42 protein-coding genes (1 of these 42 running past the window's edge) are annotated in these 57671 nt (G+C 69.0%); 26 read left to right on the top strand and 16 right to left on the bottom strand.

What is annotated here, in order from left to right:
- The 6 genes from BLQ75_RS07130 to BLQ75_RS07155 form a co-directional block, all read left to right on the top strand.
- Nucleotides 1-370 (top strand): low temperature requirement protein A (locus BLQ75_RS07130; protein WP_139182939.1); only part of this gene is annotated, 370 nt, incomplete at its 5' end.
- Between the two features lie 690 nt (nucleotides 371-1060).
- Nucleotides 1061-2242, top strand: coding sequence for a sugar ABC transporter substrate-binding protein (locus tag BLQ75_RS07135; protein ID WP_170837376.1), 1182 nt, complete (start codon nucleotides 1061-1063; stop codon nucleotides 2240-2242).
- Between the two features lie 28 nt (nucleotides 2243-2270).
- Nucleotides 2271-3233: a carbohydrate ABC transporter permease gene (locus BLQ75_RS07140; RefSeq protein WP_092599765.1), complete on the top strand. Its 963-nt coding sequence runs from the start codon at nucleotides 2271-2273 to the stop codon at nucleotides 3231-3233.
- A complete protein-coding gene (locus BLQ75_RS07145) occupies nucleotides 3230-4048 on the top strand; it encodes a carbohydrate ABC transporter permease (RefSeq protein WP_092599768.1) in 819 nt (272 codons plus the stop codon). The genes BLQ75_RS07140 and BLQ75_RS07145 overlap by 4 nt, the downstream gene beginning before the upstream one ends.
- 138 nt (nucleotides 4049-4186) lie before the next feature.
- Nucleotides 4187-6169: a glycoside hydrolase family 31 protein gene (locus tag BLQ75_RS07150; RefSeq protein WP_092599770.1), complete on the top strand. Its 1983-nt coding sequence runs from the start codon at nucleotides 4187-4189 to the stop codon at nucleotides 6167-6169.
- A 320-nt stretch (nucleotides 6170-6489) separates the two neighbouring features.
- Nucleotides 6490-6705 (top strand): AsnC family protein, encoded by a 216-nt coding sequence (locus tag BLQ75_RS07155; RefSeq protein WP_092599773.1) that lies wholly within the window; start codon nucleotides 6490-6492, stop codon nucleotides 6703-6705.
- A 136-nt stretch (nucleotides 6706-6841) separates the two neighbouring features.
- Here BLQ75_RS07155 and BLQ75_RS07160 read toward each other — a convergent pair whose 3' ends face one another.
- Nucleotides 6842-9973 (bottom strand): glycosyl hydrolase 115 family protein, encoded by a 3132-nt coding sequence (locus BLQ75_RS07160; RefSeq protein WP_092599776.1) that lies wholly within the window; start codon nucleotides 9971-9973, stop codon nucleotides 6842-6844.
- A gap of 549 nt (nucleotides 9974-10522) precedes the next feature.
- Nucleotides 10523-11707, bottom strand: coding sequence for an ROK family protein (locus tag BLQ75_RS07165; RefSeq protein ID WP_092599779.1), 1185 nt, complete (start codon nucleotides 11705-11707; stop codon nucleotides 10523-10525).
- Nucleotides 11708-12323: 616 nt separating this feature from the next.
- Between BLQ75_RS07165 and BLQ75_RS07170 the strand changes: the two genes are divergently transcribed.
- The 3 genes from BLQ75_RS07170 to xylB all read left to right on the top strand — a co-directional run bounded on the left by BLQ75_RS07170 (nucleotide 12324) and on the right by xylB (nucleotide 17899).
- A complete protein-coding gene (locus tag BLQ75_RS07170; RefSeq protein ID WP_092599782.1) occupies nucleotides 12324-15041 on the top strand; it encodes a glycoside hydrolase family 3 C-terminal domain-containing protein in 2718 nt (905 codons plus the stop codon).
- An 86-nt stretch (nucleotides 15042-15127) separates the two neighbouring features.
- Entirely contained in the window at nucleotides 15128-16291 is a 1164-nt protein-coding gene (gene xylA, locus BLQ75_RS07175) for a xylose isomerase (RefSeq protein WP_092599785.1), read from the top strand.
- Nucleotides 16292-16489: 198 nt separating this feature from the next.
- Nucleotides 16490-17899, top strand: a complete 1410-nt coding sequence (gene xylB / locus BLQ75_RS07180) for a xylulokinase (protein WP_092599788.1) — start codon at nucleotides 16490-16492, stop codon at nucleotides 17897-17899.
- Here xylB and BLQ75_RS07185 read toward each other — a convergent pair.
- Nucleotides 17896-19362: an MFS transporter gene (locus BLQ75_RS07185; protein ID WP_211481221.1), complete on the bottom strand. Its 1467-nt coding sequence runs from the start codon at nucleotides 19360-19362 to the stop codon at nucleotides 17896-17898. The genes xylB and BLQ75_RS07185 overlap by 4 nt on opposite strands.
- 107 nt (nucleotides 19363-19469) lie before the next feature.
- Between BLQ75_RS07185 and BLQ75_RS07190 the strand changes: the two genes are divergently transcribed.
- From BLQ75_RS07190 to BLQ75_RS07200, 3 genes are all read left to right on the top strand, one after another.
- The gene (locus BLQ75_RS07190) at nucleotides 19470-20003 is read left to right on the top strand and encodes a winged helix-turn-helix transcriptional regulator (RefSeq protein ID WP_092599791.1); all 534 of its coding nucleotides are present in this window, start codon (nucleotides 19470-19472) and stop codon (nucleotides 20001-20003) included.
- A gap of 175 nt (nucleotides 20004-20178) precedes the next feature.
- Nucleotides 20179-20694 carry a gamma carbonic anhydrase family protein gene (locus tag BLQ75_RS07195; protein ID WP_092599794.1) on the top strand — a complete coding sequence of 172 codons (516 nt, stop codon included), beginning with the start codon at nucleotides 20179-20181 and terminating at the stop codon, nucleotides 20692-20694.
- Between the two features lie 94 nt (nucleotides 20695-20788).
- The gene (locus BLQ75_RS07200) at nucleotides 20789-21310 is read left to right on the top strand and encodes a PaaI family thioesterase (protein ID WP_092599797.1); all 522 of its coding nucleotides are present in this window, start codon (nucleotides 20789-20791) and stop codon (nucleotides 21308-21310) included.
- 83 nt (nucleotides 21311-21393) lie between these two features.
- Here the strand turns inward: BLQ75_RS07200 and BLQ75_RS07205 are convergent, their stop codons facing one another.
- Nucleotides 21394-22194 (bottom strand): IclR family transcriptional regulator, encoded by an 801-nt coding sequence (locus BLQ75_RS07205; protein WP_092599800.1) that lies wholly within the window; start codon nucleotides 22192-22194, stop codon nucleotides 21394-21396.
- A 309-nt stretch (nucleotides 22195-22503) separates the two neighbouring features.
- On the opposite strand from BLQ75_RS07205, the gene BLQ75_RS07210 reads away from it, so the two are divergent.
- Both BLQ75_RS07210 and BLQ75_RS07215 read left to right on the top strand, forming a co-directional pair.
- The gene (locus tag BLQ75_RS07210) at nucleotides 22504-23625 is read left to right on the top strand and encodes a 5-methyltetrahydropteroyltriglutamate--homocysteine S-methyltransferase (protein WP_092599803.1); all 1122 of its coding nucleotides are present in this window, start codon (nucleotides 22504-22506) and stop codon (nucleotides 23623-23625) included.
- 419 nt (nucleotides 23626-24044) lie between these two features.
- A complete protein-coding gene (locus tag BLQ75_RS07215) occupies nucleotides 24045-25262 on the top strand; it encodes a hypothetical protein (protein ID WP_092599806.1) in 1218 nt (405 codons plus the stop codon).
- Between the two features lie 206 nt (nucleotides 25263-25468).
- Here the strand turns inward: BLQ75_RS07215 and BLQ75_RS07220 are convergent, their stop codons facing one another.
- The 5 genes from BLQ75_RS07220 to BLQ75_RS07240 form a co-directional block, all read right to left on the bottom strand.
- On the bottom strand, nucleotides 25469-26260 hold the full coding sequence (locus BLQ75_RS07220) for an IclR family transcriptional regulator (RefSeq protein WP_244515300.1): 792 nt from the start codon (nucleotides 26258-26260) through the stop codon (nucleotides 25469-25471).
- A gap of 335 nt (nucleotides 26261-26595) precedes the next feature.
- Complete coding sequence (locus tag BLQ75_RS07225) at nucleotides 26596-27231, bottom strand: sarcosine oxidase subunit gamma (RefSeq protein WP_092599812.1); 636 nt, start codon at nucleotides 27229-27231, stop codon at nucleotides 26596-26598.
- Nucleotides 27209-30115 carry a 2Fe-2S iron-sulfur cluster-binding protein gene (locus tag BLQ75_RS07230; RefSeq protein WP_092599814.1) on the bottom strand — a complete coding sequence of 969 codons (2907 nt, stop codon included), beginning with the start codon at nucleotides 30113-30115 and terminating at the stop codon, nucleotides 27209-27211. The genes BLQ75_RS07225 and BLQ75_RS07230 overlap by 23 nt, the downstream gene beginning before the upstream one ends.
- 4 nt (nucleotides 30116-30119) lie before the next feature.
- A complete protein-coding gene (locus tag BLQ75_RS07235; protein ID WP_092599817.1) occupies nucleotides 30120-30389 on the bottom strand; it encodes a sarcosine oxidase subunit delta in 270 nt (89 codons plus the stop codon).
- A 47-nt stretch (nucleotides 30390-30436) separates the two neighbouring features.
- Nucleotides 30437-31660, bottom strand: coding sequence for a sarcosine oxidase subunit beta family protein (locus tag BLQ75_RS07240; protein ID WP_092599819.1), 1224 nt, complete (start codon nucleotides 31658-31660; stop codon nucleotides 30437-30439).
- A gap of 182 nt (nucleotides 31661-31842) precedes the next feature.
- On the opposite strand from BLQ75_RS07240, the gene BLQ75_RS07245 reads away from it, so the two are divergent.
- The 5 genes from BLQ75_RS07245 to BLQ75_RS07265 all read left to right on the top strand — a co-directional run bounded on the left by BLQ75_RS07245 (nucleotide 31843) and on the right by BLQ75_RS07265 (nucleotide 39043).
- The gene (locus tag BLQ75_RS07245) at nucleotides 31843-32511 is read left to right on the top strand and encodes a GntR family transcriptional regulator (protein ID WP_092599822.1); all 669 of its coding nucleotides are present in this window, start codon (nucleotides 31843-31845) and stop codon (nucleotides 32509-32511) included.
- A gap of 192 nt (nucleotides 32512-32703) precedes the next feature.
- Entirely contained in the window at nucleotides 32704-35196 is a 2493-nt protein-coding gene (locus BLQ75_RS07250) for a GcvT family protein (protein ID WP_092599825.1), read from the top strand.
- 99 nt (nucleotides 35197-35295) lie between these two features.
- Nucleotides 35296-36507 carry a glycine cleavage T C-terminal barrel domain-containing protein gene (locus BLQ75_RS07255; protein ID WP_092599828.1) on the top strand — a complete coding sequence of 404 codons (1212 nt, stop codon included), beginning with the start codon at nucleotides 35296-35298 and terminating at the stop codon, nucleotides 36505-36507.
- Nucleotides 36504-37349 carry a methylenetetrahydrofolate reductase gene (locus BLQ75_RS07260; protein ID WP_092599831.1) on the top strand — a complete coding sequence of 282 codons (846 nt, stop codon included), beginning with the start codon at nucleotides 36504-36506 and terminating at the stop codon, nucleotides 37347-37349. Before BLQ75_RS07255 ends, BLQ75_RS07260 begins: the two co-directional genes overlap by 4 nt.
- Nucleotides 37346-39043, top strand: a complete 1698-nt coding sequence (locus tag BLQ75_RS07265) for a formate--tetrahydrofolate ligase (protein ID WP_092599834.1) — start codon at nucleotides 37346-37348, stop codon at nucleotides 39041-39043. Before BLQ75_RS07260 ends, BLQ75_RS07265 begins: the two co-directional genes overlap by 4 nt.
- 82 nt (nucleotides 39044-39125) lie before the next feature.
- On the opposite strand, the gene BLQ75_RS07270 is transcribed toward BLQ75_RS07265, so the two are convergent.
- The 3 genes from BLQ75_RS07270 to BLQ75_RS07280 form a co-directional block, all read right to left on the bottom strand.
- Nucleotides 39126-39473, bottom strand: a complete 348-nt coding sequence (locus BLQ75_RS07270; protein WP_043571896.1) for an ArsR/SmtB family transcription factor — start codon at nucleotides 39471-39473, stop codon at nucleotides 39126-39128.
- Between the two features lie 215 nt (nucleotides 39474-39688).
- On the bottom strand, nucleotides 39689-40108 hold the full coding sequence (locus tag BLQ75_RS07275) for an organic hydroperoxide resistance protein (RefSeq protein WP_092599837.1): 420 nt from the start codon (nucleotides 40106-40108) through the stop codon (nucleotides 39689-39691).
- Nucleotides 40109-40269: 161 nt separating this feature from the next.
- Nucleotides 40270-42789: a DEAD/DEAH box helicase gene (locus tag BLQ75_RS07280; protein ID WP_092599840.1), complete on the bottom strand. Its 2520-nt coding sequence runs from the start codon at nucleotides 42787-42789 to the stop codon at nucleotides 40270-40272.
- A 278-nt stretch (nucleotides 42790-43067) separates the two neighbouring features.
- Here BLQ75_RS07280 and BLQ75_RS07285 point away from each other — a divergent pair, with 278 nt between their 5' ends.
- From BLQ75_RS07285 to BLQ75_RS07320, 7 genes are all read left to right on the top strand, one after another.
- Nucleotides 43068-43829, top strand: a complete 762-nt coding sequence (locus BLQ75_RS07285; RefSeq protein WP_092599842.1) for a DeoR/GlpR family DNA-binding transcription regulator — start codon at nucleotides 43068-43070, stop codon at nucleotides 43827-43829.
- A gap of 627 nt (nucleotides 43830-44456) precedes the next feature.
- Nucleotides 44457-45137, top strand: coding sequence for a lytic polysaccharide monooxygenase auxiliary activity family 9 protein (locus BLQ75_RS07295; protein WP_092599845.1), 681 nt, complete (start codon nucleotides 44457-44459; stop codon nucleotides 45135-45137).
- A gap of 212 nt (nucleotides 45138-45349) precedes the next feature.
- A complete protein-coding gene (locus BLQ75_RS07300) occupies nucleotides 45350-46555 on the top strand; it encodes a glycosyltransferase (protein WP_092599848.1) in 1206 nt (401 codons plus the stop codon).
- Nucleotides 46556-46652: 97 nt separating this feature from the next.
- Nucleotides 46653-48575, top strand: a complete 1923-nt coding sequence (locus tag BLQ75_RS07305) for a methylmalonyl-CoA mutase subunit beta (RefSeq protein ID WP_092599851.1) — start codon at nucleotides 46653-46655, stop codon at nucleotides 48573-48575.
- Nucleotides 48572-50806, top strand: coding sequence for a methylmalonyl-CoA mutase (gene scpA / locus BLQ75_RS07310; RefSeq protein ID WP_092599854.1), 2235 nt, complete (start codon nucleotides 48572-48574; stop codon nucleotides 50804-50806). The genes BLQ75_RS07305 and scpA overlap by 4 nt, the downstream gene beginning before the upstream one ends.
- Before the next feature lie 58 nt (nucleotides 50807-50864).
- Nucleotides 50865-51851 (top strand): methylmalonyl Co-A mutase-associated GTPase MeaB, encoded by a 987-nt coding sequence (gene meaB / locus BLQ75_RS07315; RefSeq protein WP_092599857.1) that lies wholly within the window; start codon nucleotides 50865-50867, stop codon nucleotides 51849-51851.
- Between the two features lie 222 nt (nucleotides 51852-52073).
- Nucleotides 52074-53126 carry a DUF389 domain-containing protein gene (locus BLQ75_RS07320; protein ID WP_092599860.1) on the top strand — a complete coding sequence of 351 codons (1053 nt, stop codon included), beginning with the start codon at nucleotides 52074-52076 and terminating at the stop codon, nucleotides 53124-53126.
- A 196-nt stretch (nucleotides 53127-53322) separates the two neighbouring features.
- Here BLQ75_RS07320 and BLQ75_RS07325 read toward each other — a convergent pair whose 3' ends face one another.
- The 4 genes from BLQ75_RS07325 to BLQ75_RS07340 form a co-directional block, all read right to left on the bottom strand.
- The gene (locus BLQ75_RS07325; RefSeq protein WP_244515303.1) at nucleotides 53323-55455 is read right to left on the bottom strand and encodes a putative bifunctional diguanylate cyclase/phosphodiesterase; all 2133 of its coding nucleotides are present in this window, start codon (nucleotides 55453-55455) and stop codon (nucleotides 53323-53325) included.
- A 204-nt stretch (nucleotides 55456-55659) separates the two neighbouring features.
- Complete coding sequence (locus BLQ75_RS07330; protein ID WP_170837377.1) at nucleotides 55660-56466, bottom strand: SAM-dependent methyltransferase; 807 nt, start codon at nucleotides 56464-56466, stop codon at nucleotides 55660-55662.
- A gap of 204 nt (nucleotides 56467-56670) precedes the next feature.
- Nucleotides 56671-57375: a M50 family metallopeptidase gene (locus BLQ75_RS07335; RefSeq protein ID WP_211481222.1), complete on the bottom strand. Its 705-nt coding sequence runs from the start codon at nucleotides 57373-57375 to the stop codon at nucleotides 56671-56673.
- Between the two features lie 151 nt (nucleotides 57376-57526).
- A protein-coding gene (locus tag BLQ75_RS07340; RefSeq protein WP_092599869.1) for an EI24 domain-containing protein crosses the window boundary here: on the bottom strand, nucleotides 57527-57671 show its 3' portion. 656 nt of this gene lie beyond the right edge of the window; only the last 145 of its 801 coding nucleotides appear in the window; the start codon falls outside the window, past its right edge — the gene reads right to left on this strand; it ends in the stop codon at nucleotides 57527-57529.

The raw sequence follows: 57671 nt of genomic DNA on the forward strand, positions 1-57671 counted from the left end.
CAGGGCGTTGCGCTCGGCGTTCGCCTACGCTCACGCCTTGATGGTGGCGGGCGCGATCGTCGTGGCCGTCTCCATCGAGCTGCGCATCAGCCACGCCGACACCGACCCCTCGGTGGTGCTGACCACCGTGGGTGGACCGCTGATCTACCTGGCCGGCAACATCCTGTTCCTGCGCTCGCGCACCGGCGCGGTGGCCCGCGCCCGCTACGTGGCCGCCACGGCGCTGGTCGTCGTCGGCGCCCTCGGCCTGGTGCTCGGCCACGCGGTTCCCTCCCTGGCCATCGGAGTGGCCACCGTCGCGGTCATGACCACACTGGCCGTGATCACCCAACTCACCCCACAACAAACATCCCCCACCACGGCGGGGTGAACCGCGCCTTCCGGTACAGCGGACAGCGCTCCCCGCCCACCGGACGATCTCGCCGAACACTCCGCTTCCTCGTTCGGCGAGATCGTCCATTGACGTGATGCCGATCACTGTCTACCGTACTGTCGAAGCGCTTCGAAGAATGGAAGCTCGTTCGGTACGGATGAGAACAGCGCATGCCAACGACCGCCGACGCCGCCCGACGCAGCCGGATCCCGACCCACACTCCGCCCCCTGTGATCGGCGACGAGCGGTCCACCTCGGAGAGCGCGGGCGAGCACCCCGATCTCACCCCTCGCGAACCGGGGCACCGACCACCCGGTACGGCGGGAACGCCCCACCGACCTGTCGGTGGCGTTACCACCGTCGAGCTTCCGCTGTGCAGCGACGCGAACGTGCCCGCGGCCTCCGGGTCCGCCGGATCCGTCGGGGGCGGTGCGCTCCGGCGCGCCCGCTGCGACGCACGGGCCGGGGGCGCTCCACCCCCGGAGCACGCCAGGCACGTCACGGGACCGGAAGAAGGTGGCAGCGGTGCGATTACTTCTCCGCATCGTCGAATCGCTTCGACAACCTCGTTCCAGACTACGCCGAATCCACCACACGTCGGAACACCGACGAGCGGAAGGCCCCACGAAGCTCCGCCGCCGGAACCGACCGCGCTCCCGTGCGACGGCACGGACCGTCACGGCCGGAATGGCTCTGACCCTGGTCACGAGCGGATGCGCCGGCGGGGTGAGTTCCCGCCCACCGGACGTGGTCGTCGAACTCGACCACTACACCAGCGCCGAGGCCAGTAGGCAGTTCCGCTCCGTGCTCGACCGGTGCGCCGAACGGTTCGGACTGCGGATCCGCAGGCAGAACGTTCCGGTGGACCAGCTGATGCCCAAAGTCCTCCGGGACGCCACCGCTCACTCACTTCCGGACCTGCTGTTCGTCGACAACCCGGACCTCAAGACGGTGGCCGAGACCGGGGCGCTCACCGAGCTCGGTCAGTACGGCCTCAGCGGGGAGGGCTACTTCCCCGGCATCGTCGAGGCCGGTAAGTACCGGGGAGAACTGTACGGGCTGGCCCCCGGGGTGAACGGACTCGCCCTGTTCTACAACCGCACCGTGTTCGAGCGGGCGGGACTCGAACCGCCGGAGACCTGGCGGGAGCTGCGCGCGACGGCCGAAGCGCTCACCAACGGCTCCACCCACGGGATCGCGTTCTCGGCCATCGCCTCCGAGGAGGGCGCATGGCAGTTCGAACCCTTCCTGTGGAGCAACGGCGGCGAGCTGGACGAACTGGACTCGCGGAAGTCGGTCGAGGCACTGCGGTTCTGGTCCGGCCTGGTCGAGGACGGCCTGGCGTCCAGATCGGTGGTCAACTGGAACCAGAACGACGTCATCGACCGCTTCACCAGCGGACACGCCACCATGATGATCAACGGGTCGTGGGCGCTGTCCTCGCTGGATGAGTCGGGGACCGACTACGGGATCGTCCCGCTTCCGACGCCGAGCACCGGCACCCCACCGGTGGTGCCGCTGGGCGGGGAGATCGGCGCGATCCCGGAGACCACTCCGGAGCGACAGCGCGACGCGGCACGCGTGCTGGGCTGCTTGCTCGAACGGGACAACATGCTGGACTGGACGACCGACCACGCCTACGTGCCCGCCCGCACGAATGTGGCCGAGCAGTACGCCCGCGAGCGTCCCGTCATGGAACCGTTCGTCGAGGAAGTGGCGACAGGCCGAGCCCGCACCGCCGAACTGGGCCCGCGCTACCGCGAGGTCTCGCAGGCGTTGGCCGACGCGATCCAGGCGACGATCGCGGGGTCGACCAGCCCCCGACAGGCACTGCGGCGAGCCGCGCGTGTCGCGGAGACCGCGGACTGACATCGACACTGTCGAGTGGGTGGTTGCCATGACGACGAAACCGGAACCGGTGAACGGCACCGCACCGGTACGACGCGTTCGGAGCGGTACGAGTGGTGGTCGGCAACGTCTGGTCCAGTGGACCTTCGTCCTGCCGATGGTGGTCTTCCTGCTGCTGTTCTTCTGCTACCCGGTGCTGCGGAACCTGACGATGAGTTTCCAGGAGTGGACCGTGGCCTCGTTCTACGAGGGCGGTTCTCCCTTCGTGGGGCTGGACAACTACGTCGAGCTGGTCACCGATCCGATCTTCGGCACCGCCGTGCTCAACACCGTCCTGTTCACGGTGGGATCGCTGGCGCCGCAGTTCGCGATCGGGCTGGGGCTGGCGGTGTTCTTCCAGCGGCGCTTTCCACTCAGTGGAGCGCTGCGCGGACTGCTGCTGCTGCCTTGGTTGTTGCCGCTGGTGGTTTCCGGCGCGGTGTTCCGCTGGATCTACGACGAGGGGTTCGGGGCGCTCAACCAGTTGCTGCTGGGGCTGCACCTGATCTCGGACCCGGTCCCGTGGTTGTCGAGCACGCGGTACGCGCTGCTCTCGGCGATCATAGCCAACGTCTGGGTGGGCGTTCCCTTCAACCTGGTCATCCTCCACAGCGGACTGCAGGCCGTGCCGGGGTCACTCTACGAGGCGGCCGCCCTGGACGGCGCCGGCCCGTGGCAGCGCTTCCGGCACATCACCCTGCCGCTGCTGCGCCCCGTGATCGCCATCGTGCTGATGCTGGGGCTGATCTACACGCTCAAGGTGTTCGACGTGATCATGATTCTCACCGGCGGTGGCCCCGCCAACGCCAGCGAGACGCTGACCACCTGGTCGTTCGCGCTCTCGTTCGAGGAGTTCGACTTCGGGCAGGGGGCTGCGGTGGGCAACATCCTCATCGTGATCGCGCTCGTGTTCGCGCTGTTCTACCTGCGGTCCATCCGGGACACCTTCCGCTCACGAGGAGGACGGGGATGAGTACCACCCAACGTGTGATCAACACGCTCGTCGGGATCGTCCTGGTGCTCGTCTTCCTCGCACCGGTCTACTGGATGATCAATGTGTCGTTGCAGAGCAGTGAGGCGCTGCTGCGGACGCCCCCGGTGTGGTTCCCCTTCGACCCCACTTGGAGCGGCTACGCCGAGGCCCTGCGCACACAGGGTTCGCACCTGCTCACCAGCCTGGTGATCGCGCTGGGCACGGTGTTGTTCACCCTGCTGGTGAGCGCGCCGGCCGCTTACGCCCTCGCCAGGTTCCGGCTGCGCGGCACGCTGGCCCTGGTGCTGGTCGTGCTGCTGGTGCAGATGGTGCCCGGCATCGTGATGGCCAACTCCCTCTACCCGGTGTTCAGCCAGCTCGGACTGCTGGACAGCTATGCCGGCATGATACTGGCCGACTCGACGCTGACCGTCCCGTTCGCGGTTCTGATCCTGCGCACCTTCATGAGCGGGGTGCCCGGCGAGCTGATCGAGGCGGCCCGGGTGGACGGCTGTGGCCAGTGGCGCGCCTTCGGATCGGTGGTGCTGCCGGTGTGCCGCAACGCGCTGATCACGGCCGGACTGTTCAGCTTCCTGTTCGCCTGGGCCGACTTCCTGTTCGCGGTCAGCTTCACCACGGGCAACACCATCCAGCCGATCACCGTCGGCATCTACCGCTTCGTCGGCAACCAGACCACCAACTGGAACGGCGTCATGGCCACCGCCGTGCTCGCGTCGATCCCGGCCGCTTTCCTGCTGCTCACCGCGCAACGGTACGTGGCGGCGGGCATCACCGGGGGCGGTGTGAAGGAATGAGGCCACGGCGGTCACCGGTCACGAGGGAGCCGCACCGCCCGGTGACCCGTTCCCGACACCGGTTTCGGGACGACGTGCGCTCTTCCCGCGACGTGGGCCGGACGGCCCCGACCATCCACCGCGACAGGAGGAAGGATCATGCGAGGTGCCCGCGAGGACGACGGTGCCCTGGAATGGACGAGCGGCCAGGAGATCGTGCGGATCGAACCGTGGGGCGCGGACAGTCTGCGGATACGCGCCGGGTTCGCTCCCCTGCTCGACGACCTGCCGAGCGCGCTCGGGGAGCGGCCCGACTCGGGCGGGTCCCCGGTGATCGACATCGGGGACCATCTCGCCCGGATCACGCACGGTGCGCTGTGCGCCGAGGTCGATCCGGAGGGGATGCTGCGTTTCGTCGACGCCGACGGTGCGGAGCTGCTGGCCGAGCGGCCCGCGCACTTCTGGTGGCCCGGACCGAGGCTGTACGGCTCCGGGACGGGTCACAGCCGGCGCATGGAGCAGTGCTTCCGGGCCTACGAGGGGGAACGGATCTACGGGCTCGGGCAGCACACGCACGGGCTGCTCGACCAGAAGGGAACCGTACTGGACCTGGTCCAGCGAAACGCCGAGGTCTCCATCCCCTTCCTGTTGTCGAGCAGGGGGTACGGCTTCCTGTGGAACAACCCGGCGGTGGGCCGGGTCGAGTTCGCCCACAACGGGACCCGGTGGGTCGCCGACAGCACCAGGCAGCTCGACTACTGGGTCACCACGGGCGGAACACCGGCCGAACTGCTGGGGCACTACGCCGAGGCCACCGGGCACCCGCCGATGCTCCCCGAATGGGCGGCGGGGTTCTGGCAGAGCAAGCTGCGGTACCGCTCCCAGGAGGAACTGCTGGAAGTGGTCCGGGAGTACCGGCGCCGCGAGCTGCCGTTGTCGGTGATCGTCTCCGACTTCTTCCACTGGACCCATCTCGGTGACTGGAGGTTCGACCCCGTCGAGTACCCGGACCCGGCCGCGATGATGCGTGAGCTGGACGCGGCCGGAGTTCGGCTGATGGTCTCGATCTGGCCCTCGGTCAACCCGCTCAGCGAGAACTTCGAACGGATGAGCCGGGAGGGGATGCTGGTCGGGACCGAGGCCGGTGTGCCGTACCACGCGCCGTGGCGAGACAAGGGCTTCGACGTCGCCATGCCCGTGGCCTTCTACGACCCCACGAACCCCCGGGCTCGCCGGTTCGTCTGGGACAGGGCCAGGGAGAACTACTACGACCTGGGGGTCCGGGTGTGGTGGTTGGACGCTTGCGAGCCGGAGGTCCTGCCCGGAACCCCGGAGAACCTGCGGTTCGAGGAAGGACCCGGCCAGGAGGTCTTCAACCTGTACCCGCTGCGCCACGCGCAGGGCTTCCACGACGGTATGCGGGCCGAGGGCGAGACCGAGGTCGTGTCGCTGTGCCGCTCCGCGTGGGCGGGGAGCCAGCGCTACGGCGCGGCCCTGTGGTCCGGCGACATCGACGCAACGTTCGAGTCGCTGCGGGCGCAGGTGCGCGCCGGGCTGAACGTCGCGCTGTCCGGGATTCCCTGGTGGACCACGGACATCGGCGGGTTCCACGGCGGGGATCCCGATTCGGAGTACTTCCGGGAGCTGGTGGTGCGCTGGTTCCAGTACGGGGTCTTCTGCCCGTTGTTCCGGCTGCACGGCAATCGCGATCCCCGCATGCCGCTGGGGCCCGAGATGACCGGTGGCCCCAACGAGGTGTGGTCGTTCGGGCAGCGGGCCTACGAACTGATCCGGGAGATGCTGTTCCTGCGGGAACGGCTCCGGCCCTACCTCATGGAACAGATGCGCGTGGCCCACGAACGCGGTCTGCCTCCGATGCGGCCGCTGTTCGTCGACCATCCCGACGACGAACGCGCGTGGGAGGTGGACGACGAGTTCCTGTTGGGGCCGGACGTGCTCGTCGCCCCGGTGACCGAGTACGGCGCCCGGGAGCGCTCGGTTCACCTCCCTGGCGACAGCCGGTGGACCGGTGCCTGGGACGGGCGAATGTTCGAGGGCGGGACCACGACCACGGTTCCGGCACCGCTGGAGAGCGTCCCGGTGTTCCTCCGGGAGGGCACGACAGTGGACCTGGGCCGATGACCCCCGTCGTGGGAGTCGCTCGTCCGGCGGGGTGAGGTACGCGTGGTTCCGCGCCGTGCCACGGTGCGGAACCACGTGGACGGTAGCTCCCGGCCCCGCGCTGTGGTGACCTCGCCCTACCGGCGTCGGAGCGTCACGGTGACGCTCCGAAACCGGTTCGGGTGGCGCCGAATCCCGTGGGCACCACCGGAACGCGCTCGGTACCGACGGGGCGGTCACCCCCGCACGGCGTCCGGACGCAGCCACTCGCGTACCGCGATGAGCAGGTTGCTGATTCCCCTGGGAAGCGCCGCCTCCGGGGCGGGGGAGTCGTTCGGTGAGTGGTTCGAGACCGTGCCGGGTGGCAATTCACCCGTCGCCAGCGGTTCGAGGTCCCGCTCGGAGAAGCGGGCCGGGGCGGCACCGCCGAAGTGCCGAAGGGACTGAGCCGACTTCGGCGCTTCGACTTCTCGCTACTGCTCGCCCTCAACGCCGACGCCCGCCGCGGTTACGCCGAGCTGGCGCGCGAGACCGGGCTCGGCGAGACCGCGGTGTGAAGACGGCTGAGTCGGATGCTCCGGCACCGGGAGCTGTGCTTGCGGTGCGACCTCGCCCACGATCCGGCCGGTTGACCCGTCATCGTCACTTACCGGTTGAACGTTCCCGCCGGTGAGTTGGAGAACCTCGCCGGGATCACCGCCGCATGCTCTCCGGCGGGCCCAGGTAGCTGTACTCGACTCCGCCGGTGTCGACCACGATCCGCTGCACCACCACCGTGGGATCGACCATCCAGATCCTGAGGGTGTGCCTGCCCGCCTTCCGGATGGTGTGCGAGGTGGTGGTCCGGTTGACGTTGTCGGAAGTGTTGCGCTGCCACTGCCTGTTCATGGCGGTGGCGTCGGCACCGGTGGCCGCGATGACGTCGACGGTCCGGGGGTTCTCGTCGTCGAAGGAGATCGCGTACCGCAGTCCCGGTGTGGGGAGAACGTCGTTTCGCGGGGACAGGTACACCGTGACCTCGACCTTCCCGGTGGTGAACAGGGTGAGGTCGTACTCCAGCCGGGGACTCGCCCGTCCGGGACGCCGGGAGGGCGCGGTGACCGGGAAGGGTTCCATCCCGGATCCGGCGCTTCCGATGTCGGGCACGCACCGCCAGCCCGCGTCCCGGGCGGGAATAGCACGACTGTGGTGCTCCGCTTCGATGGCCACGTACCCACCTGCCTCGACGAATCCGTGCCCCCATCCGCCACGCAGCCGTGGGTTGTCGACGACGGCCCGCAGCTCGACGCTGGTCCCCTCCGAACCGGAGACGGTGATCGGCACACGGCTCGTCCCACGCGGGGCTCGTTTCCAGTCGACCCGCAGTCCGACGCGTACCTGGTCGGTCACCCTTCCCCGCCCGGAGTCGGGAACCAACCACGCGACCCCGGACTCGATGGTGTAGTCGAACGGTTCGGTCCCCCGGTTGAACACCTCGACGTACTGCGCGGGGACGGTCTGGTACGGGCTGAACCTCGGCAGCACGGGTGTGCCTTCCGCGCGGGGCCACCACGAGCCTGAGCCATCGATCGCCACTCCCATCTCGGCGGTGGCGGGGAGTTCGATCCGGCGTACGGGCGGGTAGATGGCGTCGGGAAGGGCCCGCTGGTCGCGCTGCGGCTGCTGCCAGGGAGCATCGGGGCCGTAGCGCCGCACGTCGCCGTAACCGATCTTCGGCTGCGTCTGAAAGCCCTTCCACTTCCCGCCTACCAGCTCGTCGTTGTAGTAATCCGACATCGCCTGGTCGTCGGCGAACCGCGCTTCGGCCACATCGGCCAGTCGGTTCGTGCGGGCCCGCCCCTGCTCGGCGTAGTGGATGTTGGTGAACTCCGCCTCGCGGAGTTCGTACAGATTGGCGGTCGCCTTCACCCGGTACAGCACGAGCTGGTAGTAGGCGTCGCGGTCCGAGGCCGGTAACCGGTCGCGGACGCGCTCGGCCTCCTCGGCCAGGCGCCTCCACTCCTCGGTGACTCGCTCGATCTCACGGTAGTTGGTCAGGCTGAAGGGGGTGGCCTCGTCGTCGTAGACGACCGCCGAAGGGTCGTTCGCGAGATCCCCTTCGGGATCGATCGTGATGCGCCGGTTCAACAGTTCGGGTTTGCGGCGGGCCTGCAGGGCGGCGTAACCGTGCAGCACGTCCGCGATGGGGCCGGCCTGATCAGGACCGAAGTTGAGTTCGACGAACCCGCGCTCCCACTCCGGGAGGCGGTGCGACGGCCAGCGTTCCGGATTCCACGCGTAGTCCAGGAAGAACTGCAGCGGACGTTCCATTCCCTTGAAGTCGCCCACGTTGACCACCCACAGTCGGTCCACTCCGTAGCTGTAGGCCTGGTTGAGCTGGTCCCAGATATTGGGCAGCGGACTGGTGTCGACCCACTTGTAGTTGCGACCGAGCCCGACGTAGTCGTAATGGTAGTAGAGCCCGTAACCGCCCTCGCGTTCCGGCAGCTCCGGGTCGGGGAGCTTTCGGATGTTTCCCCAGTTGTCGTCGGTGATCACGACGGTGACGTCGTCCGGTGGTCGCAGTCCCTTGTCCCAGTAGCGCTGCACCTCCTTGTACAGGGTCCACACCTGTGGGATCTCGGCGAGGTCGGCGCCGCCCTCCTGTCGGAGGATACGGCGCTGGCTGTCGACGATGCGGCTCATCAGATCCATGGAGTCGCCGTCTCCCAGCGCGAAGTCGCCGTTTCCACGCATTCCGAGCGTGACGACTCCCTCGAATCCCCGCTCGGCCTTCCGGCGAATCCCCTCGGTCCAGTAGGACTCGATCGCGGCGCGGTTGCGGCGGAAGCTCCACTCCCCCGTTCCGCCGTAGGGGTCGTGCCCCGGTTCGACGATGTTTCCATCGTCGTCGCGTTCGGCGGGAACCGCGTGACGGTTCCACTCCTCTATTCCGCGCATCATGGGTTCGTTGTGAGCGGTCCCCAGGACGATTCCGTACTTTCTCGCCGTCTCCAGATTGCGTGGATCGTCCTCGGCGAACGCCTTTCCCCACATGGCGGGCCACAGGTAGTTGGCCCTGAGCCGCAGCATGGTCTCGAAAACCCTGGCGTAGAACTCGTGGTTGAATCCACCGGGATGCCCCGGCGCCTTTCCCGGACCGAAGTGGTTGGGCACCCACCGGGCGAGGGCGGGCGCCTCGTCGTTGATGAACAAGCCCCGGTACTTGACCGCCGGTGGCCCCTGAGTGTGCCTGCCCGGAAGCGCGTACAGCCGGTCGTGTCGCCGCGGCGGGACATCGTCGAACCAGTACCAGGGGGAAACGCCGATCCGCGCGGAGACGTCGTAGCAGCCGTAGATCGTTCCGCGCTGATCGCTCCCGACGATCACCAGAGCGCGCCTCACCCCTTGGAAGGGATTTTCCACCAGCTGCACGAGGGAGGTCTCCCACTGTCCGGCGACATCGGTCACGTCGAGTTCGCGCTGGTTCACCAGACGGTCGATCAGTCGGCTACGTCCGATCGTCCCGATCAGGATCACGTGGTCGTGTCCGGCGATCGAGTCGTGCTCGAGGTCCGGTTCGACGTCCGCCACGGCGCGCAGGTCCCCGCGGAGGTCGTCGACGGCGCGGCGCACTCCCTCGAAGTCCGAGGAGTCGACGACCAGCGGCGCCGCCCTCCCGTGGTCCACCAGCGGAAATCCACCGGGAACGGGCCGCGTGGCTATGTATTCCCCCCTTTGGGGGGAATCAGCACCGGCCGTTTTCGACGATGCGGAAAGCAGTGCGATTCCCGTGGCCGCGGCACCGGAAGTTCTCAGAAACGTTCTCCTGCCGTACTCGGGCATTCTTCCTCCTGCTGTGTTGGGAAACGATCGCCCCGTGCTCACCCGCGAGTCCACGACCGGGGAATGCGCGGAAAGCGACGGTGGCGAGCGGTTCCGCGCTCCCCATCGGATGGAATCGTTCCTCCAGGGGTTACGCGATCGATCCGGGACATCCGAGCGCGATTTTCGGCCGCGCATCGAGTTCCCGCGGTGTTCACGGCGACGCGACCGTCTCCGACGAGACGGAATTAGTTCATCGGCTATCCGAAACAGTGCTCGGCGAGACTCGCAACACCGACATGGACAGTCAACACTTTCACGATCAAGAAGCGAACAACATAGCCCGAACGTCGCATCGGAGGCCACCACCGGAAGGGAAGCTCCCGAACGGGGGACGACGGTGCGGCTCCACCACGGGGGCGCCTCCCCGGAGTCCCACGAGGGGCCGCGTGCCACCGTCGAATCCGGAACCGGTGAAGACCCCGATCCACGAGCGGTTCCACACCCCGCGGCGGCGCACCGGAGCGAGGTGGGACTCCCGGCACCACAGCGCCCGGCAACCGGGGTCCCCTACTCGAAAGTCGTGAGAAAACTGCTCACCGCGGCTTCGGCCGCCCCCAGTAGATGTCCCTGCTCTCCCAGCTGAGCGGGCGCCAACTCCACCGGCAGCTCGGGCAGTCCGCGCAGGCGGTCGAGCGAGTCGTGCAGTTCCCGCTCGGCGTGACGCAGCACGGGACGCAGCAGCCCACCGAGCAGGATCAGCTTCGGGTCGAAGATGTTGACCAGGTTGGCCAGTCCGGTGGCCACCGGAGCACAGAGGAACCGGAACGCCTCGAGGGCCTCGGCTTCCGCGCGTTCGGCCCGTTCGAAAAGGTGCTCCAGTTCGGCCTGCCTGTCCGGTGGGTCCACCACACCGACTTGTCGCAACAGGGCGTCGGCACCGATCTCGGTCTCCCAGCACCCGCGGGCGCCGCAGTGGCACGCTCTGCCGCCGGGGTTGGTGATCATGTGCCCCACCTCGCCCGCGTAACCGGTACTGCCGGTGAGCAGCTGGTCGTGGGCCACGACTCCGGCACCGACGCCGACACCGGCCGAGACGTACACGAGGTCGGCCCGGTCCCTGCCCGCGCCGCGCCGGTGCTCGGCGAGCGCCGCCAGCCGCGCCTCGTTACCGACCACCACGGGGACGCTGAGCCCGGCGAGGTCACACAACCGCTCCCCCAGCCCGAGATCGCGCCAGCCGAGGTTGGGAGCGCGGGTGACCAGCCCGTCCTCGGCCCGCACGAGTCCGGGCACCGCCACCCCCACGGCGATGGGACCGGCATCGGCCGTCCCCGCCCACTCGCGGAGCAGGCGAGCCAGCTGCTCCAGGCTGGCGGTGGGATCACCCGGAACGTGCTCGTGCTGGGTGGTCATCTCCTCGAGGACGTTGCCACCCAGCCCCACCCTGCCGATGCGGACGGTGTCCACGTCGAGGGCCACGGCCAGCACGTAGGCGCGTTCGTCGCGCGGCGAGACGATCAGCGGGGGCCGCCCCCTGCTGGGCTGCGGCTGGCTCGAGCCGCTCTCCGTCGTCAGCCCGCGCTCGGTCAGCTCCCCGACCAGGTCGGCGATGGCGCTGCGGGTCAGCCCGGTCACCTCACCGAGCCGGACCCGGCTGGTGGGTCCCTGCAGGTGCAGGTGGCGCAGCAGCGCCCGGAGATTGTGACGCCGCAGGCTGGCCGGATCGCGGCCCTGTGCGGTCGATGTGGTCACGGGGTCCTCGCTTCGGGGATCGCTGCTCTGTTCATCGGAGTTCTCCGTTCGGTTCGCCGGCTCCGCACTCGGAACCTCCCACAGGTTCTCGCCCGGAGGACGAGGACCCGGGTGGGCACCGCAACACGTCGGAGCCGACGCACGGGAAGTCGGGGCGACGGCCCCACGGCAGCACGGGGCACGCGACGGGGCCTGGGCGCCTGGCAGCACCACCCCGCCGAGCGCGGTGGAAAGGCACCCGCCAGTCAACGTCGCACCGCTGTGCGGCACCAACAGGTGTGGGGGTTGACACATCGCTCATTTTGTTTTTACCTCTTACAAATCATATTTCTAGGTCGGGGGTGAACGCTCGATGAGCACGGTGGGCCGGCGGGGACGCGGCGAACGAACGGCGTGCCCGGCGGTGCCGGTTCGCCGCGGACCGGACCGCTCGGCACCGGTGCTGATGGCCCGTCTCGTGGCACCGCCGCCGCCCGGTCACGCGTACGAACCGAACTCACCGGTCGCCCCGGTACCTGCGAGCCCCATCCCCGTACGACCGTTCCGGTCCCCGACCGGAGCTGATCCCGACCGACGGGATCGGAAACGTCCTACACCGAGTTGACGGAGATTCCGGATGAGACGACGACCCACACGTCTCCTGATGACTCTCGGGCTCTGCGTGACCTGCGCCCTGTCCACGGCGCCGGCACTGGCCCAGGAGAGACCAGAAGAGACCCCCGTGTACCTCGACCAGAACTACTCGGCCCGGGAACGCGCCGCCGATCTGGTCTCACGGATGACGCCCTCCGAGAAGGCGTCGCAGCTGATCAGCAGTCAGGCACCGGCCATCCCACGACTGGGGGTACGCGCCTACGGCTGGTGGAACGAGGCAGCGCACGGCGTCGCCCGGGAGCAGTACAACGACGACGGCAACCCCGAGATACTGACCAACACCACCTCGTACCCGGTCAGCCTGTCCATGGGCTCCACCTGGAACCCCGATCTGATGTACCGGGTGGGGCAGGCGACCTCCAGCGAGGCGCGGGAGGTCGTGCGCGACAACAGCCTCGACCTCAACTTCTACTCACCGACGATCAACCTGAGCCGCGATCCGAGGTGGGGCCGCAACGACGAGACCTTCAGCGAGGACCCCGGCCTGACCGCGGCCATGGCCTCGCAGTACGTCAACGGCATGGAGGGCAAGGACAAGCAGGGCAACCTGCTGCCCTCCTCGGAGGGCTACCTCAAGACCAGCACCACCATCAAGCACTTCGCGGCGAACAACAGCGAGTTCAACCGCCTCACCGGCACGTCGAACATGGACGAACGGACGCTGCACGAGTACTACACGGCTCCGTTCAGGGAAGTGATCCGTAACAGCTCGCCCGGTTCGATCATGAGCGCCTACAACCGGGTCAACGGGGTTCCCGCCTCGGCCAGCGTCGGCCTGCTGGACACCCTGGCCCGCAAGACCTTCGGGTTCGACGGGTTCTTCACGTCCGACTGCGACTCGGTCTACGAGATCCAGCACGGTCACGACTGGAAGCCGGAGGGCGAGGAGGAACCGCTCGACCACGTCGAGCGCAACGCCTACGCCAACGCGGCCGGTGTGGACCTCAACTGCAACCAGGGCTACCACGACGAGCACCACTTCGGGAACACGCTGCCCGAGGCGGCCGACGAGAAGATCCAGACCCACAACGGCGTCTACACCGAGAACTTCATGGACGCCTCGCTGATCCGGATGTTCACGGTGCGGATCAAGCTCGGCGAGTTCGACGACGCCGAGCAGGTGCCCTGGGTGCGACGCGCCCGCGAACGCGTACCCGAAGGCAGCTGGGAGAACTCCGAGTCCAACAACGCGGTGACCCAGACACCACAACGGCTGGACCTGGCCCGCGAGGCGGCCTCCGAGTCCATCGTGCTGCTGCGCAACCAGCCCTCCGAGGACGGCGGCGAGCTGCTGCCGCTGCGGATTCCCGAGTCCGGGGCCTACCGCCTCGCCGTGGTCGGTGACCACGCCAATCCGGAACAGATGTACCTGGGTGGCTACTCCAGCGACCAGGGTCCCTCCGGCAGGGCCAACAGCGTCAACGGTTACGAAGGGCTCAAGAAGGCCGTCGAGGAGATCAACCCCAAGGCGGTCGTGGACTACCTCCCCGGAACGAAGCCGGGAACCGAGCACCAGCTCAACCGGAACTCGGTGCGTGTCTCCGCCGACTACGACGCGGTGGTCGTCTACGGCGGCACGGACGAGACCACCGCCAAGGAGGACGAGGACCGGGAGTCGCTGCGACTGCCCCAGCCACAGACGAAGCTGATCAACGAGGTCGCCGCGAACAACCCCAACACGGTGGTCTACCTGGAGACCATCGGAGCGGTCGACGTGAGCAGCTTCGCCTCCGACGTGTCGGCGATGCTGTGGAGCTCCTACAACGGGCAGCGCAAGGGCGAAGCGCTGGCCGACGTGCTGCTGGGCGAGAGCAACCCGAGCGGGCACCTGCCGTTCACCTGGTACCGCGACGAGTCCCAGCTGCCCTCGATCGGTGACTACTCGATCAGGCCCGCGGACTCGCGGCCGGGTCGGACCTACATGTACTTCGACGGGCCCGCGGCCTACCCGTTCGGCCACGGTCTCGGCTACACCGACTTCGAGTACGGTGACCTCCGGATCGAGCGCGACCACGTCAACGTCAACGGCACGGTGCGCGCGAGCGCACGGGTCACCAACACCGGCGGGGCCGCCGGCTCCGACGTGGTGCAGCTCTACGCGGCCTCGTCGAAGGCGGACCGGGCCGATCGCCCGGACGAGCGGCTCGTCGGTTTCGAGAAGGTCTCGCTGCGGCCCGACGAGACCAAGCGGGTCGAGTTCACGGTGCCGGTGCGCGACCTCGCACTGTTCGACCAGAGCCGGGATCGTTACGAGATCGGCGAGGGCGATTACGAGTTCCGGCTGGGGCACTCGAGCTCGGACGTCGCCGACAGCGAACGGGTGACGGTGCACGGCAAGCTGCGCCCGGCTCCCGAGAACGTCAGCACCACGCCGCGGGCGGCCGGTGACGAGGAGCGCGGGATCACGATCCGCAGGATCTTCGACCGCGACACCGTGATCCGGCCGCGCACGACGGTTTCGCTCAACGACGGCACGCTCGTCGGGCACGTCGCGGACGAGCGGGACAAGCCCCTGCCTCCCGGAATGCGGGTGCACTACCGCAGCAACCGACCGGGGGTCGTGTCGGTGGATCCGCACGGGGTGATCCGCACCCGTGATTCCGGGGTCGCCACGGTTACCGCGACCGTGCGCTATCGCGGTCACACCGAGTCGACGGAGTTCGTCGTCAAGGTTCGGTGACCGCGGCGGGGAGCCGGCCTCGCCCGGCTCCCCGCTTCCTCCCCCGAGCAGTGGACGGCAGGGCCGTCCCGTGAAAGGAGCAGCAAGTGAACGACTACACGCCCACCGCCGCCGACAGGTTCTCGTTCGGACTGTGGACGGTCGGTTTCCAGGGGGCCGATCCGTTCGGCGCGCCCACTCGGCCGGACCTCGACCCCGTGCGGGCGGTGCACCGGCTCGCGGAGCTGGGGGCTTGGGGCGTCACGTTCCACGACGACGACCTGATCCCGTTCGCCGCCGACGAGTCGGAACGGCAACGGGTGGTCTCGCGCTTCCGCCAGGCACTGGACGAGACCGGCATGACCGTGCCGATGATCACCACCAACCTGTTCGGGCACCCGGTGTTCAAGGACGGCGCACTGACGGCCAACGACCGTGACGTACGGCGGTTCGCGCTGCGCAAAGTGCTGCGCAATGTCGAACTGGCCGCCGAGCTCGGCGCCAGGACCTTCGTCGCCTGGGGCGGCAGGGAAGGTTCCGAGACGGACGCTGGGATCGACGCCCGAGCCGCCTTCGCCCGTTACAAGGAGGGCATCGACGCGGTCTGCGAGTTCATCCGGGAGCGCGGCTACGACCTGCGGCTGGCACTGGAACCCAAGCCCAACGAACCGCGCGGCGACATCCTGCTACCGACCGTGGGGCACGTGCTGTCGTTCATCGAACAACTCGAACACCCCCACATGGTCGGTGTGAACCCCGAGGTGGGGCACGAGCAGATGGCCGGGCTCAACTACGTGCACGGCATCGCCCAGGCGCTGTGGGCGGGCAAGCTGTTCCACCTGGACCTCAACGGTCAGCACGGCGCCAAGTTCGACCAGGACCTGCGCTTCGGAGCCGGCGACCTCAAGAGCGCGTTCTTCACGGTGGACCTGCTGGAGAACGCGGGTTACGAGGGGCCGAGGCACTTCGACTTCAAACCGTCGCGCACCGAGGACGACGAGGGCGTGTGGGCCTCCGCCGCCGGTTGTATGCGCAACTACCTGATTCTGCGGGAGAAGTCGGCGGCCTTCCGCGCCGATCCGCGTGTCCGGGAGGCGCTGCGGGCATCCAGGGTGGACGAACTCGCCCGCCCCACGCTCGCCTCCGGTGAGAAGCCCGAGGAACTGCTCGGCTCCTCGGAAGGATTCGACCCCGAGGAGGCCGGTCAGCGGGCCATGCACTACGAGCGGCTCGACCAGCTCGCCCTGGAGCACCTGATGGGGCTGCACTGAGCTCCCACACTCCTTCCCTCCCGGGAAGGAGCACCATCCACGGTGGGTACCGCACGGGTCGGGCGCGTGTGCTCGGAGCACACGCGCCCGACCCGTGCGTTCACGCGAAAGCCCGACGTCCGGGATCCGTCCGGAGATCCCGGCAGACCGAGCGCGCCCCGGCGCGCCCTTCCTCATGTTTTCCGAAAAGGAGTCGTCGTGTTCGTTCTGGGGATAGATTCCTCCACCCAGTCCACGAAGGCGCTCGTCGTCGACGCCGAGGACGGCAGCCTCGTAGCCGAGGGCAGAGCGTCCCACCCGCCCCATTCCGAGATCGACCCGGAGGTGTGGTGGCGGGCGTGTGGCGAGGCCGTGCGACAGGCCGTGAGCGCGGCTCCCGCACCGGTCGAGGCGGTGGCCGTGGCAGGACAGCAGCACGGCATGATCGCGTTGGACTCCACCGGAGCGGTGTTGCGGGACGCGCTGCTGTGGAACGACACCCGTTCGGCCCCGCAGGCACGGCGGTTGACCGAGCGGCACGGCGCCGCCGCGCTGGCCGAACGCACCGGGCTGGTGCCGGTGGCGAGCTTCACGCTCACCAAGCTCGCCTGGCTCGCCGAGAACGAACCGGAGAACGCGGGGCGACTCGACCGAGTACTGCTGCCGCACGACTGGCTGACCTGGCGGTTGTCCGGTCGCCCCGACCGTGCCATCACCGACCGGGGGGACGCCTCGGGTACCGGGTACTTCTCCCCCGCCTCCGGCGAGTGGGCGCCGGAGTTGTGCGAGGAAGTGCTGCCAGGAGCCGCTCCACGGCTGCCCGACGTGCTCTCACCCTCCCAGGTGGCCGGCGAGGTCACCGATCTCGAGGAGCTGCGTGGGGCGACACTCGGGCCCGGAACCGGCGACAACATGGCAGCCGCGCTCGGGCTCGGCGTCGAGCCCGGCGACGTGGTCGTCTCCGTCGGGACCTCCGGCACCGCCTTCGCCGTGACCGAACGACCGTGTGCAGACCCGACCGGGAACGTGGCGGGATTCTGCGACGCCACCGGCCGCTACCTACCGCTGGTGGCCACGCTCAACGCCGCCCGGGTGCTGGACTCGACCGCGAACATGCTGGGCACCGACCTCGACGGGCTCAGCGAACTGGCATTGCGAGCAGCTCCCGGCGCTGAGGGGCTGACCCTGCTGCCCTACCTCGACGGGGAACGCACCCCCGATCTTCCGGAGGCCACCGGCACGCTCACCGGGATGCGCACGGCGAACCTCACGCCGGAGAACGTTGCGCGCGCGGCGGTGGAGGGGATGCTGTGCGGACTCGCCGACGGCATCGACGCACTGCGCGAAGTGGGGGTGGCCGTGCGGCGAGTACTGCTGATCGGAGGGGCGGCGGAGTCGGCGGCGGTGCGCGCGATCGCTCCCGTGCTGTTCGGAGTGGACGTGCAGGTTCCGGAACCGGCCGAGTACGTCGCCCTCGGTGCCGCCAAGCAGGCGGCGTGGGTGGCCAACGGGACCGACCAACCCCCGAACTGGCCGCTGCGCTGCGAATCGTACGAGGCCGGGGACGTGGCGCGGGGCAGCGAGATCCGCGAGACCTATCGCCGTGCCGTGCGGCGGATGCACGGCTAGTCCGAACCGGACGGCTCGGTGGGGTCGAGGTGGTCCCACCGAGCGCTCCGGGAGGCACTTCCGGGAGGGGTCCCTCTGTACTCACGTTGACGGCAGAGGGCCACGACAACGGCTCCGAGCAGTGAGAGCACGGCCGAGACGAGTGCCGCACAGGTCATTCCGGTGGCGAACTCCCGGCTCGGTCCCTGCCCGTCCGGAGCCAACGAGAGCATCGCGGCGATCAGTGCGATCCCCAGTGACGAGCCGACGTAGCGAGCGGTGTTGTTGGCTCCGGAGCCCATCGCCACCCGGTGGGGCGGCACACTCCGCACGGCCAGCCCCGCCAGGGCGGCGTTGGCGAATCCACTGCCGAGTCCGGCCAGCGCCAGGCCCGGGACCATCCACCACCACGAGGACCACTCGGTGATCCCGACCAGGGCCAACTCACCAACACCGCACAGGGCCAACCCACCCGCGATCTGGTACCGGGCACCGACGACTCCGATCAACCGACGGGCCTGCGGTGCTACCACGAAGGAGAGACCGGACCAGACTCCGAGGATGCCCGCCCCCGCGAGCGGGTCGAGACCGAGCACCCGCTGTACCGCCGCTGGTACGTAGGTCATGAACCCGATCACGGCGACACCGATCATCACCGCTCCCACCGTGGCGGCGAGGAACGCGGGACGCCGCAGCAGTTCCAGCTCCAGCATCGGCTCCGCGACCGTTCGTTCGACCAGGACGAAGGCGATCAGCAGTGCCAGCCCGAGTACGAGGAACACCAGTACCTTCGGCTGCGCCCATCCCTGCCGACTCTCGGTGAGGGCCGCCACGAGGAGCGCGAGACCGCCGCCGAGGGTGATCACTCCGGCGATGTCGAGTCCACGCGGATGCTCGCTGCGGGACTCCTCGAGTCCCAGCGCCGCCCAGAGCGTCAGCAGGACGGCGAGAACCGCGATGACCCAGTAGGCCATCGGCCAAGCGGCTACCTTGACCAACAGCGCCGAGAACACCGGCCCCACGGCGATACCGGCGCCCACCATCGCTCCCCACAGCCCCGTGGCACGTGCCTGCTCCACCCCGGAGGAGAAGACGTGTCCCAGCAACCCGAGACCCGAGGCCAGCAGTGCGGCACTGGCACCTCCCTGCACGCTGCGGGCGAGCACGAACACCACCGTGGTGGGCGCGAGGGCGCACGCCGCGCTGGCGATCCCCAGCAACGCGCCGCCGAGCACGAAGACCCTCTTGCGCCCGAAATCGTCGGCCAGACTCCCGGAGACCAGCAGGAACGCGGCCAGGCCGAGGCTGATGCTGCCCAGGATCCAGGTCCGACCCGACGTTCCGGAGCCGAGGTCCGCACCGATGATCCCCACTGTCGAGACGGGTGCGGTGAAGTTGATGAGAACAAGCAGAGTGGCCAAGCACGACAACGTCAGCGTCACACGCGCTGCCGCCGCTCGGTCGGCCACGGATTCGGTCGTCACTACTATTCCCCGAAGTTCGGTGACTGAACTGTTCAATGGCCACACTAGCAGTGACGATTCAATGAGTGAACTATCGCATTCGGCGATTGAATTGTTAGGGTGGTCGCGTGGGATTGGGACGCGGCTACGCAGCACAGGACTGCTCACTGGCACACGCACTGGAAACCATCGGGGAACGATGGACACTTCTCGTGCTTCGGGACTGCTTCTACGGGGTGAGGCGGTTCAAGGACTTCCAAGCACACCTGGACATCCCGCGCGCCGTGCTGGCCGATCGGTTGAAAACCCTCACCTCGACGGGCGCGCTCGAACGACGGGAACACTCGACCGGGGTGTACTACCTGCTCACCGAGCAGGGAATGGAACTGTGGCCCGCGATATTCTCCCTCGCCCAGTGGGGCGAACGCTGGCTCTCCCCGCACGGCTCCCGTCGCGTCTTCAGCCACGCCGAGTGCGACACCGACCTGGAGACCACCGGCCGCTGTCCCACGTGCGGCACCTTTCCCGGACCCGGCGAGCTGCTGGTCCGGGAAGGCCCTGGGGCGGACCGCACGCTGCGGGACGACCGGATCAGCGCGGCACTTCGCCGTGGCCCGCACCGCCTGTTGACCAACCCGTTCCCGGAACCCGACTACGCCTGAACGAGGGGGTCCTGAACGCGAATCCGGGACGGCGATCGGAGTTCGACGCGGTGGACCTCCGTCGCACCACCACGAATCCCGAGACTCCCCCGGCGACGCGACGGCGGGCGGTACGACCGTCATCCGACAGTGTGTAGGTTGGCGCGGAAACACCGGCGTCCGCCACGGAGGAAGCATGCACGCGATCGAGCTGAACGGGACGACTCCGACCGTCCGGCAGGGGGCCTGGGTCGCCCCGACCGCCACACTGGCCGGTGAGGTCACTCTCGCCGAGGAGGCGAGCGTCTGGTACGCCTCGGTGGTGCGGGCCGACTGCGACAGCATCTCGATCGGACGCCGCAGCAATCTCCAGGACGGTTGCGTGGCGCACGCCGACCCCGGGATACCGGTGAGCATCGGCGAGCACGTCTCGGTCGGGCACCGCGCCGTGCTGCACGGCTGCACCGTCGAGGACAACGTGCTGGTGGGCATGAGCGCGACCGTGCTCAACGGAGCCCGCATCGGCACCGGCAGCATCATCGCGGCCGGAACGGTGATCCTGGAGGGCACCGAGATCCCGCCGAACTCGCTGGTGGCGGGCGTACCGGGCAAGGTGCGGCGCGAGACGACCGACGAGGAGCGGGAGCTCATCACGGCCAACGCCCAGCACTACCTCACACTCAAGAACCAGCACTCCCAGGCCACGAGCTGAACGCCCGGACCGGAACCGGCGTGTCCCCCGAGGTGCCGTGGCCGCACTCACACCTCGCTTCCCCGCGGCGAGACCGGATGTAGCGTTGGCGCCCATGAACCATGCGAGCGCAACCGGATACGACTGGGGCGAACCACGCACCAAAACCGTCACCTGGTACGACCCGTCCACGGGTGCCGAGGCGGCTACCGTGATGTCCGGATTGGACTACCTCTCGGCGATGCGCCGGGGCGAGCTTCCGCCCCCACCGATCAGCGCGCTGTTCGGTGACATGCGGATCAGCGGCGTGGCCGAGGGCGAAGTGGAGTTCACCTGCGTTCCCGACGAGTCGGTCTACAACCCGATCGGCATGGTGCACGGCGGGCTGGCGTGCACGCTGCTCGACTCGGTCACCGGCTGTGCCGTGCACAGCACGCTCCCAGCGGGCACGGGGTACAGTTCGGCCGAGATCAAGGTGAACTACCTGCGCGCCATCCATCTCGACTCCGGGGAGCTGCACGCGCGTGGCCGAGTGACCAAACCGGGGCGGCGTGTGGCGTTCGCGGAGGGTGAGCTCCGAGACGCCTCGGGCAAACTGCTCGCCACGGCGTCGAGCACCTGCACCGTGTTCGGCTGATCCCGACGGCTCGCGACCGAGGCGAACACACACGGCCCGCGTCGCGGAAGGCGAACCGCGCCGGGAACTCGCGGTGCGGGCGGTCAGTCCGGACGCGTGGTCTCGGAGGAGGTCACCGGCGCGGTGAGCGCGCGGGATATCCCGCGCGCCGCCATCCGGACGGCGGGGGCCAACGAACTCGGCCGGACGCTGCCGAACCGCAGCACCACCGAGAGCGCCGCCACCACCTCTCCGGAACCCCCGAACACGGGAGCCGCGACCGAGAGGGCGTCCGAGGTCACCTGACGGTCGCTGATCGCGAACCCGTCCCGCCTGACGTCGGAGAGCACGCTTCGCACCCGTTCCGGGTCGGTCAGCGTGTGGGGGGTGAACCGTCGCAGCGGAGCCTCCAGCACTCGTTGCCGGACCTCGGAGGGGGCATGGGCGAGCAGCACCAGCCCCAGTCCCGTCGGGGGCATCGGAAACCTACCGCCGAGCCTGGTTCGCACCCCCACCGAAGCGCGTCCTGCGATGCGTTCGACGAACACGACCTCGTCCTCGGCACGGACACCGAGCTGCACGTTCTCCCGGGTGACCTCGTAGAGGTCCTCCATGTACGGCAGGGCGACCTCGCGCAGTCCCGGACCGCGAGGAGCCAGGGCCGCTATCTCGAACAACGCCAGCCCGATCCGGTAACGGCGGTCGGAGTCCCGCTCCAGAATCCCGCGTTCGACCAGCTCACCCACCAACCGGTGCACCGTGGTCACGGCCAGGCCGGAGCGGTGGGCGATCTCGCTGAGCGTCAGCACTGTTCTGCGCGGTGAGAACACCGACAGCAACGTGAACAGCTTCCCGGTGACGGAACGGTCGTCACGCCCACCCGCTCCCTCCTTGTTCGGTGGCATATCACGCTCCCGCTGGTCGGTTCGGGCACGACGGGGCAGTCACCCTCCCGGACTCTTGAGCCACCACCGCCGGGGAGTCAACCCGTCGGGGCTCCGCCGCGGCATCGACAGGCCCCTGCGGGGATCGGACCATCCTTTCGAGGATGTTGCGGATCACTCCGACACGGAACCGGGTTTTCCGTTGAACGGAAACGAAATCACCGAAGAACCGGGAACCGAGGCACCCCGCTGGGGTGGAACGGCTGCTCAGCGGCACTCGCCTTCTTCGGAACCCATGGGTTCCACGATGGGTGCCCTACGGTCACGGGTATGACGCGACGTTCTTTCCCGCCCTACCGGGCGGACCACGTGGGCAGCCTGCTGCGCCCCTCCTACCTGCGTTCGGCACGCGAGGAGTTCTCGGCGGGCAGGCTCTCCACCGAGGCGCTGCGCGAGACCGAGGACCGCGCGGTGCGCGAAGTGGTGGCCATGCAGGAGGAGATCGGGCTCTCCACCGCCACCGACGGTGAGTTCCGGCGCTCGACGTGGCACATGGACTTCATCTACAAGCTCGATGGAATCAGCGCGAGCGAGACCACGATGTCCGTGCGGTTCCACAACGAGGCGGGCGACATCGAGTTCGCCCCCTCCGCCACCCGGGTGGACGGCAGGATCGGTTTGCGGGAACCGATCTTCGCCGACGACTTCGCCTACCTGGCGAGCCAGGTCAGCACGGCCACTCCCAAACTGACGATGCCCTCGCCGAGCATGGTCCACTACCGAGGTGGTCCCGCGGCGATCAGCACCGAGGTCTACCCCGACATCGAGGAGTTCTGGAACGACCTCTCGGCCGCCTACGCCGAGCAGATCAGGGCGCTGGGCGCGAGGGGATGCGAGTACCTGCAACTGGACGACACCAGCCTGGCCTACCTCAACGATCCTTCCCAGCGGGCCCAGCTCGCCGAGCGCGGCGACGACGCGGAGCACCAGCACCTGCGCAACATCAAGCAGATGAACGCGGCGCTGGCGGCGCGCCCGGCCGGCATGGCGGTGACCACGCACATGTGCCGGGGCAACTACCGATCCTCGTGGGTGGCCGAGGGCGGCTACGACTTCGTCGCCGAGGCGGTGTTCAACGAGCTCGACGTGGACGGCTTCTTCCTGGAGTTCGACGACGAGCGCTCCGGCGGGTTCGCGCCGCTGCGGTTCGTGCCCGAGGACAAGGTGGTCGTGCTCGGACTGGTCACCACCAAACGCGGCGAGCTGGAGTCCAAGGACGAGCTGAAGCGGCGCATCGAGGAAGCCACCCGCTACATAGACATCGACCAGCTGTGCCTGTCGCCGCAGTGCGGCTTCGCGTCCACGGAGGAAGGCAACGCGCTGGATCACGAACAGCAGGTGGCCAAGCTGCGACTGATCGCCGAAACCGCCGAGGAGGTCTGGGGCGACTGAACCGTGGGCCGGGAACCACGCCGAGCCGCGTCGGTCCGGTTCCCGTGACGTCCCGGTGTCGGACGCCCCTCGCCGGGGCCTCCGGCACCGGGAGGTCCACCACCACCGGTGGGTTCGCGGCCGCCGGCGAACCGCCGCCCCGGCCGCAGCGCTTTCCGGCTGCGGGATCGCGGAAACCGACGGATCACCGCGTTCGTGCTCCATTCGAGCGAACTCGATCAGCGGCGGTACCCCAGCACCACGTCCAGCAGGTAGGCACGGGGCGTGAGCGCGCGATCCGGCCACCCGTTCGGCACCGATCACCGGCACCACCGTTCGAAACGCGCGGGTCCGGGGTGCCGCCGCCACTTCGGACGACCGCGACGCCGGAGCTCGCGTCGCCGCATCGGCGCAGTCGACCTCGTCGAGGAGGCCCGGTCATGACCGATGAGGAAAAGGCCCTGCTGGGCGCACTCGGCGGAGTGGCCGCGATCGTCCCACTGGTGCTCGGCCTGGCCGCGGGGTGGCCGGTCTGGCTGTGGCTGCCGCTGCTGCTGGCGTTGGCGGCCGCCCCCCTACCACTGGGCAGACGGCTCACCCGGCGACGCGAGGAACAGCGGATTCACGAGGAGATACGCCAGCAGCAGGACCAGCGACAGGCGCAGCAACCCGAGCCGGCACCGTCCACCCACCCGTCGCACCAGGTCGCCGACCTGTGGGTGCCCACCCAGCATCCGGAGTACCGACTGCTGTTCTCGGCCACGGTGCACTGGATTCCCGCTCCCGGAGCGGCGGGCCCCTCCCCCGAGCGGCAACAGGCCATCGCGGTGGACGCGATCTACCGACGCGCCTGCGTGGTGACGGCGGAGACCGGCGCGTTGGACCACCGGATCACCGAACACCGGCTGAGCGACGCGCTTGGGGTGATGCTGGGCGACCCGGCCGGACATCTGCGGGCCTGGGCGCAGGACGTCTCGCTGAAGCTCCGGGAGTCCGACGAGCAGCGGCTCCAGGCGCTCGGCGAGGCCGCCAAAGACGAGGAGATACGCCAACGCAGACGAGACGGGGAGCGTGGCTTCCGCGAGTACCTGACCAACGACGCGCTCTCCGACACCGCCAACGCTGTGGTGTGGTGGCTCGCACAGGAGGACGTGTCCCGGGAGCGGCTGGAGGAAGCAGTCGGGCTGGTCGACACCCTCTCGCAGCTGTCGGCCCTGGCCCACGGTCCGGAGCAGGCCGCCCGGCGCGGAGCCCCCGCAGGGCAGTGGGTGCCCGCCACCGGTTTCTTCGCGGCGGAGCACTCGGTCGGTGGCACCCGGTTCGCACGGCAGACGTTCGCCGCGAACGGCGCTGAGAGCCCGGCGGAGATATCGGGAATCGGTGAGCGGCAGGACCCCGCGAGCCTCCGCGTTCTCCTCGCCGAGCAGCTGGTCGAGGCGAGCGGCCCCGAGGACGACGAGCGACGTCCACGCTTCGCGCTGCGACTGGCCGACGTGCTCGACGAGCACGGGATGTCCCGGGAAGCTGGTGAGATCCGAGCGCGGTACGAGGGCGGTGGCGCCGATCCGGGGGACGCCGCTGAGGAGACCACGCTCATAACGAGTGAGGAGATGGACGAGCACCGCAGCGGCAACGACCGGGGGCCGAGCCAGGGGTGAGGTGCCTTTCGGGGAGTTCGACCCCGCGAGGTGGCCGCGTGGTCGAGCCCCGCGGTCCTGAGCGGAACTCCCGGGCGGCGTCTCCTCTCGAACTCGTGCGCACACCATTGGGGAGAGGGGAGGAACTCCCGCCTCGCGACCGGCGAAGCGGACTCCGCTGTCCACGGACCCGGGCACCACGTGTCCCTAGCGGAACCGCCGAACGGTCAGGACTCCAGATAACCGAGCTGGGCCGACAACTCCTTGGAGGCCACCGTCATGGCATCGACGAGTTCGCGCATCCTCCTACGGGAGAACCGGTAGGAAGGTCCGGAGGCGCTCAGCGCGGCGACGACTCCTCCGTTGTGGTTGTGGACCGCCACGGCCGCCGCGTTGAGCCCGAGTTCGAGTTCCTCGTAGCTGGTCGCGTAGCCGTCGCGTTCGATGGCCTGGAACTCCTTGCGGAGCTCCTCCGGATCAGTGATGGTTCGCGCCGTGTAGCGCTGCAGCTCCTCGCCGAGCAGATCCTCCTGGTCCTCGGTCGGGGCGTGCGCGAAGAGCACCTTGCCGCTCGAAGTGGCGTGCAACGGGGTCCGCTGCCCCACCCAGTTGTGGGCGGTGACGGAGGCGGTCCCTCTCGCCTGACTGATGTTGATCGCCACGTCGTGGTCCCGGATGGCGATGTTGACGGTCTCACCCAGTTCGGCTGCCAGCGAGTCGCAGTAGGGGGCACCCAACCGGGGCAGGTCCATCCGCTCGGTGGCGGCACCGGCGAGCCGTACCACCCCGAAACCGATGGTGTACTTTCCCCTGTCCTTGAGCTGTTCCACCAAGCCGCGCGTCTCCAACACGCTGACCAGCCTCGACGCGGTGGACTTGTGCACGCCCAGCTCCCCGGCGATCTCGGTTATCCCCACTTCGCCGTTGCGTGCCACGAGTTCCAGGATCGTCACCGCGCGGTCCACCGACTGGACCAACGCCCCCGATCCCCTACCGCGTGCGTCCGCTGATTCACTCACGACTCAACCGTATCCGTCCGGGGACAATTGCCGGAACCAACCGGTTTTCCTCGATCCGCCGCGGAAACCTCCTCGACAGCGACCCGAAAACACCGTCCGTGGTCCCGTTGTACGCAACAAAGCGCTCGTCCTGTACGACGAACCCGGCGGTACCGGCGAGTTCACCGGCTGCGATACCACCATGCGACCGGCACGGTTCCCACACCGCCTCGGCCCTGCGTCAGGTTTACCGTATCGCAGACGGTAACAACCGGGAAGCCCGAGACGTGCGGGGACGACTACCGAACGCTTTCGCCTTCGAGCGGTGGCGCTTCGCCTTCCGGCCACGGGCGGCCTCAGCCGTCGAGGAACTCGGCCATCGCGTCCAACAGCAGATCGACCAGGTAGTCGGCGAAGGAGCAACGCACCATGATGCGGTAACCGGGCTCCCGGTCCAGCTGCCACAGCACCACGATCACCCGCCCCAGCAGGGTCTGCGCACAGTCCCCCGGGCCGAAGGAGCGCGGGTGCAGGTCGAGCGAGCACAGCTTCTCCAGCACCTCGCGCGCCGCGGGTCCGGAGAGGCGCAGCGTGGTGCGGTTGGCCGAGACGTCCACCGCCGAGCCGGAGCCGCCCCGCTGGGCGTCCCGGACGGTGCGCAGCAGGTGCTCGGCGCGCCCGTCCGGGGCCACGATCAGCGACTCGTCGGGCCCCAGCCAGAGCACCGCGTGGTGCTCGTCGCCACTGACCCTGTTGACCGTGGGCAACGGCAGTCCCAGCGAATCCGACACAGCCGAGGACTCGACACCGCCCGGCGGGGTGCGGAGGTTGATCTGGCTCAGGAACGGTTCCTCGTGGAGCCTGACACCACGAGCTCCCGAGGTCGAACGGCGTTCGAGCTCGGCGGCGCGGTGCTCCAGGGGGCTGTGTCGCGCCGCGGTGGCGGTTTCGGGCGCGGCGGTTTCGGACTCAACCTTGTTCAGGACCGTCACGTCGGGCTCCTTCCGGGTCGTAGAACACGGGGCTGGTGATCTCCACCTCGACGTCGCGACCACCGACCGGGGCACACAGCACCTCTCCGATGCGCTGCCGTCCGCCGCTGATCAGGCCGAGCGCGAAGGTTCGTTCGAGAGCGGCGCTGTGGTAGCTCGAGGTGACGTGGCCCGCCATCGGCACCGGAGGCCGCCTCGACACGTCGGGCTCGACCAGGTGAGCGCCCTCCGGCAGGAGTGTCGTGGTGTCGGTGGGCAACAGACCGACCAGCTGAACGCGGTCCTGCCGCACCAGGTCGGGGCGACTCAGCGAGCGCTTGCCGATGAAGTCCTTGTGCTTGGAAACGGCCCAGTCCATTCCCAGGTCCACGGGGGTAACAGTCCCGTCGGTGTCCTGGCCCACGATCACGAAGCCCTTCTCGGCGCGCAGCACGTGCATCGCCTCGGTACCGTAGGGAGTGATGTCCAGGTCGGAGCCCGCCGTCATGGTGGCCTCCCAGAGTGCCTGGCCGTACCAGCGGGCTACGTTGACCTCGAAGGCCAGTTCCCCGGAGAACGAGACCCTGGAGATCCTGGCGGGGATGCCGCCGACGAGCACGGTCTCGTGGAAGCGCATGAAGCCGAAGGACTCGGCCGACACGTCGAGGTCGGGGGCCAGGCGGCCCACCACCGTGCGGGAGTCCGGGCCGACCACCGCGACGGCCGCCCACTGCTCGGTGACCGAGGTGCAGTAGACGTCCAGTTCCGGCCACTCGGTCTGCAGCCACTCCTCGAGCCAGTCCAGCACCTTGGCAGCGCCACCGGTGGTGGTGCTCATCAGGTAGCGGTCCTCGGCCAGCCGCATCGAGACGCCGTCGTCGAGCACCATCCCGTCCGCGCCGCACATCATCCCGTAACGGGCCTTGCCGACCGCCAGCTTGGCGAACCCGTTGGTGTAGATCCGGTCGAGGAACTCCGGCGCGTCCGAGCCGACGATCTCGATCCGTCCGAGAGTGCTGACGTCCTGGACGGCCACTCCGGTACGCGCGGCCGAGCACTCGCGCAGTACGGCTGCGTGCATGTCCTCGTTACCGCGCGGGTAGTAACGGGGGCGCTTCCACTGCCCCACGTCCTCGAAAACCGCGCCTGCCTCGACGTGCTGCCGGTGCATCGGCGTGGTGCGCACCGGATCGTACAACCGCCCCGTGGTTCGCCCGGCGAACAGCGCGAGCGGCACCGGAGTGTAGGGCGGGCGGAAGGTGGTAGTGCCCACTTCCCCCGGCGAACCCGCCGACAGCGCGTCGGCCAGCACCCCGACCGCGTTGACACCGGAGCTCTTTCCCTGCTCCAGGCCGGTCGAGATGGTCGTGTAGCGCTTGACGTGCTGCACGGAGCGCATTCCGGTCCCGAGAGCGTGGTGAATGTCGGCCACCGTGGCGTCACGCTGCTGGTCCACGAAGTGCTCGGTGCACTCCTCCGGGGAGCGCGACTCGTCCGGGACCAGCCATACCGGGCGCGGCCTGCTCGCCTGCCGGTCCCCATCGACCTGCGGCACCGGCGGCGGGGCGGTGCGGAAGCCGCTGAGCGTGGCGGCTTCCGCACCCGAGGCGAAGCCCTGCGCCAGGCATCCGGCCAGGTCGTAGGTTCCCCGGGCCGCTCCCACGACCCTCGCTGAGCGCCCACCGGCTCCGCTGGGCACGAACCCGGCCACCACGGGGTCCCAGCGCACCGCTCCCCCGCTCTGCGCGAACAGCTGGACGGCCGGGTTCCAACCGCCACAGACCGCCAGCAGGTCGCAGGGGAACTCGGCGCTCCACTCGGTGAGGGAGCCGTTCCCGTCGATACCGCGTACCCGGACTCCGGAGACGCGGTGCTCCCCACCGGTCGCCACCACCGCCGCCGAGGTCACGACGTGGGCCCCCGCCGCACGAACCTGTTCGACCAGCCGAGTGGGTGGTTCGGGGCGCGTGTCCACGATGGCGGGCACTCTGGCCCCTGTACCCAGCAGGTCGAGCGCGGTGCTGTAGGCACTGTCCGAAGTGGTGAACACCACCGCCTCGCGTCCGGGCAGCACGGCGTGGCGGTTGAGGTAGGAGCGCACGGCCGAGGCGAGCATCACACCGGGGCGGTCGTTGTCGGCGAAGACCAGCGGACGTTCGTGAGCCCCCGTGGCGAGTACCACCTGCTTCGCCCTGACGTGCCAGAGCCGTTGCCTGATCGTGGGAGACGGCGGGGCATCGGGGTGGTCCGCGCGACGTTCCGCGATGAGCAGGTAGTTGTGGTCGTAGCACCCGAGCGCCGTGGCGCGGGTCAGCACACGGACCTGCTCGTTCTCCGCCAGTTCGCGCGCGGCGCGCCCGATCCACTCGGTGGCGGGGTGGCCCGCGATGTGGGCCTGGCCGTCCAGCAGCATCCCCCCGAGCTCGCGGTGCTGATCGACGAGCATGACTCGTGCACCGCCGCGCGCCGCGGCCAGGCTCGCCGCTATACCGGCGGGTCCCGCCCCGACCACGACCACGTCGGAGTGCACGAACTTCTTGTCGTAACCGGCGGTGTCACGTTGTTCGCTCAACCAGCCGACCCCGGAGAGCGTCTCGACACGCAGTCCGTCCTGGAGCTCGATCTCGGTTGCGGGCAGCATCGGTTCCGGGCAATCGCCGTCCAACCGCTGCACCAGCGCGTTCGGTTCGGTGCAGTCGGCGCTGAACACCCCCCTCGGGCGCCCGCGCTGGATCGACGGGCCGACCTCGATGTCGCCGCCGGCCAACATGGCCGAGGCCAGGGTGTCCCCCGGCCTGCCCGGTACCGCGCGTCCGTCCACTGTGGCATGTATCGTGCGGGTGCGGTCGATCCGCCCCGGACGGACCGAGGCGTTGAGACGGTTGGGGTTCGACGAGCTCATCATGGCGTTACCGACTTTCCCGACGTCGTGGAATGTCCGGGCTCATCTCGTTGGTGGCGGTGTCCCGCACGAGCGAGAACCAGCGGCGGCACCCGGCGGTGTGCACCCAGCGCTCGTTGAACGAGCCGAGCGGGTTGGCACGCACGAACAGGTATTCGCCCCAGGCGGCGTCATCGAGCTGGTGGGGGTCGGCCGGGTAGTCGACGTCGGCCTGCCCGCCGTAGCGGAACTCCGCCTCGTCACGGTCACCGCACCAGGGGCATCGGACGAGTAGCATCTGCGACCTCCTCGGGGACTCGTCGCGGAGCGGACGGGAGCACTCCGTCAGTGGGCCACGGCGGCCGCGCCGTGTTCGTCTATGAGCGCTCCGGTGGTGAACCGCTCCATCCCGTAGGGCTCGTTGAGCGGGTGCGGGGCTCCGGTGGCGATGGTGTGCGCGAACACCCATCCGGCCCCCGGGGTCGCCTTGAAGCCACCCGTGCCCCAGCCACAGTTGACGAAGAGGTTCTCGTAGGGGGTCGGGCCGATGATCGGCGAGGCGTCGGGGGTCACATCCACGGTGCCCGCCCAGGTCCGCAGCAGGTGCGCCCTGGCGAACACGGGGAACAGCTCCACGGCCGCCGCCAGCTGGTTCTCCACCACGTGCACCGAACCGCGCTGCGCGTACCCGTTGTGCGTGTCGATGCCCGCCCCCAGCACGAGCTCTCCCTTGTGGGCCTGGCTGGTGTAGACGTGCACGTGATTGGACATGACCACGCAGGGGTGCACGGGTTCCAGGATCTCGGTGGCCATCGCCTGCAGCGGGTGGCTCTGCAACGGCAGCCGCAGCCCGAGGGTGTCGGTGAGCAGCGTGGTTCTGCCCGCAGCAGCCAGGCCCACGCGCCCCGCCCCGATGTCGCCCTTGTCGGTGCGCACTCCGACCACCCGGTCCTCATCGGTGAGGAACCCGGTGACCTCGCGATTCTGGATGAAGTCCACTCCCATCTCGTCGCACTTGCGGGCCAGCCCCCAGGCGACGAGGTCGTGCTTGGCGATACCGGCCCTGCGCTGGTAGGTGGCACCGAGCACCGGGTAACGCAGGTTCGGCGAGGTGTCGAGGATGGGGCAGACCTCGGCGATCTCGTCCGGGGTCAGCCACTCTGCGTCCACCCCGTTGAGCTCGTTGGCGAACGCGCGGCGGCGGGCGTCGCGGACCTCCTGCTCGGTGTGGGCGAGGTTGAGCACGCCCCGCTGGCTGAAGTGGAACTCGTATTCGAGCTCCTCGGGAAGTTCCTCCCAGAGCCGCAGCGCGTGGTCGTAGAGCGCGGCGCTGGCGTCGAGCAGGTAGTTGGAGCGGATGATCGTGGTGTTGCGGGCCATGTTGCCGCCCGCGAGCCACCCGCGCTCGACGACGGCGATGTCGGTGATGCCGTGGTTGCGCGCCAGGTAGTAGGCGGTGGCCAGTCCGTGCCCGCCCGCACCGACGATCACCACGTCGTAGTTGCGTTTCGGCTCCGGATTGCGCCACAGCCGCTCCGGAGGAGCTGGGGTGTTGCCGTCAGCGACCAACGGTGGCTCCTTGCTGGCTGTTCTCGGGGTGCTCGCGGGGTGAGGGACTCGGGACCGTCCCCTCGAAGGCAGGACTCGAAGAGCTGTCGAACCGTGCGGGACGCACTGCGGGAAAAGGTGAACGTCGTTACATATAAGTGGACAACAACTGAAATGTCAGTCTGTGCGGTAGGCTACGAGCCGTGTCGGAAGCGGTCAATTCCCCATCGGGTGACAGTTCGCCGCAACGGCTCTCGCAGGCGGAGCGTGCCTACCTGACCCTGCGGGAGGAGATCCTGTCGCTGCGCCTGGCCCCGGGCTCCCCGGTGCAGGAGGAGGCCCTCACGCGCGAGCTCGACCTCGGCCGCACTCCGTTCCGGGAAGCCGTGAAGCGGCTCGCCGCCGAGTCACTGGTGGCCATCTACCCCCGCAGGGGAACCTTCGTCACCGAGGTCAACATCACCGACCACGCACTGATCGCCGACGTGCGGCGCAGGCTGGAGGGACACGCGGCCCGCCGGGCGGCCGAGCGGGCCACCGAGGCCGAGCGAACCGAGCTCGCCGAGCTGGTCGAGCTCGTCGAGCGGGTACCCGAGCAACCGGACTCGGTGATGGACGTGGACGCGCGGGTGCACCGCGCGCTGTACCGCTGCACACACAACGGCTACCTGGAAAGCACGCTCGGTCAGTACTACAACCTCGCACTGCGCATCTGGGGACTGTTCTTCGACCGGCTGGACGACGTCACGAGCCACGTCGCCGAACACACCGAGTTGCTGAAGGCCGTCATCGCCGCCGACGCGGACCGCGCGGACCGCGTCGCGGTGAACCATGTCGATCACTTCGAGAACTCGATCCGCCAAGTACTCTGACGCCTCGCGCGCAGCAGCGCGGGAGATTCGGCGCTCCCCCAGGACAACTCCGCGATCTTGCCCGACGAGTCAATCACTTGTCGCCCGAATGTGTGTCTTGACGCACATAGCGCGTCGGGCGCACTGTTGCGAGTGACGCAGATGGTTGTTCTAGACGCAACACCGGTTCCCGATATTCGACAGGGGGCGGCCATGGCTTCGATGCTCGATTCGAGTGCACGCATCGTGATAATCGGCGCTGGAATCGTCGGATGCAGCACCGCCTACCACCTCGCCCAGCGCGGGGTGACGGACGTACTCGTGGTCGAGCAGGGGCCACTCTTCGCCACCGGGGGGTCCAGTTCGCACGCCCCCGGACTGGTGTTCCAGACCAGCGGCTCCCAGACGATGACCCAACTGGCGCGCTACACGGTGGAGCGGTTCTCCGCCGCGAGCGTGGACGGCCGACCCTGCTTCCACCAGGTGGGGGGAATCGAGGTGGCCACCTCCCGAGCGCGGTGGGACGAGTTGCACCGCAAGCACGGTCTCGCCACCGCATGGGGGCTCTCGGGCGACCTGCTGACCCCGAAGGAGGTCCGGGATCGGATTCCGCAGCTGGATCCGGACCGGATATACGGCGGTTTCCACGTGCCCACCGACGGCATCGCCAAACCCGTGCGCGCCGCGGAGTCCATGGCGCGCGAGGCGCAGCACATGGGAGTGCGCTTCGCCGAGCACACCGAAGTGACCGGCTTCGACGTGGCCGACGGGCGGATCAACGCGGTGCGGACCGACCGGGGAACGGTCACCGCCGAGCGGGTGCTGTGCTGCGCGGGCATCTGGGGTCCCCGCATCGGCGAGATGGCGGGCGTGTCGATACCGGTTCAGCCGGTGGCGCACCAGTACGCGGTCACCGAGCCGGTCGAGGGACTGGTCGCGGGCTCCGAGGAGGTCGAACAGCCCATTCTGCGCCAGCAGGACAGCTCCCTGTACTTCAGGCAGATCCACGACCGCTACGGGATCGGCTCCTACCAGCACCGGGTCATCCCCGTCTCCTGCGACGAGCTGGCCCCGACCAAGGCCCCGGGAGACGGCACCGAGGCCCCGCCGGAAGGCGGCGGCTGGAAGGGGATGTCCTCGGTGCATCCCTTCACCCCCGAGGACTTCGCCAAACCGTTCGGCGAGGCCGGGGAACTGATCCCCGCGCTGCGGCACACCGAGGTCGCCGAGGGCATGAACGGGATCTTCCTGTTCACCGCCGACGGGGCGCCGGTGCTGGGACCGACCCGGGAGGTGGACAACTTCTGGGTGGCCGAGGCGGTGTGGATCACGCACTCCGCCGGTGTGGGGCTGGCGATGGCCGAGTGGATGACCGATGGTGTGCCCAGCATCGACCTGCGCTCGGCGGACGTGCGCCGGTTCGAGAACTTCGCGCACAGCGACAGCTACGTGGCCGAGCGCAGCGCGCAGACCTTCCGCGAGGTCTACGACATCATCCACCCTCAGCAGCCCCCGGAGCACCCCAGGCCGCTGCGCACCAGCCCGTTCTACCCGAGGCAGCTGGAACTCGGCGGGTTCTTCCTGGAGGCCAGCGGCTGGGAGCGCCCGCACTGGTTCGACGCCAACGCCTCCCTGGTCGACGACCGCGAGATCGCCACCCCCGGACCGTGGGCGAGCCGCTACTGGTCCCCGATCATCGCGGCCGAGCACCAGGTGACCCGCGAGCGGGTGGCCATGTACGACATGACCTCGCTGTGCCGCGCCGAGGTCAGCGGCCCCGGAGCGCTGGAGCTGCTGCAACGGTTGACGACCAACCAGCTGGACCGCGCCCCCGGCTACGTGACCTACACGCTGATGCTCGACCCCACGGGCGGCATCCGCTCCGACATCACGGTGGCTCGGCTCTCCGAGAACACCTTCCAGGTCGGCTGCAACGGACAGCGCGACATCGCCTGGATGCGCGACCACGCGGACGAGTCGACGGCGGTGCGCGACATCACCGGCGGTACGTGCTGCATCGGGCTGTGGGGACCCTACGCCCGGGCGGTGCTGCAGTCGCTGACCGAGACGGACGTCTCGCACGAGCAGTTCCGCTTCTTCCGGGCCAAGCAGCTGTTCGTCCGCGAGGTACCGGTCACGGCGCTGCGACTGTCCTACGTGGGTGAGCTGGGCTGGGAGCTCTACACCACGGCCGACTTCGGTCTGCGGCTGTGGGACCTGCTGGCCGGGGCGGGCGCCGAGTACGGCGTCATCGCGGGCGGCCGGGGCGCCTTCAGCAACCTCAGGCTGGAGAAGGGGTACCGGGCCTGGGGCGGTGACATGTGGAGCGTGCACACCCCCGACGAGGCGGGACTGGCCTTCGCGGTGAAACCGGACAAGGGCCAGTTCGTCGGTCGTGACGCGCTGCTCCGCCGCCGCGAGCAACCGGTACGACGCAAGTTGTGCTGCCTGTCCGTCGACGACGGCACGGTAGTGATGGGTTCCGAGCCGGTCTTCGCCGGTCCGCGGGACCGGCGGGCCTGCGGTTTCACCACGAGTACGGGCTACGGCCACAGCATCGGGCTCAGCCTCGCCTACGCGTGGTTGCCCTCGGAACTGTCCGAGGCGGGCACTTCCGTCGAAGTGGCCTACTTCGGTCAACGGCATCCCGCCACGGTGATGTCCGATCCGGTATTCGACCCCGAGATGAAACGGATGCGCTGCTGACGGCGTATCGAGCTCCATCCCCCCGACGAACCGAACCGCTCACCACCTCCGGTGGGCGGTCCGGCCGAATCACTCCATCAACCCCGTGAGGAGTCCCCCATGAGCATCAACCCGACCCCCGCGATCCTGCAGTACCCCCGTATCCGCAAGTCCCCGTTCTTCTACGCTTCGCGCAGGCACGGAGTGGGGATGTACAGCGTGTACAACCACACCTACCACGCCAGGCACTACGGTGACCCCGTAGCCGAGTACTGGCACCTGCTCAACGGCGTGACGCTGTGGGACGTCGGCGTCGAGCGCCAGGTGGAGATCACCGGACCGGACGCCTTCGAATTCACCAACATGCTGGTTCCCCGTGATCTGAACAAGTGCCGGGTCGGGCAATGCAAGTACGTGTTCATCACCGCCGAGGACGGGGGCATCATCAACGACCCCGTGCTGCTGCGGCTCGGGGAGAACCACTTCTGGCTGTCGCTGGCCGACAGCGACGTGTTGCTGTGGGCCAAGGGGCTCGCCTACAGCATGGGGATGAACGTCCAGATCCGTGAGCCCGACGTGGGGCCGGTCCAGGTGCAGGGCCCGAAGTCCCGCGAGGTCATGGTGGACCTGTTCGGGGAGTCCATCCAGGACATCCCGTACTACTACGCCGTGGACCGGCAGCTGGACGGCATGGACGTGATCGTCTCGCGCACCGGCTACACGGCCGAGCTCGGGTACGAGATCTACCTGCACAACGCCAGCCAGGACGGGGTTCGCCTCTGGGAACGGATCTGGGAGGCCGGCCGCCCCTACGACATGCGGGTGATCGGTCCCTGCCACATCCGCCGCATCGAGGCGGGCATCCTCTCCTGGGGCTGCGACATCACCTACGACACCAACCCGTTCGAGGTCGGCTACGGCTTCGAGGCGACCTGGATGGTCGACCTCAACCAGGAGGCGGACTTCATCGGCAAGTCGGCGCTGACCCGGATCTACAACGAGGGGATCACCCGCAAGCTGGTGGGTGTGGCCATGGGCGGCCCCGAGGTGGGCAGCTTCAACGACGGCTCGATGATCGACACCTTCCCGGTCCGGGACCCCAACGGACTGCGCATCGGCGACGTCACCTCCGCCTGCTACTCACCGAGGCTGGAACGCAACATCGGCTACGCGATGGTGCCGATCAGCTACCACGAGGTGGGAACCCCGCTCGTGGTGGAGACCCAGCACGGTCCGCAGGAAGCCGAGGTGGTGGAAAAGCCCTTCCTCGACCCGAAGAAGCAGATCCCCAAGCAGTTCGAACGGCAGGAAGAAGCGGCGGTGTCGAAATGACGACGAACGCGCATCAACAGCTACAGCGTTACCTCCGCAACGCCCGCTACGAGGTGCTGCCACTGCGGGGGGTCGTCGAGCAGGTGCGGGAGCTGCCCGCCGGGACCACGGTAACGGTGACGTCCTCCCCCGCCAAGGGGACCGAAGCGACCCTCGACACGGCGGCGCGGCTGCGCGACGAGGGGATGCACGTGGTCCCCCACCTGGCGGCACGGCTGGTCAGGGACTCCGCCCACCTGACCGACCTGATGGCCCGCGTGGATGACCTCGGGCTGACCGAGGTGTTCGTCATCGCGGGGGACGCCGAACGCCCGGCCGGCAGGTTCACCGACGCGCTCTCGTTACTGCGGGGGTTGGAGGAGATCGGCACCAGGCCGTACCGGCTCGGGATCACCGGTTATCCGGAGCAGCACGCTTTCATCCCGGATCGGATGACCATCCAGGCCACCGACGAGAAGGCACGTTACGCCGACTACATCGTCTCGCAGATCTGCTACGACCCGAACACGATCGCCTCATGGGTCAAGGGTATGCGGGCCAGGGGCGTCGAACTGCCGGTCTACATCGGTGCGCCGGGCTCGATCGATCCGAGCAAGCTGCTGCGTATCTCGATGAAGATCGGGCTGGGCCAGTCCATGCGCTTCCTGCGCAAGCAGCACGGCGTGGTGAGCAAGCTGCTGACCCGCTACACCCCGGAGAACGTGTTCGACGAGTTGTCGCCCTACATCGTGGATCCGGACTACAACATCGCGGGTTGGCACCTGTTCACCTTCAACGAGATCACCAAGACCCGGCAATGGGTCGTCGAGATGGCGGACCGGTTGCAGGAGGTGCCCGCATGAACATGCCGTCCGACCTGGACATATCGCGCTCCTCGCCACGCAGGCCGCTGGAGGAGGTCGCAGCGGACCTGGGGCTGGCTCCCCATCTGCTGGAGCCGTACGGCCGGGACGTCGCCAAGGTCTCCCTGAACGCCCTCGACGAGCTCGGGGAGCGGAAGCGGGCCAAGTACGTCCTGGTGTCGGCGATCACGCCCACCCCGCTCGGCGAGGGCAAGACCACGACCACCGTCGGGCTCGGCCAGGCGCTGCGTCACCTGGGCAAGAGGTCGGCCGTGGCGATCCGGCAGCCGTCCATGGGGCCGACGTTCGGCATCAAGGGCGGCGCCGCCGGTGGTGGCTACAGCCAGGTGGTGCCCATGGAGGCGCTGAACCTGCACCTGACCGGGGACATGCACGCCGTCACCGCCGCCAACAACATGCTGGCGGCGATGGTGGACAACCACCTGCACAAGGGAAACGCTCTCGGGCTGGACCCACACCGCATCACCTGGCGACGCGTGATCGACATCAACGACCGGGAGTTGCGCAACGTGGTGACCGGGCTCGGCGGCAGTGCCGACGGGACGCCGCACCAGACCGGCTTCGACATCACCGCCGCGAGCGAGGTGATGGCGGTGCTGGCGCTGTCCAACTCGCTGCACGACATGCGTGAGCGGTTGGGGCGTGTCGTGGTGGGCTACACCTACCAGGGGAAGCCGGTAACAGCCGAGCAACTGGGCGCCGCGGGCGCGATGACGGTGATCATGCGGGAGGCGATCAAGCCCAACCTGATGCAGACCGTGGAGAACACGCCGGTGCTGGTGCACGCGGGACCGTTCGGCAACATCGCGCACGGCAACTCCTCGATCGTGGCCGACCGCATCGCCAGCAGGTGCGCGGACTACGTGGTCACCGAGGCCGGTTTCGGTGCCGACATGGGGGCCGAGCGGTTCTTCAACATCAAGTGCCGGACTTCCGGGCTGCGGCCGGACGCGGCGGTGCTGGTCGCCACCGTCCGGGCGTTGAAGGCCCACTCCGGGCGGTTCCGCGTGGTGGCGGGCAAGGACCTCCCGGAGGACATGCTCGCCGAGAACCCGGAGGACGTGCTCGCCGGGGCCGACAACCTCCGCAAGCAGATCGAGAACCTGCGCCTGCACGGTGTCTCGCCGGTGGTCGCGGTGAACGCCTTCCCCACCGACCACCCCAGCGAGCACCGGGCCATCCGGGAGGTGGCCGAGGAGGCGGGGGCCCGGGTGGCCGTCAGCACCCACTTCACCGATGGTGGGAAGGGGGCGGTCGAACTGGCGGAGGCGGTCGGCGAGGCCGCCGAGGAGCCCAGCCGGTTCGAACTGCTCTACCCGGATTCCGCGGACCTGCGCACCAAGATCGAGACGATCGCCACCAGGGTCTACGGCGCCGAGGGGGTCTCGTACGAACCGGCGGCGGCACGGGCGTTGCGGAGTTACGCGGACAACGGGTTCGACTCGCTTCCGGTCTGCATCGCCAAGACGCACCTGTCGCTGAGCTCCGACCCCACCCTGCTGGGGGCTCCCACGGGGTGGACGCTGCCGGTCCGTGAGGTCCGCGCTTCGGTGGGGGCTGGTTTCGTCTACGCCATCTGCGGCGACATCCGCACCATGCCGGGGTTGAGCTCCCGGCCGGCCGCGGAGCACATCGACATCGACGAGCACGGCGAGGTCGTCGGGTTGAGCTGAACGGATACCACCGACCGGTCGTCGGGTCGTCGCCGTACGCGCACGGCGACGACCCGACTCGTGTCGGGGACGTCTTCGGGCCCTACCGCTCCAACGAGGCCGGGTGCAGGTGCTCGACCCGGTTCACCGCCTCGTCCAGGAACTGCGCGACGTGCGAGTCGTAGAGCGAGTAGACCACCGCTCGGCCCGCGCGGTCCCCCTTGACCAGCCAGAGGGAGCGCAGCACCCGGAGCTGGTGCGAAACCGCTGACTGCCCCATCCCCACGGCCTCGGCCAGCTGGTTCACCGACCGTGCTCCCTGCCGCAGCTCGCTGAGGATCAGCAGACGCGACGGGGTGGCCAGCGCCTGCAGCGTCTCGGCGACCGTGGCGGCCGACTCCTGAGTCAGTCGCGCGGTCGGGGTAGCAGCGTCGCGGAGTCCGTGACCCATGAGCGCAGTCTATCGGGGGCCGCGGGGTCGTGATCGGCCAACGCCTCGGGTGTGGCGGGTACCGCTCGTCACCCCGCCGAACCGGGGACCGCCGGTCACAGCCGGGAAATGCTCCCGGAGCGGGCCGTCTGGACCGCCGCTCGGCGAGCCGTGACGAACGACCGGGCGTGAAAACAGCGATCTCACTCACATCCCGGTTCCGCGCTCCGAGGCCGTCATGCGACTTCGAGCTCGATGTCGACGTTACCGCGCACCGCGTTGGAGTAGGGGCAGACCCTGTCGGCCGCTTCGGCCAGTTCGAGCGCCCGCTGCCGGTCGAGTCCGGGAAGTCCGACGCGCAACGACAGGCTCAGCCCGTACCCACCGTCGCCGTTCGGCCCCATCCCGACTCGCGCGGTGACGGTGGACTCGTCCACGCTCACCCCGGCGCGGCGAGCCACCACCCGGAGGGCGCTGTGGAAGCAGGCCGCGTACCCGGCCGCGAAGAGCTGTTCCGGGTTGGTGGCCTCCTCCCCCGGGCCGCCGAGTTCCTTGGGCACGGACAGCCCCAGGTCGAGCACGCCGTCCGAGGAACGGGTGCGGCCGTCCCGCCCTTCGCCGCTGGCCGTGGCCTCGGCCGTGTACAACGTCGTCATCGTCACTCTCCCGATCACCGGTCGGTTGCGTTGGGGTGGTCGCCCGGCGCGACCTTCCCACAAAAGATAGCGCAAAATTAAGTTGCGTGCAATCCAATTGGGCAATAAGTAACACGGGCAGCCCCGGGACCGATGTTCCGAGGACAAGCCTCGGAATCCGATCAGTACTGGTCGAACCGCCCCACGTCGGTGACCCGGACCACCGCGACACCGGCCTCGTCGGAGGCGGGCAGATCGATCTCGGCGCTGATGCCCCAGTCGTGGTCGCCCGAGGGATCGCTGAAGATCTGGCGCACCAGCCAGCGCTGGTCCTCCTCGGTGACCATGAACAGGCTCGGCCCCCGGGCGTCGGCGTCGGTGCCGATCTCGTCATGCTCGGCGAAGTACTCGTCCATCGCGGACTGCCACTCCTGGGCGGTCCAGCCTTCCTCGCCGTCGAGCTCGCCGAGCTCGTCGAAGCGCTCCCGGGCGGCGAGCTCCACGCGCCGGAACATGGCGTTGCGCACCTGGACCCGGAACGCCCGCTTGTTCTCGGTGAGCCTGGCGGGACCCTCGTCGACTGGTTCGCCCCCCGAGTCGTCCCTACCTGGGTTGCGCAGTCGCTCCCACTCGTCGAGCAGACTGGAGTCGACCTGGCGGACCAGCTCGCCGAGCCACTCGATGATGTCGCCGAGCTCCTCGCTCTTGGCGTCGTCGGGAACGGTGTGCCGCAGCGCCTTGTAGACGTCGGCCAGGTACCGCAGCACCAGTCCCTCCGAGCGGGCCAACCCGTAGTGGTTGACGAACTCCACGAAGTTCATCGCCCGCTCGTACATGTCCCTGGCGACGGACTTGGGGGAGAGCTCGTGCTCGGAGACCCACGGGTGCCCCTGGCGGTAGGTCTCGTAGGCGGCTTCGAGCATCTCGGCCAACGGCCGCGGATGGGTGATGTCCTCGATCATCTCCATGCGCTGCTCGTACTCGATACCCTCGGCCTTCATCCGCGCGATCGCCTCACCGCGCTCCTTGGCCTGCTGGGCGCCGAGCACCTGGCGCGGGTCGTCCAGTGTGGCCTCGATGACCGAGAGCACGTCGACCGCGTAACTGGACGAGGTCGGGTCGAGCAGCTCGATGGCGGCCAGCGCGAACGGCGACAGCGGCTGGTTGAGCGCGAAGTCGAACTGCAGGTCCATGGTCAGCCGGACCAACCTGCCCTGTTCGTCGGGCTCGTCCAGCTGCTCGACCACCCCGGCCGCCACCAACGCGCGGTAGATGGAGATGGCACGCAGCATGTGCTTGCGCTGGGAGGGACGGTCCTCGTGGTTGTCGGTGAGCAGCTCGCGCATGGCCGCGTAGGTGTCGCCGGGCCGGCTGATCACGTTGAGCAGCATGGCGTGGGTGACGTTGAAGCTGGAGGTCAGCGGCTCCGGCTCGGCCTCGACCAGCTTGTCGAAGGTCTTCTGTCCCCAGGAGACGAACCCTTCCGGGGCCTTCTTCTTGACGACCTTGCGGCGCTTCTTGGGATCGTCACCGGCCTTGGCCAGGGCCCGCTCGTTCTCGATGACGTGCTCGGGGGCCTGCACCACCACGTAGCCGTCGGTGTCGTAGCCCGCGCGTCCGGCCCGGCCCGCCACCTGGTGGAACTCCCTGGCCTTGAGGTGGCGGGTACGGCTGCCGTCGAACTTGGTCAGCCCGGTCAGCAGCACGGTGCGGATGGGGACGTTGATCCCCACGCCCAGGGTGTCGGTGCCGCAGATGACCTTGAGCAGCCCCGCCTGGGCGAGCTGTTCGACCAGCCTGCGGTAGCGCGGCAGCATGCCCGCGTGGTGCACACCGATGCCGTGCCGGATCAGGCGTGAGAGCGTCTTGCCGAACCCCGCCGTGAAGCGGAAGTCGCCCAGCTTCTCCGCTATCGCGTCGCGCTCGGCACGGCTGGCCACGTTCATGCTGACCAGCGCCTGGGCCTGCTCCACGGCGGAGGCCTGGTTGAAGTAGACCACGTAGATCGGGGCCTGCTGCCCCCGCAGCAACTCCTCGATGGTCTCGTGCAGCGGGGTCATCGCGTAGCGGAAGGTCAGCGGCACCGGACGTTCGGCCGAACTGACCACCGCGGTCTCGCGCCCGGTACGGCGCGTGAGGTCGTTCCGGAACCCGGTGACGTCGCCGAGGGTCGCCGACATCAGCACGAACTGCGCCTGCGGCAGCTCCAGCATCGGCACCTGCCACGCCCAGCCGCGCTGGGGTTCGGCGTAGAAGTGGAACTCGTCCATGACCACCTGGCCGACCTCGGCGCGCTCACCGTCGCGCAGCGCGATGTTGGCCAGGATCTCGGCGGTGCAGCAGATGATCGGCGCGTCCGGATTGACGCTGCTGTCGCCGGTGAGCATCCCGACGTTGTCGGCCCCGAACAGGTCCACCAGCGAGAAGAACTTCTCCGAGACGAGCGCCTTGATCGGTGCGGTGTAGAAGCTGCGCTGCTTGTTCGCCAGGGCGGTGAAGTGAGCGCCGACCGCGATCAGGCTCTTGCCCGAGCCGGTCGGGGTGCTGACGATCACGTTGGAGCCCGACACGACCTCCATGAGCGCCTCCTCCTGCGCCGGATAGAGGTCGAACCCCTGCTCGCCGGTCCAGCCGGTGAAGCTGTCGAGCAGGGCGTCCGGGTCGGTGTCGGGCGTCGGGGGGAGCCGGTCGGTAAGCGTCATCTCTCCTACATCTTCCCTGTTCAGCTCGCGTGGTGGACATGTGGGGTCGAACACCGTGCTCCGGAGTCGTTTCGGAGCACCTTTCGCGTTACGTCCCCTCGTCCCCCGGTACGGCCCTCCCCGGCCCACCACGACTCCCTCCCGGCGCCGCGCCCGCCGCCTCGCGGGCGAGCACACGTCCCGGCATCAACCGATCCAGCACCGAATGCGACCTTGACAATAAGGCAACAACGGGCAGAATCAGTCATCAACAAAAATGACAACGGAGGAAAACAGGCATGTACGGGGCGGAGCGCCGGCAACTGTTGGCGCAGCGGGTCCGCCGCGACGGTCGTGTCGACGTCGCCGAGGCGTCCGCGGAACTGGAGGTCGCGCCGGAGACCATCCGGCGCGACCTCGGCGCGTTGGAGCGCCGCGGCCTGGTGCGCCGCGTCTACGGCGGAGCGATCCCGCAGGAACGGCTCGACTTCGAACCCGGTGTCCCACAGCGCGACCAGACCGCCTCGGCGGAGAAGGACCGGGTGGCACGCGCCGCGCTGGACCTGCTGCCCGGTGAAGGAACCCTGCTGCTGGACACGGGAACCACGACGAGCAGGGTGGCGGGCCTGCTCCCACCCGAACGCGAACTGACCGTGGTCACCAACTCCCTGCCGGTGGCCAACCAGCTGGCGGGTCGGGGCAACGTCGACCTGCACCTGCTCGGCGGGCGGGTGCGGGGGACCACGCTGGCCGCCGTCGAATCCTGGGCGCTGGACGTCCTGGACGGGCTGACCGTCGACATCGGACTGCTCGGCGCGAACGGGTTCTCGGCCGCGCGAGGGTGCACCACCTCGGACAGCGCGGAGAGCGCGGTGAAGTCGGCGATGGTGCGGGCCTGCCGCAAGCGGGTGCTGCTGGCCGACCACACCAAGTACGGATACGAGCACTTCAGCCGCTTCGCCGCGATGTCCGACCTCGACGTGCTGGTCACCAGCAGCGGGCTGGACGACGCGGCGGTGTCGGAGCTGCGCGAGCGCGGAACGGAGGTGGTCCTCGCGTGATCGTCACCATCACCCCGAACCCCAGTCTGGACCGCAGCGTGCTGCTCGACCGGCTCGACCGGGGCGAGGTGCACCGCGCCGGCGGGGTGCGCGTGGAGCCGGGCGGCAAGGGGGTCAACGTCGCCCGGGCGCTGACGGCCACCGACCACAGCGCGGTGTGGCCCTGCTGCCGACCGGAGGGGCGCAGGGCAGCAGCCTCGCCGAGCTGGTCGGCCCCGGAGCTCGTGGCCAGTCCCCGCCACGCGGACCGAACGACGAAGAACTCCGTCCAGCTCGTCCCTAGCCGAGGCGGCGGGCACCGCTCCCGCCACGGAGTTCGAAGAAGCTGGACTCGCCGACCGTGGCACGAGCCCTTCGGCCGAGGCGTCGACGAGATCGGTGTTGCGATCAGGCAGCGACGGGGAGACGCGCGGAAAGTGAGCGCTCCCAAGAAAGATGACTATTTCTCCCCTGTTCAGTTCATACATTCTCCGTGGAGCCGAACGAACTCCGCGCGATCTTGAGCCCTTTTCGGACCAATCAGGAGGAGAAGTCGCGCTGTGAGAGGGTTCACAACTTCGAGTGAACTCGTTACAGTTCTGCTTTGGGAGCGCTCCCACATCCCGTGTCCTCTCCCGAGGAGTAGAAATGTCAAAGCGTTCCGTTCGTCGACGTACCGGCGTCCTCACCCGGATGGTGGCCCTGTCCGCGGCCGCCGCCGCGATGTTCGCCGGAATGCAGATGGGCCAGCCGCAGGAGGCCAGCGCCCACGGGTCCGCGACCAACCCGCCCACCCGCAACTACGGTTGCTGGGACCGGTGGGCCGACGACTTCCAGTCGCCCGCGATGGAAGAAGAGGACCCGATGTGTTGGCAGGCGTGGCAGGCCAACCCGAACGCGATGTGGAACTGGAACGGTCTGTACGTCAACGGGGTCAACGGCAACCACGAGACCGCCATCCCCGACGGCCAGCTTTGCAGCGCCGGAAGGGATCGCTACGCCGCGCTCGACGAGCCCGGCCCGTGGAAGACCGTCACGAAGGACAACCAGTTCTCGGTGACCATCACCGATCAGGCCCAGCACGGTGCGGACTACTACAAGGTCTACATCACCAAGCAGGGCTTCGACCCCACGACCCAGCGACTCGGCTGGGACAACCTCGAACTGGTCACCGAGACCGGCTCACGGCCGCCCGCGACGACCACGACCATCGACAACATCGACGCGGGGGACCGCACCGGCCGCCACATCGTCTACACGGTCTGGCAAGCCTCGCACATGGACCAGTCCTACTACTTCTGCAGCGACGTGAAGTTCACCGGAAACTGACACGGCGGATGACGGAGGCGCCACACGTCGATGCTCGGGACTCACTGCCCGGGCATCGACGCGTTCCTGCCCGAGCCTCCGTCGCACCCCGCCAGCTCGGTCTGGCGGGCCGTCCGATCCGGCGTCCCCCGTCCCGGGGCACGCCGGGCCGGTGGAGCGATGATCCCTAGAGTCGGGGCACTCCCCTCCACCAGGCAGCCCCAGGAGAACCAGTGCGCATCGCGTTCAGCAGTCAGCCGGTCTACTCTCATCTCGTCCCCGCCCTGCTCCCCCTGGCCCGGGCCACGGCCGAAACGGGCAACGAGGTCGGGGTGTTGACCTCCCCCGACCTCGCCGCAGAAGTACGCGCCTTCGGCCTGGATCCGCTGGAACTACCGAACGCGACCGGTCCCAGGGACGTCCTCCAGCGCCCCCAACTCGCCGAACGCCTCGGTGTCGACACCTCCGCGATGGCAGAGCTGGGAAACCGCACGGTGCGCCCGAGCCCCGACCACTTCGCACGTGTCTTCGCCGGACCGCTCGCGGGCGACACCGCCGAAGAATCGATCGAGGCGTTGCGCTCGTTCGGTCCCGACCTGCTGGTGCGCGAGGTGGCCGACTACCCCGGCTACTACGCCGCGGAATACCTCGGCATCCCGCAGGCGGTGCTGGACACCGGGCCGCTGGCCCCGCACGACCACGAGGACGTGCTGGCCAGGATCAACGAGCAACGCGACCGGCTGGGACTTTCCGCCGTCTCCGACCCGCTGCACCCGTTGCGCGGCGGCAGGCTCGGCATGGTGCCCGAGAGCTTCTACCCGAAGCACCTGCGGCTGGACTCGACCGTTCACCACCGCCCACCGCGCGCGGCGGAGCAACGGCTGGACCCCACCATCGCGGGACTACCGGGGGACCGTCCACTCGTGCTCGCCACGTTGGGATCCAACGCGGCCGCGCTGCACGGGAGGGGAACCCGGACCCTGCTGGACACGATCGTCGAGGTGCTCGGCGACCTCCGGGTCACCGGCGTGGTGGCGCTGGGCAGGGGGATCGAACCGGACGAGTGGCGGGGCGCCCGACCGGACAACGTGCACCTGACCTCCTTCGTGCAGCAGCAGCTGTTGCTGCCCGCCTGCGACGCCTTCATCACCCACGGCGGTTTCAGCGGTGTCCGGGAGGCGATGAGCAGCGGGGTGCCGATGGTGGTGGTGCCGATGTTCGCCGAACAGCCCGCCAACGCCGACCGGGTCGAACAGCTCGGGGTCGGAAAACGGATCGACGTCGAGGACATCTCGCACGACTCGCTACGCACCACGGTGGGAACAGTGCTCGCCGACTCCGCCCACCGGCACCGAGCCAGGGCCGTCGAACGGGAGTTCCTGGCGCTGCCGCCGTTCCACGAGATGGTCGTGGAGCTGGAGCGGCTGGGCGGGCGGTGAGCACTCCCCAGGGTTAACGCTTCCTAACAAATTTGGGACACGCGTCACACCTCGGGCAGGTCTCGATCAGCGGAGCACCGGAATACCATCGGCTCCCATGACGGCGTCGGAACGCTCAGCGTCGAGCGAGCACGGGGACCGGGCGGACCTGATGGCGGGCTTCGAATCGCCCACGCACCGGCAGTGGCAGGAGCAGGTCGAACAGGTGCTGCGCAAGTCCGGTCTGCTGGACCGGGAGGCACCCGCACCGGACGCACCGGAGGAACTGCTGACCACCGGTCTCTACGACGGCTTCCAGGTCCACCCCCTCTACACCTCCCGCGCGGAGCACGCCGCACGCGGCACCCCCGGTGCCGCTCCGTTCACCAGGAACACCCTGGTGTCGGGGGCCGTCGAGGGCGGATGGGACGTCCGGCAGTACCACGAGGACCCCGACGTGGCCACCACCAACCGGGAGGTCCTCGCCGACCTGGCGGGTGGGGCGAGTTCGGTGTGGCTGCGCGTCGGGCCCGGCGGCGTCGCGGTGGACGACCTGGGTGAGGCGCTGCAGGGAGTACACCTGGACATGGCCGGTGTGGTGCTACGCGCGGGCGAGCACTACGAGGCCGCGGCGGACGAGCTGCTGCGGCTGGCCGAGTGGTGGCGCGTGCCGCGCGGTTCGCTGCGCGGCAATCTCGGCGCCGATCCCATCGGGCTGCGGGCGCGAACCGGTCGGGAGCACGAGGTGACCCCGGCCGTCGAGCTCGCGCGACGCTGGGCCGACGACTGCCCGGGGATGCACGTGATCAGTGTGGACGGACTGCCCTATCACGACGCGGGCGGTTCGGACGCCGAGGAACTGGGCTGCGCCGTGGCCGCCGGGGTGGAGTACCTGCGTTCGCTGGCCGAGGCGGGGATGGACCTCGACACCGCGGCCGGGCTGCTGGAGTTCCGCTTCGCCGCCACCGTCGACCAGTTCAGCACCACGGCCAAGCTGCGCGCCGCGCGCCGGATGTGGGAGCGGGTGCTGCGCGCCTGCGGGGTCGCCGAGAGGGCCCGGGGGCAGCACCAGCACGCCGTCACCTCCTCGGCCATGCTCACCCGGCGCGATCCGTGGGTGAACATGCTGCGTTCGACGATCGCGGCCTTCGCGGCCGGAGCGGGTGGGGCGCGGGCGGTGACGGTCCAGCCGTTCGACGCGGCCATCGGCCTGCCGAACGCGTTCTCCCGCAGGATTGCCCGCAACGTCCAGGCGCTGCTGCTGCACGAAACCCACCTGGGCCAGGTGATCGACCCGGCAGGTGGTTCGTACTACGTGGAGTCGCTGACCGACGAGCTCGCCGAGGCGGGCTGGCGCTGGTTCCAGCGTGTCGAGTCCGAGGGCGGCGTCACGGCGGCGCTGGCCTCGGGGATGGTCGCCGAGCGGCTGGCCACGACGTGGCGGAGCCGCACGGAGGCCCTCGCCCACCGGACCGATCCGATAACCGGTGTCAGCGAGTTCCCGGACCCGACCGAGGAACCGCTCGTCCGCAGGGCGCGCCCGGCCGAGCCGGAGACCGGCGGACTGCCCCGCCACCGCTACGCCGAGGACTACGAGCGGCTGCGGGACGCGGCCGACCTGGCCGCCGAGCGGCCGGAGGGACGTCCCCGGGTCTTCCTGGCGACGCTGGGGCCGCTGGCCTCCTACACGGCTCGGGCTTCGTTCACCCGGAACCTGCTGGCGGCCGGAGGTGTGGAGGCCGTGGAGGCGGGCGAGACCGACGACGCGGCGGCGGTGGTCGCGGCGTTCGAACGGGCGGAAACCCCGCTGGTCTGCCTGTGCTCGACGGACCGCCTCTACGACGAGCGCGCCGAGGCGACCGCGCTGGCGCTCCGGGAGGCGGGAGCTCGGCTGGTGCTGCTCGCGGGCAACCCCCGGGGATCGAGTGCGGAGAGCGTGGACGGGTTCGTGCACGCCGGCGGCGACGCACTGCGGGTACTGACCGACATCCATCAGCGCTGGGGTGTGGCGGCCCCGGCCGTATCGGGAGCGACATCATGAGCAGCCACGGCAGGATTCCGGACTTCACCGAGGTCGAGCTGGACGAACCACCGGCAGGGGACGGGAGTCCGCAGTGGCACCGACGCCTGCGGGAGACGACCGGCCGGGACGCGGAGTCGTTGACCTGGCACGCCCCCGAGGGCGTCGACATCAAGCCGCTCTACACCGAGGAGGACACCTCGGGACTGCGCTTCCCGCACGGTTACCCGGGCATCGCACCGTACCTGCGGGGGCCGTACTCCACGATGTACGTCAACAAGCCGTGGACCGTCCGGCAGTACGCGGGCTTCTCCACGGCGGCCGAGTCCAACGCGTTCTACCGGCGCAACCTCGCGGCGGGGCAGAAGGGCCTGTCGGTGGCCTTCGACCTCGCCACGCACCGCGGTTACGACTCGGACCACCCCCGGGTGTCCGGTGACGTGGGGATGGCGGGCGTGGCCATCGACTCGATCCTGGACATGCGGCAGCTGTTCGACGGGATCCCGCTGGACGGCATGAGCGTGTCCATGACCATGAACGGGGCGGTGCTGCCGGTCCTGGCGCTGTTCATCGTCGCGGCCGAGGAGCAGGGTGTGCCGCCGGAGAAGCTGGCGGGGACCATCCAGAACGACATCCTCAAGGAGTTCATGGTCCGCAACACCTACATCTACCCGCCGCGTCCCTCGATGCGGATCATCTCCGACATCTTCGCCTACACCTCGGCGCGGATGCCGAAGTTCAACTCCATCTCCATCTCCGGCTACCACATCCAGGAGGCCGGGGCCACGGCCGATCTGGAGCTGGCCTACACGCTGGCCGACGGGCTCGACTACATCCGGGCCGGGTTGGACGCGGGGCTGGACATCGACTCCTTCGCTCCCCGGTTGTCATTCTTCTGGGGGATCGGGATGCACTTCGGCATGGAGGTGGCGAAGCTGCGCGCCGCCAGGCTGCTGTGGGCGCGGTTGGTCTCCGGGTTCCACCCCGCCGACTCCAAGTCGCTGTCGCTGCGCACCCACTCGCAGACCTCGGGGTGGTCGCTGACCGCGCAGGACGCGTTCAACAACGTCGCACGCACCTGCGTGGAGGCCATGGCCGCCACGCAGGGGCACACCCAGTCGCTGCACACCAACGCGTTGGACGAAGCGCTGGCGCTGCCCACCGACTTCTCGGCCCGCATCGCGCGCAACACCCAGCTGGTGCTGCAGCAGGAGTCGGGCACCACCCGCACCATAGACCCCTGGGGCGGCAGCCACTACGTCGAAAGCCTCACGCGCGACCTCGCGGAACGGGCCGGGACACATCTGGACGAGATCGAGCGGGCGGGTGGGATGGCCGCCGCGATCGAGGCGGGCATCCCGAAGATGCGCATCGAGGAGGCCGCGGCCCGCACCCAGGCCCGCATCGACTCCGGACGCCAGCCGCTGATCGGGGTCAACCTGTTCCAGCCGGAGGAGACCGGGCAGGAGGGCGGCCCCGAGGTGCGCAAGGTGGACAACAGCGCGGTCCGCGCCGAACAGCTCGACAAACTGCGCAGGCTGCGGGCAGAGCGTGACGAGCGGGTCTGCTCCGACGCGCTGCGCAGGCTCACCGCCGTGGCCCAGGCCACCGTGGACGGCGACCGCCCGAACGATCTCGAGCACAACCTGCTCACGCTGACCGTGGACGCCGCGCGTGCCCACGCCACGGTGGGGGAGATCTCGGACGCCCTCGAGGCCGCGTTCGGCCGCCACTCCGGCCAGGTCCGTACCATCTCCGGGGTGTACAGCGAGGAGGCCGGTCACGACAACTCGGTCGAGCGGGTGAGCTCGGTGGTGGCGGAGTTCGCCGAGTCGGAGGGGCGCAGGCCCAGGATCCTGGTCGCCAAGATGGGCCAGGACGGTCACGACCGGGGCCAGAAGGTGATCTCCACCGCGTTCGCCGACCTCGGTTTCGACGTCGACGTCGGCCCGCTGTTCCAGACCCCGACCGAGGTGGCCCAGCAGGCCGCGGAGTCCGACGTGCACATCGTCGGCGTCTCCTCGCTGGCGGCGGGGCACCTGACGCTGGTCCCCGCGCTTCGGGCGGAGCTGGACGCGCTGGGGCGCGAGGACATCACGATCGTGGTGGGCGGGGTCATCCCACCCGCCGACCACGAGGCACTGCACGAGGCGGGAGCGGCCGCCGTGTTCGGTCCCGGCACCGTCATCGCCGAAGCGGCGGAACGACTGCTGCGACAGCTGCGGGCCGAGTTGGGCCACGAGGAGTCCTGAACCGCGCCGGGATCTGAACCACGACGGGCACAGCACCCGAGAAACGAGTTGTGCAGCCATGCCGCGCACCATCAATGTGGACGAGCTCGCCGAGGGCGTGCTGGGCGGATCCCGCACCACGCTGGCGCGGGCGATCACTCTGGTGGAGTCGACCCGGTCCGACCACCGGGAGAAGGCCCAGCGCCTGCTGGCCGAACTGCTGCCCCGCTCCGGAGGGGCGCACCGTATCGGTGTCACCGGCGTCCCCGGCGTGGGAAAGTCGACCTTCATCGAGTCGCTGGGAACCAAGCTCACCGGTGAGGGGAACCGGGTTGGGGTGCTGGCCGTGGACCCCTCGTCGAACCGCAGCGGGGGGAGCATCCTGGGCGACAAGACCCGGATGGGAGCGCTGGCCTCCGACCCGGCCGCTTTCGTGCGCCCCTCCCCCAGCGCGGGGACGCTCGGCGGGGTGGCGAGGGCCACCAGGGAGACCATCGTGCTCATGGAGGCGGCCGGATTCGACGTGGTCCTGGTGGAGACCGTCGGAGTCGGACAGTCCGAGGTGACCGTCGCCGGCATGGTGGACTGCTTCCTGCTGCTGACCATCGCCCGCACCGGTGACCAGTTGCAGGGCATCAAGCGGGGCGTGCTGGAGCTGGCCGACATCGTGGCCGTGAACAAGGCCGACGGCCCGCACGAGGACGAGGCCCGCCAGTCCGCCCGGGAGTTGCGGGGGGCGCTGCGGCTGCTGAGCCCGCCGAGCTCCTCCTGGAAACCGCGGATCACCACCTGCAGCGGACTCAACGGCACGGGACTGGACGAACTCTGGCAGCAGGTGCTGGCGCACCGTGCCGCGCTGTCCGAGAGCGGTGAGCTGGTGGAGAAGCGCAGCGAACAGCGCCTGGAGTGGACCTGGGAGCTGGTGCGGGACCAGCTGATGGGCGAGCTTCTCGCCGATCCCGAGGTGCGGCGGACCCGCGCGGAGATCGAACAACGGGTACGCGACGGCGAGGTGACCGCCGGGATGGCGGCCGAGCGGATCCTGCGCGCCTTCCGGGAGCGGTGAACGGCCCCGGCGGGCGGACCGCCCTCCGGGAGCGAGGGCGCACCGGAGGAACGGTCCCCACCCGTCCACCGCCGACCCCGTGCCCCGGCGAAACCGACGGTGAGCACCCGCACCCTGCCACGCTGAGCGCCGAAATCCGCCTCATGACCATGTCCGCCGGTTACGGTTCCGGCCGTACCGATCCTTCTGGGGGCGAGGGACTCCACCGGCGGGGGAGGCGACGTGCGCTGGCGGCGATCCGGAACGGGCGGCGGGAAGCGGGAGGAGGGCGCGGAGGCGCGCCGCGGACTCCTCGGCCGAGTGGTGAGCATAACTCCGCGACGCAGGCAGGAGGTCGTGGAGAAGCTCTTCCCGGAGGGGGCCGAGTTCACCTCCTACCTCCACCGCTTCGCGGTGATGCAGGTCCTGTCGGTGCTGATCGCCGTCTTCGGGCTGCTCTCCGGCTCCACGTCCATCGTGATCGGGGCGATGCTCGTGGCACCGCTGATGAACCCGCTGCTGGCGGTGGGAGCGGCGATGGTCTCCGGGTGGCCCGCACGGGAGGGCAAGTTCTTCACCGTGGTGGTGGTCACGAGCGTGCTCTCCGCACTGCTGGCCTGGGCGGTGACGAAGTCGCTGGCACCGGCCGACTTGCCGATCTCCGAGGAGATCCTGTCGCGTACCAGTCCGACGGTCATGGATCTCGGAGTGGCGCTGGCGGCCGGTGCCGCGGGCGCCTACGCCACGGTGCGCAGGGAGGTCGGCGAGGCGCTGTCCGGTGTGGCCGTGGCCGTGGCGCTGGTTCCACCGCTGGCGACGGTCGGCATCACGTTCGGACTGGGCAGGAACGATCTGGCTCGCGGCGCGCTGCTGCTCTACCTGACCAACCTGGCGGTGATCGTGTTCGTGGGAGCGCTGGTGTTCCTGTTCACCGGTTTCGCCCCCGAGTGGCGGTTGATACGCGAGAGCAACCGGGTCCGGCTCGGACTCGCGGTCGCGGCCCTGGCCGTGCTGGCGGTCTCCGTCCCCCTCGCACGGCACTCGCTGAACGAGGTGCGCATCAACCGCGACACCAGCGCGGCCGCGACGCGGGTCGAGCAGTGGCTGCGGGGAACCGAACTGCGGCAGACCGGCGTCACGGTGAAAGGTGATCAGGTGAACGTGGACGTGATCGGCCCCACCGAGCCTCCTCCGGCACGCCCACTGGCTGGGAAACTGGCCCGCGCGTTCGACCATCCGGTGCGGGTGCGGGTCCGGTGGGTACAGCGCCGGACGAGCACCGCCGAAAGCCGGTGACCGAGAAACGCGCGATGACGTGCCCCGGAGCATGCGCCACAGCCGACTCCCGACCGACTCCGGTCTCCGAGGCCGAGCTCACTGCACCGGAGACGAAACGCGTCCTTTCCCTGAACGAGGGCGAACGGAGGCCGGACGCGGAACGGGTCCGCCCCGGAGTCCTCACGATGCCCTGCTCCACGGTCTCTTCCCTCCGCTACGAGACCTCCGACGCCGAGGCGCCCTCCCGCAGGAACTCGGTCATGTCGGCGGTTGACAGCGCCTCCGAGCAGAAAGGGCCGGAGCCGATGTCACAGCCCTGCTCCCGCCAGACCCGGGCCTGTCGCTCGGTGCGCAGGTCCGGCACCGCCAACGGGATGCCGCAGGAACGCACCAGGGGAATCATGCCACCGAGCGCCCGGAGTTCGGGGGATTCGAAAGTCTCGTCCTCCGCCGCGAGCTGGACCAGATCGGGCGCCAGCAGCACGGCGTGAGTGGGAAACCTCCGCAGGAAACGCAGCTCGGCGGGTGCGGCGCGGAACTCGTGCGCCGCGGTGCGTATCCCCGTCTCGGCCAGCGTAGCCACGTTGTCCGAGGCCTCGCCGCCGGTGCTCATCAGCGCCGTCATCGACATGCACAGCAGCAGCCAGCCCGCATCCGGCGAGTCGACCTCCTCGACGACACGCCGAACACCCGCCACCAGGTCGGGATCACGGGACTGGTTGGGGCTGAGCCCCACCACGAGGCGGTAGCGCAGCCCTTCGGCGTGCCACTCGGACAGCTGCCGCCAGGCGGTGCGCAGTACCCAGTCGCGCAGCGCCAGCGTGATCCCGGAGCGCTCCGCCAGGCGGAGGCAGTCGTCGTGCTCCAGCCTGGCGTGCTCCTCCGGTTGCCAGGCCAGTCGCGCCTCGACGGCCACGACCTCCCCGTCGGTCAACGACACCAGCGGCCGGTATCGGATCTCGAACTCCCCGAGTTCCAGGGCACCCGGCATCACGGCGGCGAGCCTGGCCTCATCCAGTTCGATGGGAGCACGGTGCGGATCGAACACGGCCCACTGCCGCTTTCCCGCCTGCTCGGCGCTGCGCAGTGCCACTTCGGCCGCCCACAGCATGTCGGTGGGGCTGCTGTCGCCCACCGAACGCTGTACGACGCCGATGCTGGCTGTGGGGGCGAGGCCGTTCCCGTTGATGTAGATCGGCTCGTCGAGCTCGGCGTTGATCATCTCTGCGAACTCGGCGATTCCCGGCGTGTCGGGGCGCTGCCGGAGCAGCACGGCGAACTCGGTACCGCCGATGCGGGCGACCAATCCGTCCTCGCCCGCCACGAGTCCGAGCAGCCGGTTGCCGACCGACTGCACGATGCTGTCGCCGATCTCGTAGCCGAGCCCCTCGTTGATGAGCCCGAACCCGTCCAACCGCAGCTGGTAGAGGGTGAGTCTCTCGTTCGGGTCGAAGGCGCCGAGCGCACGTTCCAGTCGGGAGCGGAAGTGCTGCCGGTTGGGCAGGCCGGTGATCGAGTCGTGCAGCGTCTGGTAATAGAGCTGCTCCTGCAGGTCGTTGAGCTCCCGCAGGTCCTCGACCATCAACATGATCTGGTGAGGATCGCCCTCGGAATCGCGCAACACCGAGGCGGCGATGTAGGTCCACGCCCTGCTGCCGTCGGCCCGCACCAGGTTGCGGCGCTCGCGCAGCCCGCTGCGCTCTCCCCGAAGCAGCTCGGCGTACTCGGTGGTGACGACCTCCGGTTCAGCCGGGTCGAACAGCTCGGTCACGGTGGTGGAACGCAGCTCCCGCTCGCTGTAGCCGAGCGTTCGCTCCAACGCGGAATTGACCTCGACGAACTTGCCGTCGAGCTCGCAGATCCCCATGCCGATCGGTGTCGTGTTGAAAACCTCGCGGAAGCGGTCCTCGCTGGTGCGTAACCTGCGTTCGGCATCCAGTTTGGACCACAGTAGTGCCCGTTTGAGGGTTTCCTGCTGTTCGAGGGCACTGCCGCGATCGGCGTCGGCGTAACCGGAGGCCACGGAGGCCAGCATCGTCAGCACCTGGCGCGCGGACTCGTTCGAGGGGTCCGGCAGGAGGGTGCCGCACAGCAGTTCCAGACTGCGGGTGAGACTCTCCTCGCCGGTGGCGTGCAATCGGACCAGCCGGGTGCCCACCGAGTGCCCGGCGCTCTTGGCCCGTTCCGGTTCCCCGCTACCGTCCCTGAGGCCCTCGAGGATCAGCTCGATCAGCTCGTGGAGCTCGGACTCCAGCGCCTCGCGAGCCATCGGTATGTAGGAGGTGCGGCTCAGCCATCGCGCCCACCGCGTGGCCAGCTCCGCGCACCATCGCCCGCTCTCCCACATCGGCGCCCGCTCCTGTCGACCGGACTCGCCCCCTGCCGGGGCACCTCTGTCGGAACTCGCGCGGCTCATCTCATCAATCCCACGTTCAGGGTATTTACTTCCGGAAGTGAGCAGGCTATCGCAACGGTACGTATTTCGGCAGTCCGCCTGACCCACATGGTCCACTCCCCGACGACAGAATCACGCGGAGATACTCCGGGATCATCACTTCTTGTAGCCGACGCCCGCGTAGATCTGTGAGGCTCCGGGAACGTCGGCGTGCGATTCGTCCTCCGGACGCCACAGCGCTGTACCGACCACGCCCGGCTCGAGCAGCTCGAATCCCTCGAACAGTTCCGTGATCTCGGGACGGGAGCGGGGATGAATCGGATCGGCGCTCTGCCGCATCACCTCGGATACCTCCCGCATCTCCCGCGGCCTTATGTCGGCGGTGAAGTGCGAGACGGCCAGATAACTCCCCGCCGGTAACGCCTCCCTGTAACGACGCATGACTTCCACCGGGTTGTGCTCGGGAGCGGCGAAGTGCAGTACTCCCACCATCAACAGCCCGACGGGCCGGGAGAGATCCAGTAGTTTCGCGGTACGCGGATGGCCGAACACTCCTTCCGGGTCGAGCAGGTCGGCCTGCAGCATGACCGCGTTCGGATCGTCCCGCAGCAACAACTCGCTGTGGGCCACGGCGACGGGCTCATTGTCCACGTAGACCACCTTGGAGTCCGGGTCCACCTCCCGCGCGATCTCGTGCACGTTGCCGACCGTGGGAATACCCGAACCGATGTCGATGAACTGCCGGATACCGGCCTCGCCGAGAGTGAGTACCGCGCGCCGCAGGAACGCGCGGTTGAGACGGGCGACGTGCCGTGCGCTCGGCAACGCCGCCAGGAACCTCTCGCCCAGCCTCCTGTCCGCAGCGAAATTGTGCGCACCCCCGAGCAGGTAATCGTATATCCGTGCCGCGCTGGGGATCTCCTCGTCCACATCGCGCGGAAGCCACTCCGTCTGCTCCGTCACCACGCCCCCTTGCCGATTCGTTCGCGTGCACACGAGATTACTGGGTGACCCGGACATCGCGAACCTCGCACCGGAAACGCGGAAACACCGGCGACCGCCCGCGTCCGCCCGGACGGCGAACGATCGGTTCCACGGGAACGGAGCATCGTCACAGTGACGATGCTCGTCCAACCGGACCTCGGTTGACAACCGGAAGCAGGAAGATCACCAGAACCGGAACGGACTTGCCAGCAGCCAGTTCGCCCCCAGGACCAGCGCGCCGAGCGCGATCAGCGACCACAGCGACATCCAGAGCACCGCGGGAGCTCCGGTCAGCCGAGCGAGCTGGTCGGCATCGGAGTCGCCCGCCCTCCCCCGACGACGCTTGCCGGACAGCTCGAACAACGGGCGAACACCCCCCAACAGCAGGAACCACCCGAGCAACCGCGCGCACAACAACCGGATCTCGGGATCGGCCCACCAGGAGACGACGAACAGCGCGGCTCCGGTCAGCAGTACGGACAGCAGTCCGTAAAGATTGCGCAGCGCAACGAGCAGCAACGCCAGCGCCACCACGGAAGCGCGCAGCAACAGCGTCACCCGATCGACGGAAACCAGCCACGCCGCCATCAGACCGAGCAACGAGACCGCCGGGTAACCGGCGAACAACGTGAGGACCATGCCGGGGCCGCGTGACGGACCGGTGGAAACGGTCAGCCCCGAGGTGTCCGAATGCAACCTGATCCCGTTGAGCCTGCGACCGCTGAGCAGCGCGACGAGCGCGTGCCCGCCCTCGTGCGCGATGGTGACCACGTTGCGCAGCACTCCCCAGCTCACCCGATAGGAGATCAGAGCGAGCGCCACCAGCGCGACCATCGAGGCGGGCAGTGCCCCGAGGAAGTCGGGAACCGACCTGACGACTTCTTCCACAGCGGACCCTCCTGCGCTTCGGGGCACTACCGCCCGCCGTCCCCGTTCACGAGAGTCACCACGAGTAGTCGACGGGTGGTGAGACCACACCGGCGACACGGCGACCGGCTCGCGGAAACCCCGCACGGACACCGACGGCGGGAAACAACGTTCAGCCGGGCCCGGGAGTTTTTCCACTCGTCAGGGACTCCGCCGGGGTCCGCTCCTCCGGCCATCGCGAACCCAGCACTCGATGCCCCAGCAGAGTTCCGCCGACGACAGCGGCCGGAACGACCACGAGCTGGGCCACCGGTATC

The sequence above is a fragment of the Actinopolyspora xinjiangensis genome (assembly GCF_900104475.1).
In the GTDB taxonomy this organism is placed as follows: Bacteria; Actinomycetota; Actinomycetes; order Mycobacteriales; family Pseudonocardiaceae; genus Actinopolyspora; species Actinopolyspora xinjiangensis.

Coding starts and splice junctions, on each gene's coding strand:
- BLQ75_RS07135 (WP_170837376.1), top strand. CDS start 1,061: ATGGCTCTGACCCTGGTCACGAGCGGATGCGCCGGCGGGGTGAGTTCC.
- BLQ75_RS07140 (WP_092599765.1), top strand. CDS start 2,271: ATGACGACGAAACCGGAACCGGTGAACGGCACCGCACCGGTACGACGC.
- BLQ75_RS07145 (WP_092599768.1), top strand. CDS start 3,230: ATGAGTACCACCCAACGTGTGATCAACACGCTCGTCGGGATCGTCCTG.
- BLQ75_RS07150 (WP_092599770.1), top strand. CDS start 4,187: ATGCGAGGTGCCCGCGAGGACGACGGTGCCCTGGAATGGACGAGCGGC.
- BLQ75_RS07160 (WP_092599776.1), bottom strand. CDS start 9,973: ATGCCCGAGTACGGCAGGAGAACGTTTCTGAGAACTTCCGGTGCCGCG.
- BLQ75_RS07170 (WP_092599782.1), top strand. CDS start 12,324: ATGAGACGACGACCCACACGTCTCCTGATGACTCTCGGGCTCTGCGTG.
- BLQ75_RS07195 (WP_092599794.1), top strand. CDS start 20,179: ATGCACGCGATCGAGCTGAACGGGACGACTCCGACCGTCCGGCAGGGG.
- BLQ75_RS07200 (WP_092599797.1), top strand. CDS start 20,789: ATGAACCATGCGAGCGCAACCGGATACGACTGGGGCGAACCACGCACC.
- BLQ75_RS07205 (WP_092599800.1), bottom strand. CDS start 22,194: ATGCCACCGAACAAGGAGGGAGCGGGTGGGCGTGACGACCGTTCCGTC.
- BLQ75_RS07210 (WP_092599803.1), top strand. CDS start 22,504: ATGACGCGACGTTCTTTCCCGCCCTACCGGGCGGACCACGTGGGCAGC.
- BLQ75_RS07215 (WP_092599806.1), top strand. CDS start 24,045: ATGACCGATGAGGAAAAGGCCCTGCTGGGCGCACTCGGCGGAGTGGCC.
- BLQ75_RS07230 (WP_092599814.1), bottom strand. CDS start 30,115: ATGATGAGCTCGTCGAACCCCAACCGTCTCAACGCCTCGGTCCGTCCG.
- BLQ75_RS07235 (WP_092599817.1), bottom strand. CDS start 30,389: ATGCTACTCGTCCGATGCCCCTGGTGCGGTGACCGTGACGAGGCGGAG.
- BLQ75_RS07250 (WP_092599825.1), top strand. CDS start 32,704: ATGGCTTCGATGCTCGATTCGAGTGCACGCATCGTGATAATCGGCGCT.
- BLQ75_RS07255 (WP_092599828.1), top strand. CDS start 35,296: ATGAGCATCAACCCGACCCCCGCGATCCTGCAGTACCCCCGTATCCGC.
- BLQ75_RS07260 (WP_092599831.1), top strand. CDS start 36,504: ATGACGACGAACGCGCATCAACAGCTACAGCGTTACCTCCGCAACGCC.
- BLQ75_RS07265 (WP_092599834.1), top strand. CDS start 37,346: ATGAACATGCCGTCCGACCTGGACATATCGCGCTCCTCGCCACGCAGG.
- BLQ75_RS07270 (WP_043571896.1), bottom strand. CDS start 39,473: ATGGGTCACGGACTCCGCGACGCTGCTACCCCGACCGCGCGACTGACT.
- BLQ75_RS07275 (WP_092599837.1), bottom strand. CDS start 40,108: ATGACGACGTTGTACACGGCCGAGGCCACGGCCAGCGGCGAAGGGCGG.
- BLQ75_RS07280 (WP_092599840.1), bottom strand. CDS start 42,789: ATGACGCTTACCGACCGGCTCCCCCCGACGCCCGACACCGACCCGGAC.
- BLQ75_RS07285 (WP_092599842.1), top strand. CDS start 43,068: ATGTACGGGGCGGAGCGCCGGCAACTGTTGGCGCAGCGGGTCCGCCGC.
- BLQ75_RS07295 (WP_092599845.1), top strand. CDS start 44,457: ATGTCAAAGCGTTCCGTTCGTCGACGTACCGGCGTCCTCACCCGGATG.
- BLQ75_RS07305 (WP_092599851.1), top strand. CDS start 46,653: ATGACGGCGTCGGAACGCTCAGCGTCGAGCGAGCACGGGGACCGGGCG.
- scpA (WP_092599854.1), top strand. CDS start 48,572: ATGAGCAGCCACGGCAGGATTCCGGACTTCACCGAGGTCGAGCTGGAC.
- meaB (WP_092599857.1), top strand. CDS start 50,865: ATGCCGCGCACCATCAATGTGGACGAGCTCGCCGAGGGCGTGCTGGGC.
- BLQ75_RS07325 (WP_244515303.1), bottom strand. CDS start 55,455: ATGTGGGAGAGCGGGCGATGGTGCGCGGAGCTGGCCACGCGGTGGGCG.